Source organism: Streptomyces endocoffeicus, from assembly GCF_016741935.1.
Classification (GTDB): Bacteria; Actinomycetota; Actinomycetes; order Streptomycetales; family Streptomycetaceae; genus Streptomyces; species Streptomyces endocoffeicus.
In genome coordinates this window covers 1-57,671 of record NZ_JAERRG010000035.1, presented here as the reverse complement: position 1 = coordinate 57,671, position 57,671 = coordinate 1, and the positions used below count along the sequence as shown (strand labels likewise).

The window sequence follows — 57,671 nt, the reverse complement described above, 5'->3', positions numbered from 1 at the left end:
GCCGCGATCCCCGAGTACGCCTGGCGCGACGCCATCAAGGGCGGCAAGCTCTACGGCATCCCGATCGCCCGCTCGGGCAGCGCCGGCGCGGGCTTCTACCGGGCCGACCTGTTCAAGCAGGCGGGCATCACCAGCCTCGACCAGATCGACAGCATCGAGCGGCTCGTCGAACTCGCCAAGGACCTCACGGACGCGAAGAAGAAGCAGTACTTCTTCTCCGGCAGCAGCACCACCTTGCTCGCCATGTCGGCCGGCGCCCAGCACTTCTGGAAGTTCGACCGCAAGACGGGCAAGTGGACGTACCAGTTGGAGGACGACAAGTACCGGTACGCCGTCGAGACCGCCGCCAAGCTCTACAAGGCGGGCTGCCACTACCCGGGCACCGTGCAGATGTCCGGAGCCCAGAAGGCCCAGTACACGGATCTGTTCAAGAACGGCAAGGCCGCCTACGTCTTCGACGGCATGCCGGGGTACCTGACCACGGCCACCGGCTACGTCGACGCCATGGCCGCCATCGACAAGTCCTTCGACGTACGGCCCATGGTCCCCGTCAGCAAGGACGCGGTGACCTGGACCGACAACGTCTCGCTGCAGAACTGCTACATCAGCAGGGCGAGCGAGGAACGGGTCAAGGAACTGCTACGGCTCGCCGACTTCGCCGCCTCGCCCTTCGGGTCGCTCGAATACACGCTCATCAACTACGGCGTCGAGAACATCGACTACAAGCGGGACGAGAACGGCACGCCCGTCCTCACCAAGCAGGGCACCCAGGACGTGACCGTGCCGTGGGGCAAGCTCGCCTCCGCGACACCCTCGTTCTTTAGCGCCACCCACCCGATGGCCGCCCGCTACGTGCACGAGGCGTACACGGTGCTCATCCCGAAGCTCATCGAGGACCCGACTCTCGGCTACTCCTCGCCGACCTGGGCCTCCAAGGGACTCGGCAGCCTCTACACCATCCACCTCGACGGTGTGAAAGACCTGGTCACCGGACGCAGGCCGCTGTCCGCGTACGACTCGATCGTCAAGCAGTGGCGAGACGCCGGGGGCGACAAGTGCCGTGCCGAGTTCGAGCAGGCCTCGCAGAAGGGGAAGAAGTGACCACCAGCAGACGCGCGTTCCTCACGCAGGCGGCGGTCGCCGCCGCGATCACGGTACCGGTCCTGGGCTCGCCCGCCGGCGCCGCGGGGTTCGACCCGCGCCCCGGCTCCGACGGCGTCGGCGACCCGCTGTTCCCGACCCTCGGCAACGGCGGCTACCAGGTCGTCCACTACGACCTGACCTTCGACTTCACACCGGTGACGTACGACTTCACGGCCGTCGCGAAACTGAACGCACAAGCCACGCAGGACCTGTCGGCGTTCAACCTGGACACCGACGGCCACACCATCGACTCGATCACGGTGAACGGCCGCGCCGCCTCCCACGCCCTGTCCCTGGGCCGGTCCGGCCAAGAGCTGACGGTCACCCCGGCGGCGCCGCTCCACAAGGGCGCCCCGTTCGACGTCACCGTCGCCTACCGCGGCAACGGCAAGGCGCCGCGGGCCGGACTGACCGGCTGGAGGTTCGGCTCGGACGGCGGCTTCGCCTCCGCCGTGCAGTCGTCGCGGGCCGACACGTTCCTGCCGTGCAACGACACACCGTCCGACAAGGCCACCTGGACCTTCCACATCTCCGCGCCCGAGGGCTATGTCGCCACCGCCAACGGCGAGTTGACCGGCAAGGACAAGCGCGCCGACGGCTCGACCGTCTGGCACTTCGCGCTGCGCGAGCGCATGCCGACGGAGCTGCTCGGCATCGCCGTCGTCAAGGGCACGTACCTGTACGACACGTCGCACACCGGACTGCCGCTGCGGCACATCGTCCCGCAGGGCCAGGAGGACAAGTACGCCCCGATCGTCGCGCGCACACCCGACCATCTCGCCTGGCTGGAAGCGAAGCTCGGACGCTACCCGTTCTCCGTGTACGGCATCCACATCTACGACGGCTACACCGACGCCCTCGAGAACACGACGCTCACCCTGATGGGCACCAACTGGTTCAAGCTCAACGCCGACGGCAACCCGACGTACGAGAACACCATGGTGCACGAGCTGACCCACCAGTGGTTCGGCGACAGCGTCACGCCGAACGACTGGCAGCAGGCCTGGCTCAACGAGGGGCCCGCCGTCTACTACGCCGCGCTCTACAGCGAGGAGCGCGGCTGGTCCGTCCTGGCCGACAAGATGAAGGCGACGTACGCCAAGCTCGACGCGATCCGCGCGACTGACGGGCCGCCCGGGCTGCCCAAGGCCCTCGGCGGCACCAACATCTACGACGGCGGCGCGCTGGTGCTCTACGCGCTCCGACTCCACGTGGGGGAGCGAAAGTTCGAACGCATCATGGGCCTGTGGCCGCGCCGCTTCAAGGACCGCACGGTCACCAGCGAGGACTTCATCGCCCACGCCGTCACCGTGACGGGCGACCGCTCGCTGGACCGGTTCCTGCGGGACTGGCTGTTCGGCGCGAAGAACCCGCCGATGCCGGGCCACCCGGACTGGACGGCCACGACGTGACCGGTGACGGCCGGACTACGGCCACCCCGCAGGCAAGCGCCGCACCTGAGCCGCACGCCCATTCCACGGCCCGCCCGAGCGGCGGGCCGTTCGAGCGGAAGGTCATAGGTCATCGTATGAGACTGCTTCCCCGCACAGCTCGCACAGCTCGCACCGCCTGCTCCGCCTTCCTCGCCGGCGCGGCGCCGCTCCTTCAGCCCGCTGCCCGCCGCCGAGGCGGCTTCGGCCCCCAAGGTCCTGTACGCCGCGCCGAACGGCTCCGGGTCCCACTGCGCCCTCTGGCGTCCCTGCTCGGTGGAGGGCGCGCGGGACGCCGCCCGCCATCACCGGGCGTGACGTGCGTATCGAACTCACTGATGGAACATATGAGTTGAGCGCCCCGTTGCAGCTCGCCGCGGAGGACTCCCGGGTCACATGGGCCGCAGCCGGGCCAGCACCCCGCTGAGGCTGATGGCGCAGAACCGGGAGGCCGGGCCGATTCCGCTGGCTGTCGCGCACGCCGCGACCGGGCTGTACCTGCTGCTCGGAGTGATCGCTGCCAGCCAGGATGCCGTCGCCACCGGCGATGTGGAGACCCTGGCCGCGCAGGCCGGACAGCTTCAGGCGGCCCGCGAGGCGCTCCAGAATGCGATGGACAACACCGACGTGCTGCTGAACATGCTCAAGTCGGTCGGTCTGTAGGGCCTTTCGGCGTCTCCGCTGAGCGGGAGCCGTCCCGGTGGCCTCCCCCCGTGCCACCGGGACGGCTTTCGTGGTGTTCCGGCCGAAATCCAGCGTTCGGGTATGGGTGTCCGTGGTGCTGGCTAGCGTGATCGTCGTCTGTCTGCTGTACGACGAGAGGACCGCTGGTGCCCGAACTGCCCGCCCCGGGGAGCCGGATCACGCTCTCGTGCGTTCCGGCCAGGGCGTGGTGCCCTGGCCGGAACGGGGCGGTGCAGCCCTCAGTTCCGCTCTGGGCGGGCGTGGTCCTCGGGGGAAACACTCAGGGTGAGCGCGTCGAGGTTGATGCTGCAGTCGTCCTGCGCGGTGCAGTTCAGGACGAGGGGCTGGGTGCCCTTCTCCAGTCGTACGCGTACCTGGTGCGTCGCCCAGGTGTCCCAATCCTTGGTGACCTCGAAGGACAGGCGCTTCGGGTCGTCGCCGAGGACATCCAGGGTCATCGTGCGGGTCTTCGCCTCATAAGGCGGTACGGCGCCGCCTACGGAGTTCGCGTACCGCAGGCCGATCGTGTACGTACCGGTGGCGGGCACCTTGACGTACGTGGTGATTCCGGCACCGGTGCGGTTGAGCCCGGCGACGAAGCCCTCGCCGGAGTAGCCGGCGTGATCGCCGGCCTTCTTGGCGGAGCCGAAGAAAGAGGCGTCTTCTGCTTCGCATGTCTTGTCCGGCGCGCATGCCTCGACCAGGGACACGCCGGCCGGGGCAGTGTCGGTGACGGTCTGCTGTCCGCGCTGGTGGGTGGCCTTGGCGGTGAACTGGGCGCTGCTCGGCGTGCCTTGCGGCGCGGTGATCTGCCATGTCACCTTGACAGTCTTGCCGGCGTCGACCTGGGAGAAGCTGGTCGGGCTCTTCGCGGTGGGCTGCCACGCCTTCGGTGTCTCCAGGCCGAGGCGCACGTCGCGAACAGGGCGGGAGGAGTGGTTGGTGTAGGTGGTGGTGACGGTGCCTTGTTCCCCGGCGGACAGGTAGGACTGCTCGGCGTCTGCTCTGACCTGGCCCGCGTCCTTGCCGCCGGCGACCGAGAACTCCGCGATCTGAGGTGTGGCCGCGCCCTCGCTACCAGGGAAGTCGAGCCGGATGTGGCGGGTGGTGGTGGCGAGGAATCGGATGTGGTCGGTTCCGGTGCCGGCCGGCTGGGTGGCCAGGGTTGTCCACGTCTTGCCGTCGGCCGAGGTCTGGATCTTGTAGCCGAAGGAGCTCGTGCCCGAGCGGGCCACGGTGGCCTCGGCGATCCTTGTGCGCTGCTTCAGGTCGACCGTGAGGTCTGCCTGTGAGCCGGTGGCGGCCCAGGCGGTGACGGGGTTGCCGTCGACCGCGGCGGCCGGGTAGTAGCCGCTGTCGGAGCTGCTGGCGGTGGCGTTCTTGCAGCGTGCCACGTTGCCGCTGGGGGCCAGGTCGGGCCGGCGGGTGTCGAGGCGGACGGGTTCGCCCTTGGCCAGGGCCTTGTTCCCGGCCGGGGTGTCGAGGCGGGCCGGCTCGCCCTTGAGCAGGCGCACGGTGGTGGTCTTGGGGCCTACCTCGAGGGAGAGTTCACGGCCCTGCCACTTCAGCCGGTTGATCCGGACGCCGTTCGCCAGCTGCGGGGGCAGCGTCGGGTCGAGGTGCAGGGAGTTCGTCTTCCAGCGCAGTCCGGCGAGGCCGTACGGGTAGGTCTGGAGGAAGCCGCCCGCTCCGGTGAGGAAGGTGAAGGCGGGCGCTCCGGCGTTGTCGCCCGCCTTTTCACCGCGGGCTTCGGAGAACTGTGCGTAGGGCTCGCGGATGAACGGCCGCACCGAGCGCAGCAGGTACGTATAGTCCGTGCAGCCGTCGTCGCCCAGGTTCGCTGCGGCGATCATGTGGACGGAGTCGGTCATCGCGGGGCCTTCGGGGTCGGTCCGCGCGGCGTAGTAGTTCAGGTCGTTGCGGGCGACGTTTTTGGGCATCGGCCAGTTGGTGGGGTGCTGCATGAGCACCGTGTCGGCCTGCTTGACCTTGTGGCCGTTGTAGCCCTCGTACTCGGGGTGGGTGCCCGTGACGGCGTTGAGAGGGATGCGCAGCCTGTCGGCGATGGTGGTCCACTGCGCGGGGGCCTCGGCGCCGACGAGGGCTGCCGCCTCGGTGGCCAGGCGCAGCGTGGTGGCCGCTCCGGCGTTGGTCGAGACGTTGTCGTCGCCGTGCGAGTACTCGTCAGCTCCGGCGACGTTGCGGACGCTGTAGGAGCCGTCGCTGTTCTTGCTCACCCGGGAGGCCCAGAACTCGGCGAGGGCCTCGATGACCGGCCAGCCCTTCGACTTCAGCCACTTCTTGTCCCCGGTCGCCTGGAAGTACTGCCACTGGGAGAGGGCGATGTCGCTCTGCAGATGAGCCTGGTAGTTGTAGCAGGCATGGAAGTTGCTGCAGTTACCGGTCGCTGCCGAGGTCCATGCGTACAGTGCGCCCTTGAGGTTACCGCCCGCTGCGTTCTTCTTGGCCTGTTCGAGGGTGCGATAGCGGTAGTCTACGACCGACTTGGCGAGTTCGGGGTGGGTCGTGAGGAGACCGGGGAACATCCAGGTCTCGGCGTCCCAGAAGACCAGGCCCGCGTAGGTGTCGCTGGACAGCCCGGAGGGGGCCAGGGACCAGTCCTGTCCCTCGCGGAGGCTGGAGAACAGCGAGTAGTAGCTGCCGTTGATCCAGCTCTGCATGCGCTCCTGGCCGGGTGTCCCGACGCCGGCTTCCCACAACTTCGCCCAGGCATCGGTGTGTTCGGCCAGCGTCTTGGTCCAGCCCGTGCGTGCAGCGTCCGAGGCAGCCCTGAGGGCGTCCGCCTTGGGGTCCTTGCTGGTCTGTGCGGTGTCGAGGCCGACGAACTTGGTGAACTCGTAGGTATGGCCCGCCCTCACGGGGAACGCGAGACGCTGCCCCGCACTCAGCTTGTCCGCCGCGACCTCCTTTGACGAGGTGGGCTGCACGTCGCCGGAATGGGTGAGCCGGGAGGCGAGCGTCCCCGCGATGCCGTTGCCTGCCGTGGCAAAGGACACCTGGGACGTACCGGTCCCGGTATCGACATCGGCGCCGGTCCCCTCCAGCCGACGGGCGCCGTTGCCGTCGAGCAGGTCGGTGACCGAGGCGGTGCCTGACCAGCGTGGGGTGACCTTCAGCCGAACCGCGCCGACATGAGCGCGGCTCCGGTCGGCGAGGACCTCGTAGCTGAGGTCCGTGGTGCGCCCGGAGGCGGAACACCAGGACGTGCGAGTGGTGACCAGGCCGCGGCGCACGTCCAGTTCCTGACGGTAGGACGTCAGCGTGTTGTTGGCCGCGGACGCGTAATTCTCTCCGCCGGCCGCGTCGGTGGCAAAATCCAGCGTGGACCAGGTCGGCAGGGCGGCCAGGAACTCCGCATCGCCCTGCTTGGCGAAGAGTCCGGCCGCGTAGGCGCCGTCGTAACGCTTCGTCGACAGAGGCCATCCCGTGGGTCCTCCGCTCGAGAAGTAGCCCATGCCCTTGGCCGGGATCCGCTGCGCGAGGTATCCGTTGCCGACGTAGGGGTGCGCGTCGTAGGAATCGTCAGGCGCGTCGGCGCGCATCAGCCAGGGATCCGGCGTCGTCCCTGCTGCACCCGCTTCCTCGAACGCGACTGGCCGCATGCCGTCCTTGCCGACCGCCGCAGTCCCCGTACCGGAGGCCAACAGGGGAAGGACGGCGACGAGTAGACACAGGGCCGGGCGGTATACCCGTCTGATTCGCATGCCACACATCACTCTCGCTGATTGAAGTTGTTTGAAATAGACGCCATTTCCGTCATCGTTCAGCGGGAAGTGAAACAGTGAACGCATCACTCCGTCCATGGGCATACAAGCGTTAATGTTCTGAACACATCAGGAGTGGCGCCACGACGGCGGGGTACTCCTCGACACGGCGGCGCAACCGCGACTGGGCGGATGAGAAGACCGTACTGTTCTGCGCTCGCGACCGAGGCTGCACGCATCTCTATGCGACTGCGGACGGCGCGCAGTGGACGCTGGTTGGCTGCGCCCGTGTCGTCAGTGGCCTGTCGGCCGCGTTGAACGCGCCAGCCGCCGCAGTGGTCGTCTCCACCCTTGATAGCATCGGTGAGATCACGCTCCTGGATCTTGAAGCGGGCAGCACAATGCCGCTGACCCATCACACTGACGAGGCACTCTGGGGAGCCCCGCTTCCTTCGGCGCGGGTCGTCGGCGGCCTCAGCCGCCTACAGGTCCTCCACGCACCGGGCACGGGCCAATTCCTCGAGATCGAAGGCGATGCGCCGCAGGATCGACGCGACCCTGGGCAGGCGGATCGGCACGGCACAGGTGTCGGGAAAGTCCCCCTCGGGGCGGAGGTTGGCGGCCGGTGGGTACGGCTTGCTGTCCAGGTGGGACACCGCCGACTGGCCGAACCAGACCTGCGCTACGCCGAATACTGCGACCGCACCGGAAGGCCCTGGCGGTCCACGCAGCAGGGCGACCTCGCGTGGACCGCCTACCAGGCCGAGCGCCGACGGCGTGGGGAGACCGACGAAGACCCCTTCGAGGCGTACAACCCGTTTCGTCGGGGCCGCCCCTGATAAGCGAGGCCGAAGCGTTCAGGAAACTGAACGCCATAGCGGTGATCCCTGCTCGGACACTCCTCAGACCCGCATCCAAGTGTCAGGCGGCCATCACGGAGCACGCCAACGGTCCTGCTCATGGCCAGTCTGACCGCGAGATCCTTCTCCGTCGGCAGCCGGTCACCAGGCTCAAGTCCTTCCCAGGGCGATGTACTCCAGGATGCTCTCCGCCGCGACTTCGTAGCCGGGGCGGTAGGAGGCATCCGTCCCCGAACCCGATGACGCCGCGGACGAGGGCCGAGAAGATTGAGTCATTTTTGCTCCATGTGTTCGATGTATGCGGGCGTGAAGTGGCCAAGCGCCGGACCCACAAGCTACATGCGCTGCATCGCTCCATGAGTGACCAGATGAGCCCGCCGACAGCGGCACTGCCTCTGGATAAATACTAACTAAGCCTTGACTCGCCGTGTAGCCAGATGCACGCTAGTTCACGCTTGCGCTGCGCCTGGTTGCCCAGGAAACGCATGGGCTTCCGCTCCTCCCCTGCGGGGCCGTGGACGTGTCAACCCGCCGCCCCTCTTGGTTTCCCTATCGCTAAAAGTATAGGAACAACCCTCTACATAAGAGTATGAACTATGTGGGTGACATCGTTCGTTACCCACTCTTCCCCTCGGCCTCGAGCGGAACGGACGGGAGACGGGACCTCGCGGCGCGAGATTCCGCCCCTCGCGATGCAAGGGCGTTGATCAGCAATCACGTGCTTCGTTGAGATTCACTTCACCGAGGAGAAAATATGGACAGACGTCGGTTTCTGGTCACCGGTAGTCTGAGTTCGATCACTGCGTTAGGGCTTGCCGTCGGCCCCGCTCACGCGGCGCAAGCGGCCAGAGCTGAGGCGTCCTCAAGCAAGCGGATTGTCGCGGGCTTCCTGTCGGTGGGTGTGAGCACCTCCGGTCGCGTGACCAGCCTGGTGGATCTGCGGGATGGCACGGACTATCTGGCGCCGGGCGCGTCGGTGCCGCTGGTCAGTGTGGTGGCCGATGGCAAGCATGAGGTTCCCGCTGAGGTGCGGGTCTCCTCGCGCAACCGGTGGATCCTGGAGTTCGGCAGCGAGAAAGTGACGATCCAAGTGAAGGTCGTCAAGTTTCCGACACATTCCACACTTGAAGTTGTCGGTCTGACGGCCGCCCCGGGCGTGGATGTGCAGACCCTACTGTGGGGCCCGCTGCCGACGAAGATCACCGAGACGATCGGTGAGACAGCCGGAGTGGTCGGCAACGACGATTTCGTCCTGGGGGTTCGTCCGCTCAACGACAAGACCGTGGGTGGGTGGCCGAACGAGCACCTGGCCTATGGGTTCGGCCCGGATCTCATCTGGAATCCCTATGGTCTGCAGACCGGAGTCAAGGATGAGTGGCTGGCGAGCAACGTCGCGGCGAAGACGCACTGGGGCAGCATCCTGCGCGCCACCACCTACGACTACAGCCGGGTGCGAGTCCGGCAACGCACCAATGGCTACGAGATCCCGCTCGGGCCGCTGCCGGCGCCGGAGGGCCGGATTGTCGGGTCGAAGATCGCCCTGTTCGGAAGTGCTCCGGATCTCGCCCTCACGGTGCTCAGTCAGATCGCCAAGAAGCACGGCCAGGCATACCCGACCATCGACGGGCAGTGGCAGAAGGCGGCCCAGCGCACCTCGCAATCCCACTTCTGGGTCCACGACCTCAACACGAGGAACGTCACCGTCGCCAGCCAGTACGCCAAGCAGGCCGGGGTCAGGAACATCTATGCGATCTCCGGTAACGGGCCGTGGGTGTCGCACGGGCACTACCAGTTCAACAGCTCGTTCGGGGGATCGGACGCGGCAGCCGCCACGTTGGTGGCTACGGCGGCGAAGGAGGAGATCGAGGTCGGTGTACACACCCTCTCCAACTTCATCGACGCCCACGACCCGTATGTGAAGCCGCCGGCCGATCCACGGCTGGCGGTGGGCGGGGCCGTCAAGCTGACCCGCCCGCTCGGCCGGTCGGACACCACGCTGTACGTGGACGCCGACCGCCCGCTGGGGTCCGGCGTTGACGGTCGGCGACTGCGTATCGGTGACGAGTTCATCACCTACGGCACCGTCACAAAGGTCAGCAACACGGAGTCGCAGGTCAGCGGCCTGAAACGGGCGCAGTGGTCATCGGCCGCGCAGTCCTACCCGGTCGGCACCAGCGTCGCCCGGCTCATCCAGAACGGCTACGGCGGCGCGATGGGTGGTTTGCCGATCATCGACGAGATCGCGACCCGGCTGGCCACCGCGTACAACAGCACCGGTATCCATGCCACGTCCTACGACGGGCTGGAATCGGCGGGCTACACCGGCTGGGGCGGCTACGGCTTCGCGCGTCTGGTCAACGGCGTCTACCGGCAGCTCAATTCCAAGGACTTCATCACCGAGTGCAGCAACCTCTCGTCCAACACCTGGGACGCCCAGTCCAGAGCCAGTTGGGGCGAGATCGGGGTAACGGACTATGCCCAGCTCATCCGGAGCAACACGTTCTACCGCGCCAACTATCTGCCCGGGATGATGGGCCAGCAGGGACTCTCCGGCAACGCCGGTCTTCAGACGATTGAGAACACTATGGCTCGGGCGGCTTCCCTCGACGCCGGCATCAACTTCGAGACCAGCGTGGGCAGCCTTCAGTCCGGGCAGAACACCGCCACGTTGCTCCGAGCCGTCAAGATCTGGGAGTCCGCACGAACGTCCGGCGCGTTCACTCCCGTACAGAAGAAGCAGTTGGGCACTGCGAGCAGGCATTGGCATTTGAATGAGGTCACGCCGATGCAAGAGTGGTCGCTGCAGGAGATGGACTCGTCTGGTCAGCCGATCGGCGAGCCGCAGCCGGTCAAGGCTCCGACGCCGGGCTTCATCACGCCGGAACCACCGGATGCCCAGGTCGGTGAGTTGTACGCGTACAAGGTGACCTCGAGTACTCCGCAGACCGTCCGCTACGACGTTACATCCGGCTGCCTTCCGTCCGGACTCACCCTCAACAAGGACACCGGCGGCATCACCGGTATTCCCTGCACGATGGGCGCCAGCAAGTTCACCGTCACCGCCCGCAACGGTGGGAGCATCCCCGACGCCAAGATCACCTACAAGGTGCGGACCACGCGGTAAAGGAGGCCCGGCACACCACAGCCCGGCTGATCGCCGACGGAACGCGCACGAACCTCCAGGAACAATCCCATCGAGAAAGCTTGGAGCTCCAGATGAGATTTTACCTGATACGCCTCGTGTGTCTGCTCTCCCTGCTGGCCTTAGCCGCTCCCGCCGCACCGGCGAGTGCCGCACCCGCCTCGGTCAACGACAAGCCCGCCGTGGTACCCGCCCTTCAGGAGTGGCAGGGCGGCACAGGTTCCTTCGAGCTTCGCCGGCACAGCCGTATCGTGCTCGCCGCAAAACGGGGTGACAGACTCCGCGACCAGGTCACAACGCTCCCGGACGAGATCGAGCAGGCGACCGGGCGGAAACTGGACATCTCACCCGGGAGCCCACGGTATGGCGACATCGTGCTGTCGGTCGATCCCACCCTGGCCGAAACCAAAGGCGGTGCCCGGTTCAAGGAGGAGGGATACACCTTCAGGGTCACCGACCGGAACGTATGGATCACCGCACGGACCGCGAAGGGCGTCTACTACGGCACGCGCACACTCCTGCAGATTCTGCTGCTCGACGACGGCCGCAACTCTGTGCCCGTGGGCACCGCCGTGGACTGGCCGAACTACAAGGTGCGGGGCTTCATGCTGGACGTCGGGCGGCGATTCTTCACCGCGGACTTCATCCGGGACTACCTGCGGCTCATGGGCTGGTTCAAACTCAACGAACTGCAGCTCCACCTCAACGACAACGGATTCAAGGGTGACAGGCCCTGGAGCAAGGTCCAGGCCGGCTTCCGGCTCAAGACCGATAACCCCGAGTTGGCCGGGCTGGCCTCAAAGGACGGAGCCTACGACCGACGCGACTGGGCCTCCTTCGAACACACCGCCGCCGCCAGCGGTGTCACGATCATCCCCGAGATCGACTCCCCCGCCCACTCGCTCGCGTTCATCCGGTTCCGACCATCGCTGGGTCTCAACAATGGCGAATCCGACCATCTGGACCTGTCAAAGCCGGAAACCACCGCGTTCATGAAGTCGGTATTCAAAGAGTTCGTACCCTGGTTCCGCAGTCCGGACGTGCACTTCGGCGCCGACGAGTACAGGGTGGACAAACCCCGCTACAAGGCCTACTTCAATGAAATGGCGGCCCACGTCCGCGCGCTCGGGAAGCATCCACGCGCCTGGGGCAGCTTGTCCATCATGGCACCCAGCGCCGACGGCTACGACCGCGACATCACCCTCAACAGCTGGAACAACACCTGGTACGGCCCGCAAGCCATCAAGCGGGACGGATACTCCTTCATCAACACCAACGACGCCCTGCTCTACATCGTCCCGTTCGCGAACTACTACCACGGCCATGGGCTGGACGGAAAGTATCTCTACGACCATTGGGAGCCCCATGTCTTCCCCGGTGGCCAAAGCGTTGCACCTGGAGACCCCCAACTGCTCGGTGCGATGTCCGCCGTATGGAACGACCTCACCGAAGCCACCTACAGCGAATTGGATGTACACGGGCTGGTCGAGCCCACGTTCGGAGCACTGGCGCAGAAGATGTGGAGCGGCACGAAGTCGGGCGTGCCATACAGCACCTTCCTCACGACCGTGCGGAGGCTGGGCGTGGGCACAGGGCTGACCAAGGTCGCCACGACGTTGGTCAACGCGGCAAACGGAGAGTTGAGCGTGGGCAGACCAGCGACCGCGTCTGCAGGCGAGGCCGGCGCAGCGTTCGACGGCGTGAGCACCACCAGGTGGGAGAGCGGCCCAGGAGATGACGCCTGGCTCCGAGTGGACCTCGGCCGACCGGAGACCATTACCAAGGTCAAGTTGGACTGGGCGCCCGCATACGGACGCGACTACAAGATCCAGGTCTCCAGGAACGGCAAGAACTGGACCACGGTCGCCCGCCGCACATGCCGCGAATCCGCGGGTTCCGACACGCTCACCTTCGATCCGGTCACGGCTCGGCACGTGCGGCTCACCGGAATCGAGGCGGGCCGGAAGCGGGACGGATACTCGCTGTGGAGCATGCGCGTCTTCGATGTGCCTGACCTGGCTTTGCGTCAGCCGACCACGGCATCGTCGTCCGAGGTGCCCAGCCTGGGACCGGAGAACGCCACCGATGGGGACGCAAAGACCCGGTGGGCCAGTGCCTACCGGGACGACGAATGGATCCAGGTGGACCTGGGCCGCTCGCGGACCGTCCGGCGCGCGCTGCTCGACTGGGAGACGGCCTCCGCACAGGACTACGACATCCAGGTCTCCGACGACTCGGTGAACTGGAAGACGGCCGCCGCAGTCAGAAGCAAGCCGGCGGGTGCCCGCGTGGATGAGCTCACTTTCCCGCCCGTGTCCGGCCGTTACGTGCGCATGCACGGCATCAGGCGCACATCCTCCTTCGGGTACTCGCTCAAGCGATTCGAAGTCCGGGCCAAGAGCCCGGGGGCTGACCTTCGCGCTGCGGGGAAGCAGCGTTGACCACCTGTGTTCACCAACATCACCGCACACACCGACGCCGCCGCAGGAATTGACACAACGCGTCACAGCTTCGGTGCCATCGGTATCAGCCATCTCGACGCCCTCGGCGAGGGCATAACCCGTGAACCACCGTGCAAGCGGTCGACCTCACTCATGCGTGAGGCAAGAAGCAAGCCGATTGGGAGGAATCATGGACAGGCGAGGTTTCCTGATCACCAGTGGCTTAAGTTCATTCGCAACGATCGCGGGTCCGGCGATCGCTGAGCCGGCCTTCGCGGCGCAGGGAGGCAGACCATCACGGATCGAGGCGGGATTCCTGTCGGTGGGTCTCGACCGGGCCGGTCGGGTGGTCGGTCTGGTGGACCTGCGCGACGGAACTGACTATTACCTGGCGGCAGGTCGGTCAGTGCCCCTGGTGTCTGTCGTGCTGGGTAACGGAGAGCACGAAGCCCCTGCCTGCGTGAAGGTTTCGGCAGGCCATCCGCGTGTGCTGGTGTTCAGCAGCGACAAGGTCAGGGTCAAGGTGAAGGTCGCCAACCATGCGATGTACTCGACCCTCGAGGTCATCGGTCTGAAGGCTGCGCCGGGTGTGGATGTGCAGACATTGCTGTGGGGGCCGCTGACGACGAGCGTCACCGAAACGGTGGGCGAGGATATCGGTGTGGTCGGCAACAGCCGCTTCGCGTTCGGCATCATCCCGCTCAACGACAAGACCGTCGGCGCCTGGCCCAAGGAGTTCGACGAGCTCGGGTTCGGATCGGACGTTCTGTCACTACCGTATGGGCAGAGCGGGACGCAGAACGACTGGAGCGCCGGGGCGAAGACGTCGTGGGGCAGCATCCTGCGTGCCTACACCTACGACTACAGCAAGGTCCGGATCCGTGAGGGCGAGATGCCGATCGGCCCGCTGCCGGGATCCGAAGGGCAGATCCTCGGGTCGAAGCTGGCGGTATTCGGCACCGCACCGGATCTTGTGCTCACCGTGCTCAGCCAGGTCGCGCAGCATGAGGACCAGCCGTACCCGACCATCAACGGGCAGTGGCAGAAGGTGGCCCGGCCCACCCGGCAGCCGTTCCTGACACTGCACGACCTCAGTACCACGAACCTCGCCTCCGCCATAAAGTTCGCCCAGCAGGCAGGGATCAAGAACGTCTACTCCGTACAGGGCTCCGCCGGACCCTGGAAGTCAACCGGCCACTACCAGTTCAACAGCAACTTCGGCGGTTCGGACGCCGCCGCGACCCAGATGGTGGCGACCGCCGCCGCGAGCGGGATGCGGGTCGGCGTGCACACCCTGTCCAACTTCATCTCCGGCAACGACCCCTACATCGTTCCGCCACCGGCCGACAAGCGGCTCACGACCGGCCTGACGGTGAAGCTGACCCGCCCCCTCGCCGCGGCAGAGACGACCCTGTACGCCGATGGCAGCTCTGGCGGCGGCCGTTACATCCGCGGTCACCGACTGCGGATCGGCAACGAGTTCCTCACGTACTCCGGCATGGCCCAGATCAGCGGTACCGAGTGGCAGTTCACCGGCGTCAAGCGTGCGCAGTGGGGATCCGCCGCGGCGTCCTACCCCGCGGGGACCAGCGCCACCCGGATCGCCGAGAACCAGTACGGCGGAGCCCGAGGCGACCTGCCGATCATCGACGAGATCGCTACCCGGCTGGCCACCGCGTTCAACACCACCGGCATCAGGAACGTCTCGTACGACGGACTGGAGGAGGCATCCTGGAACGGCTGGAGCGGGCACGGTTTCGCGCACCTGGTCAACGGCGTCTACCGTCGGCTGAAGTCTCAGGACAACTTCATCTCCGAGGCTTCCAACCTGTCGTCCAACACGTGGTTCGCCCAGTCGCGGATCAGCTGGGGTGGCATCGGGTGGGGCGACTCCAACTATGAGCAGGTGAAGCGGAACGTCAACTTCTACCGCGCCAACTACTTCCCGCCCATGGGTGGTTCGCTCCCGATTGGCGGTAACACCAGCACGCTCAGCATCGAGCAGAGCCTGGCGCTGGGGGCGTCCCTTGGCGCGAACTTCGGCTGGTTCCAGACAAGCGTGAGCGGCCTGTCCGGAGGATCCAACACCACGGCGATCCTCGCCGCGATAAAGACCTGGAATTCTGCCATCGCGGCCGGAGCATTCACTCCCGCCCAGCAGAAGCTCATGACCGACCAGAAGAAGTATTGGCACCTGAGTGAGGTGACCGCGGGTAAGAAGTGGTCGCTGCAGGAATTGGACTCGGCCGGCACGCCGGTCGGGGCGGCGCATGTGGTGGAGGCGCCGAAGCCTGGTTTCACTACGCCGGAGCCGTCCAAGGGCCGCGTGGGTGAGCTGTACGGGTTCAAGGTCACCTCGAGCACGCCTCAGACCGTTCGGTACGAGGTCACTTCCGGTGCTCTGCCGGCCGGGCTGACTCTGAACAAGGACACCGGTGGTATCACCGGAATCCCCACCACCCCGGGGGCCAGACAGTTCACCATCACCGCCCGTAACAGCGACAGCGTCCCCGACGCAGCAGTCACCTACAGGCTGAGCGTCACCCCCGCCGCTGATCGAGCCAGCCAGACCAGACCACCCGTCCGAGCGCGGCGGTCCTGACGGCACGAAGGAGTGTGCGAACACCGCCCAGTTTGTTCAGCCCCTTGTGCGAGCGGTGTTCCACCGAACTCATCAGTTCCCGGTGAGCCGGCCCGTAGGAGCAGCGCTTGTCGGCCGTGACTTTGACGAACACCGCATCGAGATGCCACGTGTCGCCGGCCGGCGGCGGCGCAACGCGGCCGCGCACTGGGGCCCGAACCAGTCGCGCCACTGGCGGACCGCCTCGTGGGAGACGGTGATCCCACGAGCCATCAGCAGCTCCTCGACCTCGCGGAAGGAGAGCGGGAAGCGGTGGTACAGCCACACCGCCTGGGCGATGACCTCCGCCGGGAACCGTAACCCCTTGTACGGCACTGCCGCCTCGGCCCCACGGCCAGCCTCTCCCCGGCAATTATCCCAGCCCCCAGGCCACCAGCTCAAGTTGGCAATGCCCTTGCATGCACTCTTGTACCGCCAGCATGACTTGGTTACATTCCGTTCATAGGCTCAAGCGTCGTACGCATAGGTGAACTTAAGGCAGTGTCATCTCTGTGCAGGGAGCCTTCCGAGGCTCTTCTGCGCCCTCCTTCGAAGAGCCACAAGGAGTCGCCATGCCCAGCTCGATGAATCGTCGCCAGTTCAACCGCGCAGCCCTCGGTGCCGTCGGTCTGCGTCTGACCGCAGCCGCCCTGCCCGCCTCCGCCGCCTCGGCCCTTTTCGCAGTTCCCGCCCATGCCGAGGGCCAGGAGAGACTCGGCGACTACGCCGGCCACACGGTGGACACCCGCAGTCTCACGGTGGCCAGCGCCACGGGCCAGCAGCTGAAGTTCACCGCCTATGGCGATCAGATGGTGCGAGTCCAGGCGATCCGTGCAGGTGAGACGTTCTTTCCGGACTCGCGTTACGAGATGGTGGTGCCCAGCAATCATGCGCGGATACGAGGAAGCCTCGGCGTCGCCGACCACGACGGCTCCCTCGTGATCACCACCGCAGGCATCGACGGTATCCGGATCGTGCTGCGCAAGAAGCCCCTGCGGATGGAGTTCTACCGGAAGCACTCGATGTGCTCCACCAAGGCCGGCGATCTGCTGGCCAAGGAGGACGACACACGCAGCATCAGCTGGGGTGGCCCCGAGAGCAGCGTGGTCACGCAGGAATTCATGCCGCCCGCGCAAGAGGCGAACGAGCGCTTCGTCAAGGCCGGACACGGCACGTTCGGACGGTCGCCCAAGCTCGACCGGACCGGCGATGCCGTATCGCACAACTACGCCACTGCGAACAACGGGCAGGCGCCCGCTATCGTCCCCCTCTATCTGTCCAGCAACGGCTACGGCGTCTTCTTCAACACGACCTTTGACACCACTTTCAGTTTCGGCGGCAGCAGGCCGTATGCGTTCTCCGCCGACGATCACAACACCGAGGGTGTCCGTCCGCAGCTGGACTACTTCCTCATCAACGGCCCGGACTTCGCCGGCCTGCTCGACCAGTACACGCAGCTCACCGGCCGCCCGCGGCTGCCCCAGGCATCCATTTTCGGCCTGCAGATGTCGGACAAGAATTTCGCGAGTGTGAGCGACCAGAACTGGTGGCGTCAGAAGATCACCGAGCACCGTGCCGCCGGCTTCCCGTTCGACCACCAGGTCAATGACAACCGTTGGCGGCAAGGTTCGGGCGCCTGGTCGGGATCGTGGTTCGAGTTCAGCGACGAGCGCTGGCCCGATCCCGCGAGTTACAAGGAGTGGGCCGCTGTCAACGGCATCACGGTCACTCTGGACTACAACCGCAACAACTCCAACGAGATGGAAGGCTGGATCGCGGGGCCGCCGCCCGGCTACAGCTTCAACGCCGCTGACCTCACGGCAGTGAGCGAAAAGGACGCGGTGCCCGACTGGAGCAGCCCCGCCACCCGCGCCTGGGTGTGGAGCGTCTTCTGGAAGAAGGCATTCGACCCCGCCTTGAAGTATCCCGGCGACGGCCTCTGGCTGGACGAGCCCGACGAGCTGGGACGCATCCCGTACAACGCCGACACGGCCAACGGCTGGAAGTGGTCGGAGCTGCGCAACGCGTACTTCTTCTACTTGCACAAGGGGGTCGGTCAGGAAGGCTGGGATCCCGACACCGGCGACCACATCGGCCGCGCCAAGCGCCCGTGGAACTGGAGCCGGGGCGCCTCCGCGGGTCAACAGCGCTATGGCCACTACTGGACCGGCGACATCGACTCCACCTACGACGAGATGCGGATGCAGATTAGGGGAATGCAGGCCGCCGGCCTCGGCGGCTTCCCGTACGCCAACATCGACGGCGGGGGGTACCACCCCTCCGCGAACGGCTTGATCTCCGATCCCCTCTACCGCAATTGGCCGGCGGCATGGTCGAGCCTCTCGCCGATCTGGCGACCGCACGGCGCGGCCAACACGAAGGACGCGGGGCAGCGGGCCTCACGCTGGCCGCTGGACCAGAGCGCGGACGCGCAGGCGGACTTCACCAAGTACAGCCGACTGCGCTACACGCTCATGCCCTACATCTACACAATCGCCCACCAGGCGCACTCCACCGGCATGCCGATGGCCAGGGCCATGTTCATCGACTACCAGGACAGGGCCATCGCCTACGCGCACGACCTGCAGTACATGTGGGGCCCCTCGCTGCTGGTCGCGCCACTGACCTCGGACGGCGGCGGCAGCGCTCAGGTCTGGTTGCCCGCGGGCAGCACCTGGTACGACTTGTGGAACGACGTCCAGTACACGGGCTCAGACAGCACCGAACTCTCCTGTTCCACCCGCACCGGAGAGATACCCGTGTTCGTCAAGGCCGGTGCCATCCTGCCCAGGTATCCCTACGCGCAGAGCACGAAGTACATGAACAAGCGGCAGTTGGAGATGGACGTCTACAGCGGCGCCGACGGTGCGTTCTCCCTTGTCGAGGACGACGGGGTCACCGAGGACCACCAGCGGGGCGAGCGGAGCGTCACCGAACTGACCTACGCCGACAAGGCGCGCAAGGTCGTCATCCGCCACCCACGGGGAACCTATGCCGACGCACCCACTGCGCGCCGCTACGTGGTACGCCTCCACGGTCTCTCAGCGCCCGTCGGCATGCGTGTCAACGGCGGCTCCACCCTGCCCGCCTTCACCAGCGAGGCCGTGGCGATCGTCAACGGATGTGGAACGGTGTGGGATTCCGCCCGGAAGGTCCTGTCGGTCGTGACACCCTCGATCGCCGCGGCCGAGCGCGACGGTGTGGCCGCGAAGATCGAGCCGAGTGGCGAGCAGCTCCCAACGGCCACGGGCGGGACCGTGTACCAGGCCGAGAACGCCGCCGCCCTGCACGGCGCGTTCATCGACACGCGGCACCCGGAGTACACCGGCACGGGTTACGCCGCCTTCGCCGACTCCTCGGCGGACGGCGCCTTCATCGAGTGGACCGTCGACGTTCCGGACGGCGGGAGCAGGGCGCTGACATTCCGCTATGCCAACGGCGGCGTGACCGATCGCCCGCTGTCCGTGTCGGTCAACGGCTCCCCTGTCGAGAGCGCCTTGCCGTTCGCCCCGACCGGGGGATGGGCCACCTGGAGGACGACCTCCCTCGCCACCTCGCTGCCCGCGGGCAAGGTCACGATCCGCGCGACCACTACCGGATCCAATGGTGCTCACATGGACAGCCTGACGATCCAATGACCCCTCCAGCGCCCGGGTATCGGCGATTCCCTGCGACCCAACACTCCGAAACACCATCGAATGGTTGCGACGACCGCATGATTTCCCCGCCGGCTCGGCGGACGATGGCTGAGCACACCGGTACGACCGGCGTCGAGGTCGCCGCGAGCCACTCCTTGTACCTGTCCCGGCCCGACGTGGTCGCCGTGAGGCCCAGCAGCAGGGCGCTCTGCTCGAAGAGGGTGCCGCCGAACTGGCCGGACCCGGCGGCCGGGATCCGATCACCGCGTCCGACAGGCCAGCGGGGGTGCTGTCGGCGCCGGGAGGTCACGGCGAGGATCCGCGCGCCGCTGTCGCGGGCGAGACGTGCGAGATGGACGGTCACGGGTGTCTCGCCGGACCCGGGGATCATCACGAGCCCGTCGCCCGCGCCGATCGCGGTCGCGGTCGCCTCGCCGAGGGCGTGGGCCTCGTAACCGGTGTGCATCAGACGCATCGCGCTCATCTGCGCGACAAGGCTCGAGCGCCCCAGCCCGGAGCAGAACCAGCGGCGCCCGCCTTCGCCGAGCGGCCGGTCGGATGGGTTCATCTGCGCGGCCGAGACCGTCGTGAGACCGCCGGATATCTCGTTGTCGACTCTAAGTCAACTGCCTTGCCGCGCACGCGCGTTCACACCACCGCCTTCAGCCCACCCGGCTGACTCGCCGTCAGTTCCAGCTACGTCGTCCCATCTCCGCGGCGCCCGTTTGGTGATGCGGAAGGCCAAGAGGCGCTGGCTCGACGTCCATGGCCTGACGGGCTTCTCCCAGATCGCCGTGGAAGCCCAACACACGACCCTCACCGAGGCCCTCGACGAGGCGGATCTCTCCCTGGGACGACCCACGCCTGCAGATCATCACCCTGCCACCGCTGAGCCAGAACCTCCTGGCCACCTCGTCGTGTCGAGGAGTATCAGAGGCCCCTGCTCGTGCCCGTGGGCACCCGTCTGCGCCCCCGCCTGACGACTGACACGACCAGGACGACCGGCCCGGCTCGACCAGCGATGGCGGGCAGCCGGCTCGTCAGGGTCGGCGCCGTGTTCGCGCACGGCGCCGACAACCCCAACTGCTCGACCACGAGCTTGCGCGCCGATCCCGGCGGTCCTGGTCGACGGCGTCGCGGAGCTGGTCCGCGAGGAGACCGGGAAACTCGACACCACCGGCTTACCGGGAAGTACTTCGCAGGCCGGAGCCCCGAGCTGCCGGTAGATCGACTGTGTCGCCCTCCTGGCTCAGCTGGATGGACGAGCCGGCTTCTCTTGCGCCGCGGCACCCTCCTCGGACTGTTTCACGCTCCGTTACCGCCGAAGGAAAGCCGGACCCGTGGCCGTACCGACCCCGCCGACGCCTCAGATGGTGCTATCCGCTGAACGTGTAGGGAGCGAAGCCGCCCATGTCGGGCGTCGCGACGAATACGGCGCCGGCGGCGATTTCCGGGTGGGTCAGGCCGAAACGTGAAGTGGTGATGCAGAGCTGGGAGTAGTCGGGGCCCACGAAGGTGCAGGCGGTGACTTGTTTGACCGGCACTGCTATCTCGGCGTCGGGTCGTCCTGTGTGGTCGAAGTGCAGCAGCCGCCCGGAGCCGAACATGGCCAGCCAGACGCCGTCGGCCCGGTCGACGGCGATGCCGTCGGGGAACCCCTCGGCTGTGACGTCCGCGAACGGCCGACGCCCGGCGATTTCACCGTCCAGGCCGAGTTCGAGGATGTCGATTCTGTCGGTCAGGCTGTCGACGTAGTAGCCGCGTGTGCCGTCTCGGGTCCAGGCCAGCCCGTTCGAGCAGCCAATGCCCTCGATCGCCTGGACGACGCCTCCGGTGGGATCGAGGCGCCACAGCGCGCCGGCGCCCGGTGTCAGGTCGTAGGCCATCGAGCCGCACCAGAAACGGCCTTGGGGATCGCAGGCTCCGTCATTCATGCGCACGTCCGAGTTGGTCCAGCATTCCAACGTTCCGGTCACCATGAAGTGCTCGTCCACCAGGCAGAAGCCACGTTCCAGGCCGGCCACGAATCCGCCATCGCGGCGTGGCCGAAGGGCGGCGAGGGTTTCGCCGAAGTGCTCGCGGCGATTCTCCTGTCCGCTGGCATCGATCAGGACCGCATCGCCGGCCAGCATGTCGAGCACCGCGAGTCCATGGTGGCCGAGCCAGACCGGCCCTTCACCGTGATGCGTCAGGCTCGTGGTGAACTGTTCGGCTTCGATGCGTTTCATGGCCTCTCCCCCATCGGCTCGTCGGTGAGCACACCATCCACGCGGCGAAGAATCCGGTCCGGGTCGGCGTTGCGAAGCCACGGCGGCAGCGCGTGGTCAGGGACGTTCTGATAGGCGATGGTACGCAGGAAGCGGTTGATGGCATTGGTGCCCACCGATGAGAAGCGGGCATCGCTTGTCGCGGGGTAGGGGCCGCCGTGAAACTGTGTCCAGGTGACGGCGACTCCGGTCGGCCACTCGTCCACCAGCACCCGCCTTCCACACGTTCGGCGAGCGCCGCTACCAGGCATGCGACGTCCTCGTCGGAGCCGCCGTGCACCGTTCCCGTGAGCGAGCCGGGGAGTGCGTGGATCGCCGCTTCGAGCTCGGATTCGGACTCGTAGGTGACCAGTACGGTATTCGGCCCGAAGTGTTCCTGGGCCAGGGCGTCAGGGTCCGCGATCAGTGCCTTCGCGGTGGTCTGCGCGAGAGTGGCGGGCTCGAAGGCACCGGCGTTGCCAGGGGCCGGCTGTCCGTTCGGGACCAGTTCGATCGCGGCGTGGGCGAGGAAGTCTCGCATCGCGGTGCGGTGACGGTCGCGGATGGCAGGGTTGAGCATCACGTCTGCCGGACGGTCGGCGATGAGCGCGGCAAGTCGCTCCGTGATGCTGTTGTCTGCGGGGAGCAGGACCAGGCCGGGCTTGGTGCAGAATTGCCCGGTGCCGAGAAGGAACGGGTCGGCCGGCTCCGCCGCGATCCGGGGGCGCGCTCGCGACTCTCACCCGCCGTCACGATGCCCGGGCAGCCCGCGGCCCACGCGCTTGCCGTGTCTCCGCCGGGCACGCTGAACGCGAACGGGAAGTTGCTCGCGGCGAAGACGAGCACGACGCCGAGTCCGGTGCGGATGGATCGCAGATCGGGGCGCGGCGCCGGCATCCATGACTGGTCGCTGCGGTCGATGGCCGGTTCGAACTTCCGGCCAGTCTCGGCGTGCTCCGCCAGCAGCCGCAGCTGCGTTGTGGTGCGGGCCATCTCACCGGTCAGCCGCTCGTCGGGCAACCCGGTCTCGTGCCTGGCCAACCGCACCAGTTCAGCGGAGCGGTGGTCAAGCGCCGCCGCGACGGCCCTCATCCACCGACCGCGCTCCGCGGCACTCATGGCGCGCAGGACGGGGGCTGCCGCCGAGGCGGCGGCGAGAGCGTCTTCCAGCTCCCGCGGCGTGGTCTCCTCGATCGTGGCCAGGACCGCGCCGTTTATGGGGTTGACACTGGTCACGGTCATTTGGGCAACCCTTCGAACATGTCCCGGTTATCGGTCATGACATTGGACAGGACCCCGACCTGATCGATGGTGACGATGGCCCGGTCCCCGGGGCGCAGTCCCGCACCGAGCGGAGGCACGATGCCGGTTCCGGTGCTCAACACGACGCCATCCGGGAACTGCTCGCCCCGGAACAGCCATTGGACCAGTTCGCCGTAGCCGCGCCTCATGGCGGAAGTCCTTGCCTCGCCGGAGAACACGAGTTCCGCGCCCCGGTACACCGCCACGGTGATGAGCAGGTCCTCAGGTGTGTCGATGGTCCACCACGGCACGATCGCGGTGGACAGCACGCAGCTGCCGGGGAACAACTTCGCCTGCGGCAGATAGATCGGGTTCACCGCCTCGATGCCGCGCGCGGTCAGGTCGTTGCAGACGAGCGCGCCCACGATCTCCGCGTGCCGGTTGAGGACGAGTGCCAGTTCCGGTTCGCACACCGAGTCGTCGCAGTCCGGGCGCAGGCCACCGGGATCGCCGTCGGTGAGCATCCGCCAGGCGGCGGACTTGAAGAACAGCTCCGGTCGGTCCGCCTCGTACACGTGGTGGTAGACCTCCTCGAAGCCGGACTCTTCGGCGCGAGCGGAGCGGGAGAGCTGGTAGGTGACGCCGGCGCCCCACACCTCGGTGCGGCCATCGACCGGCGCGAGGAGCTCGGCCTCTGCAGGATCGACTCGGCGCCCCCTGGACACGGCCTCCTCCGCGGCCCGCCGGATGTCGACGACCTTGCGTTGCAATACCTCCGCCATTGTGGCAAATGGGAGTTCGGCGAGATATTCGTCCTCCTGCACGCCGACCTTCGTCGTCCCGTCCGAAGCACGCCAACGAACAAGCTTCATGGTGACTCCTTGTCTCACGTATACGACGTTCAGGCGGCCTCGAGCCGATTGATCCGCCGCCGGGTCGCCCCGTCCTCACGGAGCCCCGTTTCGAGCTGCAAGCCGAGCCCCGGCTCGTTGGACAGGACCGCCTTCCCCTCGCGGATCCGCGGCAGTCCGGTGACTACCCGCGGGTACCACGTCCGCAGGTACGCGCGAACGGTCTCCTGGAAGAGGGTGTTGGGCTGCGACATCGCCAGGTGGAAGCACGCGGCGAGGGTGATCGGGCCGGTGCAGTCGTGTGGGGCGATGGGTATCGCGAACGCGTCCGCGACGCCGGCCACCTTGCGCGCCTCGGTGATCCCGCCGGTCCACTGCACGTCCAGTGTCGCGTAGGAGATCCGGCCCTGCTGCAGCAAGGGCAGGAAACCGCGTCGGCCCAGCGCCGTCTCACCGAGCGCGATGGGTACCCCGACTTCCTCGCACAGAGCGCCGATCGAGTCGATCGCGTCCGGCCGGATCGGGTCCTCGACCCAGAAGGGCTGGAACGGTTCGAGCGCACGGCAGATCTCAACCGCGGCCCGGCGCGACCACAGGCCGTGCAGCTCAATCATCAGGTCCATATCCAGGCCCACGGCGTCACGGATCTCGCTCACGATGGCCAGGGCTTCGTGCAGTTCCCTCGGGCGGATCCGGGTGCCCGCCGAGGCCTCAGCGGCCCGGTCGAAGGGCCAGATCTTCATGCCGCGCAGCCCCTCTTCATAGAGCTCCTTGGCCAGGGCAGCGGGTCTGCTGAGGAAGGCGTGCAGGTCCTCGTATGTGCCGGCTGCGGAGTCCCCCCAGTTGGCGGAGGTCTGCCGCGACGTTCGCTGGATGTAGTCCGGTCCGGCACAGGTGTTGTAGACGTCTATGGTGTCGCGGACCGGGCCGCCCAGCAGTTGGGCGACGGATTTGCCGGTCCGCTTGCCCAACAGGTCCCAGAGCGCCATGTCGACCGCGCCGTTCCCACGTACCTCGACGCCGCCGCCCTGGAATCCGACGTACGGGGCGAGCAGCGCCGCCACTGCCTCGGGGGCCGGATCCTCTCGGCCGAGGAGCAGCGGCGCGACATGGTCGTGCAGATAGGCCTCGACCGCGGCCGACTGCAAGAAGGAGTCGCCGAGACCGGTCTGGCCGTCATCGGTGTGCAGCACGACGACGCACAAATTGTTCTGGAACTGAGGTCGCAGAGTTTCCAACGCTACGATGCGCATGTACCTCACACGCCTTTCGTTGCTTCGCCGACAGGGCGTTGATGGATCGTCCGAGAACGAAGGATGTCCGGCCAGGCGGCGCGTTCCGTACGCTGGTCGGTGGTGATCCGCAGCGTCGGCGCGCCATGCCCCGGCAGTCCGGGTATGCGGATGCTGAGCCCGTCAAGGCAGGCGCTGGTCTCGCGGCGCGTACGGCGGCCGTTCCGTCGCGCTCCCCGGGGAGATTTGCGATGCCCCTGCGGGGGGCGCGGGGGAAGCTGCCTCGCGGCTGACGACGGCTCACGTGACATTCCAACGCCTGGGCACGCGCCGACAGGAGCGTGCCGAGGGCCCCAGTCCCGGAGAGGATCCGCGCCTCCGGCACGGCAGCGATATCCGCACCCGGAGGTAGATTGGGACCAGAACTGGTAAGACCGGTCATGCCGCAATGTATACTCGGAACCCTGCGGCGGCGTCAAGCACCAGCCGCGGAGTCCCTCACCCGGCGCCAGGTGTCGCGGCGCTCGGTGCCCACCTGGTCCACAGTGATGCGGAGGTTGGCATGGAAGCGGCTTCGAACTCGGGCCCTTGGGGTCTGGCCGGACGTCGTGCGGTCGTCGCCGGTGCGCTCGGCGGGATCGGACAGGTCATTGCCGCGGCGTTCCGGGAAGCGGGCGCGCATGTCCTGCTGACCGACCTGACCGACGCGAGTGCGGCCGTCGAGGCGGTGAACGCGGCAGGCTTCGACCCGAGGATGTACGCGGCATGTGACCTCACCTCGGAGGACGAGGTCCGGGCGCTCTGCGACCGAGCGGCTGAGGCGTTCGGCGGTCTGCCGGACATCGTCTGCGTGCATGCCGGGGTCGTCGGTTCGCATCCCGTCGTCGGCTACCCCATCGAAGCCTTCGACGAGTTGATGAGGGTGAACCTGCGCGGCTCCTTCCTCCTCGCCTCGGAGGCCGCGCGACGCTGGCTCGCAGTTGAAGCGCCAGGGACCTTGGTATTCACCACCAGTTGGGTGCAGGACGTGCCCTGGCCGGACATCGGCCCCTACTCGGCCAGCAAGGCCGCCGTCCGGTCGCTGATGCGCACCTTCGCCCGCGAGCTCGCCCCGCGGGGCATCCGCAGCAACGCGGTGGCGCCGGGCATCGTCGGCGTCGGCATGGCCAGGCGCCAGTGGGACACCGATCCCGCGTACCGGTCCCGCGCGCAGCGCGCGATTCCCCTCGGCCGCCTCCAGACCCCGGAGTCGGTGGCCGACGCGGTGCTCTTCCTGGCCTCGCCGTTGTCCGCTTATATGACGGGCGCCACGCTGCTGGTCGACGGCGGGGCGAGCCTATACCCGATGGACGAGTGAAACGCATCTGGTCTTACCAGTTGAAGAAGTGTAGTCTCCCGATTCGTCACGATCATCCATTCTCGGACCGCGCACGCACCGTGTCCAGACCGAACCAGGTCCACCTGCGCCGCACGCACGACACCGCCGGTCCTCCCCACCGCTGCCCCACGATCGCCGATCCCCGTCGAAAGGCTGCAAGCGATGCTCGCCGCCCGATGGCACGGCCGTTACGACATCCGCGTCGAGGACGTCGTACCGCGCGTGCCCCGTGATGACGAAGTACTGGTCAAGGTCCACTGGTGCGGTATCTGCGGCACCGACCTGGAAGAGTACCGTGCCGGACCGCTCATCATCCCGACTGACGAGCCACACCCGCTCAGCGGTCGGATGGCGCCGTTGACGCTCGGACACGAGGTCGTCGGCGAGGTCGTCCGCGCCGCCCGCGACGGAACCGGCCCCGCTGTGGGGACTCGTGTGGTTCCGGACGTGGTGAATGGCTGCGGACAGTGCTGGTGGTGTCTTCGGCACGAAGAGGGCCTGTGTCCGAGCGTTTGCGTTCCGGGCCAGCAGGACGACGGCGGCCTGGCGCAGTTGATGATCGCGAAAGCCCGGACCTGCGTATCGGTGCCGCCCGGACTGCCGATGGAGACCGCCGTCCTCGCCGAACCGGCTGCCGTGGCGGTCCGCGCGGTCCGCAAAGTACCCGAGATCATCGGCGCCGTCACCCTGGTCGTAGGCGGCGGGACGATCGGCCAGCTCACAGCACAGGCCGTGCTGGCCGCGGGCGCCGCAAGCTGCTGGCTGGTCGACCCGTCGGAGTACCGGCGCCGCTTCGCGGAGGCCCACTCCTCCGTCCGCGCCTGTTCACCCGGCGACCTCGATGCCGCCGTAGCCGACCTCGGTGCGCCAGGGCTTGATGTTGTGTTCGAATGCAGCGGCGCCGACGGACAGTTGACGCGGTCCTTCGACCTCGTACGGCCGGGCGGCCTGGTGGTGGCCGTAGGACTGGGCTCCGGGACACAGCCCGTCCCACTGCCGGCCCTCGTCCTCGGCGAACGCCGGCTCGTCGGCTCCGCGGCCCATCTGTGGGACGCCGACGTCGCCCAGGCTGTGCGGCTGCTGGCCGATGGCCGACTCGACGCCGCAGACATGGTCACCCACCAGATCCCGCTGCAGGATCTGGTGACCGTCGCGCTTCCCCTGCTGTCACAGCCTGACCCCGAGGTCCTGAAGATCGCCATCGACTGCCGTTGACCGCATGATCTGGCGCCCGCACCGTGCCCGGTGCGGGCGCCAGATCATGGCGACCAGCGGATACCCCCTTGTCCGAGGAGCAGCGCACAGGCTGAGGCGCCGGGGTATCGGCGGGCAGGTTGCTGAGCCAAGTGGCCGACGGGCTCGTCGGCGGCGGGCCATTCGATCAGCACGCCCACAGCGGCAAGTTGTCGTTACAGGTGATTTTGCCGTTGGCGTCCGTCGCAGCGCCAGGCCGCTCGGATCCGGCTACGAGGGCCGCCCCCAGGCGTCGGTGCTCGGCACGACTCGCGGCCATACCTTGAACGCCTCCGTACCCCCGGCGCTCTCGAACGGGCCGGGAAACGGCACACTGTTGGCACGTTGGACCCCGAAGAAGTCGCTCGATACTGACATATGCGATCCGTCAGGGTTCGTGAACGTCTGGTCGGGAGTCGGCGCTTTCGCAAGTGTTGCGGTGCTCACGAGTGCTTGCGTCGACCGCCACGACGCGACGCGCGGCACTGCGAGATACCAACCGTCCGACTTCTTCGTGAGTGCAGGCATGTACGCCACCGAGGCAGCGTCCACTCCGCCCTGTTCCTTTTCCGACGGCGTTGCACCCTTGGTGTAGACGTTTGCCTTCATCGTGATTGGACAGGACGCACTTGCGGAATCCCAGACCGAGAGATCGGTCGAGGCGCCGAGGATGTTGTTAATCCACTGCTGACCGCCGAGCGGGATGTCCGCGTTGGCGACTGTCGTCGTTGAGTGCGGCTCCATGTAAGGGGTCTGTCGCTCGTCCGTCTTCGCGAACACGACCCCGGTTAGGAGGTTGTGCGCCCCGGCCACCCCGTCCGACAGGCAGTTGAACCCCCCGGCCGACAACATGACGTTGTTCGCGATGAGCAGCGGACCGTGATCCACCTCGGCAAAGATGTCGCTGTCGGCGTTGTGGTGGAACAGGTTCCGCACGACCTGGGTTCCTTGCGCCATCCAATCCAACCAGATTCCGGCATAGCCTCCGGTGTCGTAGATGTGATTCTCGGCCATGACGACATCGATGGCCCCATGAAGCTTGATGCCGGCCATTTCCGCCCCACCCCAGATCCCTTGGCTGTTGGAGTGGTAGATCTCGTTCCCGGTGATCCTGCTGCCGATCCCGCCGAGAGAGCCCACGATGCCGGTCTGGCCGCAGTGGTGGATCGTGTTGTTCCGGACGACGTGGCCGCCGATGTTCGCGAACGACCAACCGCCCGACTCCTGCGCGTCGGAGATCGTCAAATAGTAGCCCTCCGTCGTGCCGCGCAGGCCGTCGTATTCGTCCGAGTACTTTCCGAGGGCGATGCCACAGCATCTGGAGTAGGCGATCTCGTTGTCCTCGATGACCCATCCCTTGCACCAGTAGGCGCTCACCAGTCCCCACTGTCCCATGGTCGGTGCGCACCAATTCGTCGCGGCATTCCGGAGGGTGAAGCCGCGGATGGTGATGTGGTTGAGGTTGGTCTTGGCCGGCTTGAACGCCGTACCTCGGATGCCGACCTCGACTGTTCCTTTGTTGGGGTCAACCCCGGGGAACTTCGCGGTGAGCGTCGTGTAGCCGCTCTCGTCGTAGCTCGGCTTGTACTTCGGCGCCGTCCCTTCCACGAGACCGTCCACGTCCGACCACCAGGATGCGTTCGGGTTCGAGCTCACCGCATCCAGGCTCGTTGCTTCCGGCAGCCAGGCACCGTCGAGGTACACCATTCCCACGCGATGGATTCGCCCGTTGCCGTCGAACCAGTCGCCATGCACCTGCCAGGCGTAGGGGTTGAACCCGTTGAAGTGCGAATTCTTGATCTTTAGCTGGTAGACATCGCCGGAGACCCGGGTCCAGCTCTTGAAGACATCGGAGCCCGTCACCGTCACCGAAGCCCCGGCGTCGGCCGCGTAGGTGATCCGCATGTCGTCGCTGGTACCGCCCCGCGGCAGGATGACCTCCTCCCGGTAGATCCCGCTACGGACCAGGACGACGTCGCCGGGTTGGGCCTTCTGTGCCGCCGCGTTGATCGTCAGCAATGGTGCGCTGCCCGTTCCGGCCGCTTTGTCACTGCCGCCCTTGGAGACGTAGTAGGTGGTTCCCGTGGCCGCCGCTGCGCTTGAGGTCGCGACCGGCGCGACCCCGGCTGCCGTTCCGGCGCTGACCGCGAGGAACGCCCGGCGCGAGACATCCCGGCGTATGGCGGAGTCCGGATGGAACTCATTCATGCTGAACCCTCCTGTGTGCCACTCATGCAGCCTCGGCACTCCCTGTGCGCTGACCCGCTGTCGTCGTGGCAAACGATGTAGCCGAAGCTGCGGTTTTACCGGTCAGACCACAAATGTAGCCGTGCAGTGTCGACTGTCAATGGTTGCGGAGCCACTGCCGGGTAAACGGCTGCGCTGACCCGCGATCACGCGGCCGGCGCCGTCTCGCCGACGTCGCAGCAGCCCAGCCAAGGACTTCCCTGAGCGTGCGCCAGTTGTTCGCCCCGTCTATGAGCTCATGGCCTCAAGTGACCTGCCCTTCGTCTCCCTCACCCATCTGAGGATGAACGGGATGGACAGCGCGGCGCAGACGGCGTAGATCACGTAAGCGCCCGACAGGCTCCAGTCCGCGAGGCTGGGGAAGGTCACGGTGATGAGCCAGTTGGTGGCCCATACCGCTGCCGCGGCCAAGCCCACGGCCGCGGCCCTGATGCGGTTGGGAAACATCTCGCCGAGCAGCACCCACATCACCACGCCCCAGGAGAGAGCGAAGAACAGCACGAAGGAGTGCGCGGCGATCAGTGCTGTCGTGCCCTGCGCGTCAGGGATGGTGACGCTGCCTCCGGAGCTACTCCTGTAGGAGAAGGCCCAGGCGACGATGGCGAGCGAGATCGCCATGCCGACGGAGCCGATCAGCGCGAGGGGCTTGCGACCGATCCGGTCGACAGCGGCCATCGCGATGGCAGTTCCGATGAGGTTGATGATCGACGTGGTGAACGAGTAGAAGAACGAACTCGACGGGTCGATACCCACCGACTGCCACAGTGACGACGCGTAGTACATGATCACGTTGATGCCGCAGAGCTGCTGAAAGGCGGCGAGGCCGATACCGATCCAGACGATCGGGAGGAGACCGAAGCGTCCGCCGAGCAGGTCCTTGAAGACCGGCTTTCGCTCGTTGGACATGCTCTGCTCAATCTCGGCGATACGGGCGTCCGGATCGGCGGTCGGCCCCTCGACCCGGAGGAGCACCTGCTTGGCGTTGTCGCGCCGGCCGACGGAGATCAGATAGTGCGGCGACTCCGGGATCATGATGGTGAGGATCCCGTAGAGGGCTGAGGGGACCGCCATGATGCCGAGCATCCACTGCCATGCCTCGTGTCCGGCGATCTCACCGCGCTGTTCGCCATTCGCGGCGCTGAGTACGCCCCAGTTGACGAGTTGGGAGACAGCGATACCGATGACGATGCCGGCCTGCTGGAAGGAGGCGAGTTTCCCGCGATGCGCCGGCGGTGAGATCTCCGCGATGTAGGCGGGTCCGATCACCGAAGCCATGCCGATCCCCATCCCGCCCACTACACGCCACGCCACGAGGTCCCACAGCCCGAATGGCAGAGCGGAGCCGACGGCGCTGGCGGTGAACAGTACGGCGGCGATCCGCATGGTGAGGACTCTGCCGATGTGGTCGGCGAGACGCCCCGCGAGGGTTGCGCCTATCACACCGCCGATGAGCGCAGATGCCACCACCTGCGCGAGAGTCCCCGAGCCAATGGTGAAGCGGTCCCGGAGGGCCTCCACAGCGCCGTTGATGACCGCGCTGTCGTATCCGAACAGGAAGCCGCCCATCGCGGCCGCAGCGGCAATGAAGATCACATGGCGTAGACCGCCCGTTGGCGCCCTATGGCCAGAGGTCGGCTTCGTCTTGGCTGTCTCGGTCATGCTGTTTCCTTCGGTTCAGTCCAAAATATCGGACACGCTAGTCGCGGCCCTGCTCTTAGTGCGTAGGGCAGTGAGGCACATGGGACCGTCGGCCTGGCTGGGGTGATGGTCGGGCGATCCGGAATGCCGGCCGTCCACCGCGGAAACCCCCCAAAGTGGGTGCCGCGGTTGCTCCACCAGATCTCGCAGGAGCGTCTCTGGAGGGTGGCTGCCGGATGGGGGCATTTAGGCAAGGCGCCGTCGCGGGCCGAACACCTGCTGGAACTCGGCCGTTGCCGGGCCGCTCGGTGCAATGCCCATGCGGCAGGGTGCCAAGGAGGGGCGAGGACCGTCGCGGTGGCTGACTCCGGCGCTCCAAAGCCGTGACGCACGGCTGATCCGGCAGCCAGATGTTCCGGGTGGACAGGAATTACTCAAGGCGGGTCTTCGGGCGGGGCGCTTTTCTCCTTGGGGACTGGACGGCGGGTGGCCGAAGCGGAAGAGAGTGCGGGCGGGTCTGGCGGGAGCGGCGGGCCGACCCGAGGGCAGGCGGTCGGCGCGCAGGTCTCCCACGTGGCCGGAGTGAACACGTCGTTGCCGATGCCCGGGCAGTTGGGTCCGGGTGTCTGTGCCCGGACAGGAACTGTGGTGCAGATCTGTGCACTGCTGAGGAACACGGCCAACGTGCCTCTCTCTTCGGGACCAGGCCAGCCACACCGATCGGGGAGGAAGAATCACATGCCGGTCTGACCGGTTATACCGCTAGCTCTCTTTCTCCCTGCGCAGTGTCGGTCTGTCAAGGCATCGGCCGCCGTCATTTGCACGTGAATCCTGAACAGGGGCGCTGTGATGACACGCACTCGACGGCCAGGTCCCGGCCACGCCGGGCTGACTGGCAATTCCAGCCCGGTTCTCGCGACGACCGGCAGCAGCACAGCTTGGGCGTCGAATGTTCCGTGACTTCCGTGACTTCCCGGACGTTGCCGCGGTGCGGCAGCTGGGACCACAGCGCGTTCTGCGGACGCCCTGTCGCGTCCGAGATCACTCTGCACGCGGCGGGAGATCGAACCCCCTGGTCACCGACGGAGAGCCTGGTAGTGGCCAGGGCGACCGGAAGGGATCAGCGTCCGTCTGTCAGCTCCTCCTCGAGTCGGGCGACATCGATGCCCCGACCGGCCAGAACGTCCTCCAGCGGAGCGTCCAGGTCGTCGCCATAGAGGTCCAGGGCCAGCCGCAGGTGTTCGGACATGCCGCTCCGGGCCGCCTCCGCGTCCCGCCTGGCGATGCGCTCATAGATGGTCACGTGCCAGGGGTCGGCGGCCCGCAGCACCTCGCTGTCACTCAGGCTGCGCAGCATCAGGCCGTACACAAGCGATCGAATCGCCCCGAACATCACTACGATGACCGGATTACCACTGGCCTGGACCACCGCCTCGTGGAACGCGAGATCCGTACGGGCGAGCTGCCGGAGGGTGCGGGCGGCCTGGTGCCGCTCCAGCGCCGCACGGATCTCTTCGACCTGTTCGTCGCTCCCGTACTGCGCGGCCATCGCAGCCGCCTGGCACTCCAGCATCGTGCGCGCGGTGACAAGCTGGCGCGGCGTCACGCCGGTGCGCTGCGCCAGCCGCGTCAGCGGCCGGGCCAGATCGCTGGCCACCACCCCGCGTACGAATGAGCCACGTCCGGGATAGATCTCGATGTACCCGCGTTCTTGCAGGCCACGGAGCGCTTCGCGGATTACGGGTCGGCTGACGTTGTACTCGGCACACAGCGTCCGCTCGGACGGCAGCCGGTCCCCGACCTTGAGCGCACCGCTCAGGATCCGCTGTTCCAACTGGATCAGCACCTGCTCCTGGCTGACGTACGGCGGCGGTGCGGCGAAGTTCGCCGGGGTATCCGATGTCATGGCGTGCTGACCTCCTCAAGGCTCCCGGGTAAGGATAGACCGGCATGACCACAATCAGCCGGGCGGTTGCGAAGCCTGGGCCGGAGGTGCTCAGCTCAGGGGGCTGCGAAGGCGAGACTGAACCTCGGGAGTGGACGTCGGGCTTCACGCGACGAGTGACGGCGTACGTGACGTGATCTGTCACTGTTCGAATTGGGCTGGTGTAGCGTGGCCGGCGGAGTGGCGAAGCCGCTGGTTGTGTGACCAGCACGAACGGCTTGTGTGACCAGCACGAACGGCCTGATAGCCGGGTCCGAGGACCCGGCATCGAGTCGGACCCGCAGCTGTTTCTCCCCCGAGTACAAGCTGTGCATGGTCGCCGAGTACGAGGCCGCCCCGGGCCGAAGCCGCGGCTGGCCCCGTCCTCAGCCCTGTCGGGCGATGAACGGCCCGCGGTCCTCGAGCTGTGGAACCGCCCGGAGTACGCCGAGCTGCCGCCCGCCCAGGTCTGGGCACGCGAGCTCGATGCCGGGAACGCAGAGCCAGGCGGACGATCTCACCGACACCCTCGGCCGGGCAGGACCGCGCCGCCGAACGGGCGGAGGGTATCCAAGCATCAGTTCCTCGGCCTCCCGGAACGACAGCGGGAAGCTGAGCTATTTCCACCCTGAAGTTGCGGGTCGCGGCCTTGGCGGAGCTTGGTGAGGCAGCGCCGGTTCTTGAGGTCCGCCCGTCACGGCGTGTCCTGCGGCCCCAGGCTGACTTGCGGCGGATATCACAGGAACAGGATCACCGGTTGTGTGTCACCGAGTCAGAAACGCGGCTCAAGAGGGCTTCGCGGCCCGCAAGTGGGCAGCACGGTATTCCGTGGGGCGCACCCCTTTCAGCTCCCGGAAGCGGCGGTTGAAATTCGACAGGTTCTGGTAACCGCTGCGGGCGGCTACCTCCGTGACTGGCAGAGAGGTGTCGGTCAGCAGGGAGCACGCTGTCTCCACGCGGAGCTGATTGACGTAGTCGGTGAGCGTGCAGCCGATGGCGCGCCGGAAGAAGCGGCTAAAAGACGTCGGCGACATGTGTACCAGGGCAGCCACCTTCTCCTGGCACACCGGCTCGGTGTGTGCCTGCTGGAGGTGGCGGCACACGGCGTCGACGCGGTCGCGCATGGTGGTGTTCGGGGCTGTGGTATATCCAGGCCCGGTGATCGGGGTGGCCGTGCTGTCGACGGAAAGGCGGTGCAGCACGTCAAGGAGTCCCACGGTCCGGGCCGCGCCGTCGAGTTGGGGCAGCCGGGCGGCCAGCTCCTGTACCTCGCCCGGGGCGCTGCCGAAGCGCAGGCCGCGGGCGGACCGGGCCAGCAAGCCTTGGAGGGTTCGGAACTGGGGCAGCGCGAAGAACTCCGGGCCGAGGAAGTCGTGCCGGAACTGTGTCACCACTGCCTCAGCTGTTCCCCCCTGCGGCTCAGAGGCGAACGTGTGCGGCAGATCCGGGCCGAGCAGGACGAGGTCGCCGGGGTAGTAGCGCTCCACAGTGGTACCCACATAGCGCGTCCCTGTGCCCTGGGTGATGAGCGTGAGCTCGTACTCCCGGTGGTAGTGCCAGGCGAAGCCAAAGGCGCCCTCGCGGCGAATGAAGCAGGTGAACGAGGTTCCTTCGGATGTTCCCGGGCGCTGGTAGTGCGGTTTCACACGCACACCCTAAGTCAGAGTCGCCGCCCTACGTAAGCGACAACTGCGTACCAGAAACGGATAGCCGCTGCGTGGTATCGCTGTCGTTGCCCTGCGACCGTTGAGACCGGCCATTCACGGCCCCCGAACGCAGAGGAGCAAGATCTGACATGACAGCCATGACCCAGGCACCCGCCGGCGAGTTGGACATCCCCTACGAGGGCCTGTCCCTGAGTGCGGCCGCCGACTTCAACCGTGACGGCTTCGTCCACCTCTCCGGTGTGCTGTCGCCGGAGACGATCGCCCAGTACGAGCCCACGATCACTTCCGAGGTGATCCGGCTGAACACCCAGCACCTGCCGCTGGCCGAGCGCGACACCTACGGCAAGGCGTTCCTCCAGGTGACGAACCTGTGGCAGGAGAACGAGACAGTCAAGCAGCTGGTGTTCTCACGTCGGCTTGCCGGTATCGCGGCCCAGCTCCTCGGCGTGCACGCGGTGCGCCTCTACCATGACCAGGCCCTGTACAAGGAGCCCAGCGGCGGCATAACCCCCTGGCACGCCGACCAGCACTACTGGCCGCTGTCCTCCGACCGCTGTCTGACGATCTGGCTGCCGCTCCAGGAAACCCCGCTCGACATGGGCCCGCTGGCCTTCGCGCGAGGCAGCCACAACTTCTCCTACGGGCGTGACGTCTCGATCTCCGACGAGTCCGAGGCGCGGCTGAAGCAAGCCGTGGCCGAGCAGAACTTCGAGGATGTCGTCGCGCCCTTCGCCCTCGGCGACGCCTCGTTCCACCGCGGCTGGACCTTCCACCACGCGGGCCCGAACCGCGGCACGGTGCCGCGCCGCGTGCTGACCGTGATCTACATGGACGCCGACATCCGGATCACCGAACCCACCAACGAGCACCAGGTCAGCGACCGCAACTGGATGCCCGGTACAGAGGTGGGCCAGGTCCCCGATACGCCCCTCAACCCCGTTCTGTACGACAGCCGGAGCGCGTGACAGCACCACAAAGGGCGCCCGGCGCAGCAAGTCCTGGGATCGTTGCCGGGACCGCCTCCGGCGGCTAGGCGTTGTCACGTTGTCGAGGGTATTGGTTCTCGGCGGGCGTCAGGGCGTGCTGGGCCGGGTGCCGACCATGGTCAGGCCGCTGCGGGTAGCCTGGTCGGTTGGCGGGAGTTCTCGGCCCGGTTGTCGAGGCCCTTGTGGGAGCGGTGCTCGACGGAGGGCATCATCTCGCGGTGGGCGGCCCCCGTAACTGCGGAGCTTGTCCGTGACCACCACCCGCGGCACCGAGCGGGTCTTCTTGAGGAGCTTGCGGAAGAAACGCCTGGCCGCGGCCTTGTCGCGGCTGTTCCGCACGAGGGTGTCCAGCCCGTTTCAGTCCTGGTCCACCGCGCGCCACAGGTACTCCAGCTCACCGTTGATCTTGATCAACACCTCGTCCAGGTGCCATTTGCCGCCGGGGCGGCGCGTCGGCAACGCAGTGCGCTGGCGTAGCCCTGGCCGAACTTCAAACACCAAACGTGACAGCGCCCTCCGCTGGTGTGGGAGGAGTGCGACCGGAGCGTGACCGCCGAGGCGGTACGGGTGCTCGGCTCGGGCGGGGACCTCGACGCCTGTTTCCTCCACCTCGGCGCCGTCGACGAGACCGCGCACGTCCTCGACCGCGGCCCCGAGTACCGGCGCGCGATCGAGACCGCCGCCACGTGAGCCTCCTGCGCGTACCCCCTGTGAAACACAGGCGCCGTCACGATGTGGCCGACCACAGCCGAGGACACACGACCGGATCGGCGTAGTCGGGAGTGCCGCTCCCCTGCGCGGCGGTCAGGTTGTCGTTGCGGTGGGTGGCGACGGTGCCGTCCGGGTTGTGGGCCGTGACGTGGTGATTGTCGCCGGGTTGCAGGTGAATCGCGATCGATCGTCGCGGCTCGCCGCTGTGGTTGGGACCACTGCCGTGAACGGTCTTGCAGTGATGGAAGCTGACCTGCCCGCGGGCGAGAGTGGCGCTGACGATGCGCAGGTCGTGCTCCGCGGCGTGACGTTTGAGGGTGGTCAGATCCTGATCGAAGAAGTTGAGATCCGCCGTTTCGTTCCAGCGATGGCTGCCCGCCGCGAACATCACCGGCCCATGAGCCTCGGTGACGTCGTGGAACGGCACCCACGCGGTCAGCATGTCCTGGCTGGAACAGCAGCGCCAATACCGCCGGTCGGTGTGCCAGCCCACATTGCCCAGCCGGTCTGAACCGCTCGGCTTGTACAGGAGCTGGTCGTGCCAGAGCCGGATCTCCAGTGCGCCCGCCAGTCGCGCCGCGCACGCCGCGATGACGGACTGACGGACCAGATGGGCCAGTTCGCTCACCCTCAGTGAGGCGTAGTCGTTCTTGCGCAGCACGTCTCCGTCCTCGGGGCGCCACCCCGAGTTCTCGCCGTTCTCGTCGCCGTCCACGCGACGGTCGACATCGCCCGCGTAATGACGGCGCATACCCCGCTCGGCCGTGTCCAGCACATCGTCGGGGAGGATCGGCGGGGAGATCCAGTAGCCGTTTTCCTGGTAAAAGGCCACATCGTCGTCGGTCGGCAGGAAGGTGAAGGTGTTGTTCGCCATACCCAGGACGCTAGGAGAAGAGGACCAGCAGAGGCGTACAGAAGTCACAGGGGCGTGTATATAATCCTCGGGTGTGTCAATCGAACGCCCGACAGGGCTGAGTGCCGGATTCCACGCGCACTTGCAGCACGCCGGTGTTCCTGGGCTCCATCACGCCGGCGACCAGCACGCGCCCACCAGCTGGGTGATCCGGACGCACACCCATGATGCCTGGGAGCTGTATCTGCAACTGAGCGGCCCACCCACGCAGTGGACGGTGGCAGGTCGCACCTGTCACATACCCGCGCGGGGGATGCTGGCCGTGCCACCGGGGTTGCCGCACGCGATGGCGGCCTCCAGTACGGCGCCCTACCACTTCTACTTCGCCGCGCTCACTCCCGCGCAGATCGTGTCGGCGGAGGTGCTGCACCCTGCCTGGCTGCGGCATGAGCCGCTTGTCGTGACGGATGCCGGGACGATGGTTCCCCCGTTCGAGCTGTTCCTGCGCGAGGTGACCACCTATCAGCCGCTGCGCACGGCCGGGTTGGCGTCCGCGGCCGCCCTGCTGGTGATCGAGGCGTCGCGGCTGGCCGACGACGCGCGCCCGAAGCGCCAACTGACCGTGCACCCGGCTGTCGCGATGGCCAGGCGACTCATCGAGAACCGCCTTTCCGAAGGCGTGACCGTGGACGCCCTCGCCGCCGAGGTGCACCTGTCGCCCGCCTATCTCGCCGAACTGTTTCACGCGGAGACCGGCGAGACCCCCGGCCGGTTCCGGGCGCGGCTACGGATGGGTCGGGCCCGACTCCTGCTGGCCGAGACCGACCTGCCGATCATCACGATCGCCACTGACCTCGGCTACTCCTCCTCGCAGCACTTCGCTACCGCCTTCCGTCGTGACACCGGCAGCACGCCTTCGGAGTACCGGAGCGCGGCGACCGAGTGAGCAGCGGGGCGGAGCACCTCTGCCGGCGCGGCCCTCGAAGTCCTGTGGCTGGTGCGGGCACCGGTGTCGATGACGTACGCGGTGACACCCTCACCCGCGCTGTCGGGGCAGGTGTACTTCTTGTCGCCCTGGGTGTCTTCCTGGTCGATCCGGTCCAGGCCCCACGACGGCGGGTTCTCCTGGGTGCCCTTGATCGTGTAGCGGTGGTTCTGGACCACCTTGGCGACCGACGAGTCGGCGGCCAGCCGCTTGACCGCGGTGTCGGTCAGCCCGCGGACGGAGAGGCCGTTGATGGCGGAGTCGTAGCTGCGGCGCAGCTTCCTGCCGTACCCCCGACGAGGCCCTTGCCCTCCGAGAGGGTCACCGGCCCGGCCCGCAGGCCGAGGCCCTGCGGCAAATCGTCGTGCAGAACGGGCACATCATCAGCTGGCAGGGATTCGCGGCCCATGTCACCGAGACATGTGCCTCCGACAGGACCAACGTGATCACGGACGTGGCCACCACCTCGGCCGCCACGAACGAGGCCCAGGCCCTGCCTGGCATCCACACCCGCCTGGCGCGTCGCGGACCTAGCCGGTACGACAGGCGTGACTGCATCTTCAACGGCACCCTGGCCGTTGCGGCGATCGTCATCTGGCTCCGAGACGTCATCCAAGAGCCATCAGAAACGACCTAGTCGTCACAGGTGCAGCGTGCCCCCGAGGGACCGGTGGGCCAGCGGCGAGTGGCCGTGCCGACGACGAAATGCGGTGCTGAAGGCACGGACGTCGAGGTAGCCGCACGCCTGGGCCACTTCCGTCACCGTGGTGTCGGTGTCAGTGTGGAGCAGCAGGGCCGCGGCCAGGTCGAGCCGCATCCGGCGCACGGTCGTCATCAACGAGGCACCGGTCTGTTCCCGGAACAGCCGCTCGGCATGCCGTTCCGACAGGTGAACGGCAGCCGCCACATCGTGGACTGTCATGGGCCGGGACAGGTTGTCGGCCAGGTATCGCTGCATCGCCGCCACCGCCGGGGACAGCCGGCCCCCGACCGGTGGCTCGGTCCGCAGGTCGTCCTCTGCCGCGAACGCACGCGCGGTGTCCACCACAAGGGCGGCCCCCAGGCCGGCCAGTCCGGTTTCGTACCCGGACCGCAAAGGGGCCGCCTGCTCGGCGAGCGCGGTGACGAGGGACGCCAGCGAACCGATGGACCGGGACACCGCCGGTCCGGTGGTGTCGGTGAGCCCGGACCACCAGCCGCGCTCCCCCGGTAGCGGCCCCTCCCTTCCCGCCCTCAGAGTGAAGCCCCAGAAGGCGATACCCAGCGGGTCGGTTTGGCTCGACTCGATCTCGTGGATGTCACCGGGCCGGGCGACGAAGACATCGCCGGCACCGACGTCATGGTGCTCCGCACCGATGCTGAACCGACCCGCGCCGCTGTAGGCGAGGCAGACCTCGTAGGACGAATGCCGGTGCCAGTAGTTGCGCCAGGGCGACGCCGGATAGAAGCCCCAGCCGACGAAGTCGGCCTGGAAGCCCCCGACGGAGCAGGTCTCCAGCAGGCCCGTCAGCTCCGCGAGCCGGCCGGCCTCCGCCACGTCCCGCAAACTCAATCGCCGCTCCTGCCTGTCGGGTCGACGCCCGCCAGCATCATGCCCTGCCCCAACGAGTAGTCGTGAGCCCGGACCGCCGGCGGGTCCGCCGGGTCGCGGAACTGCACCAGCCAGTTGGTACGTGCCTCGCCGCTCACATTGACGCCCGAGGCGTGGACGGTCAAGTAGGAGAAGAACAGCACGTCACCTGCCTCGGCGGGAAGCGGTACGGTCGTCTCGAACGGCACATCGGGCAGGTGGTAGCCGCCTTCCTCGTCGTGCTCACGCGGCCCCTGGAGGTGGCTACCCGGCACGATACGGACGCAGCCCTTCTCCTCCGGCGCGTCGTCCAGGTAGAAGGTCGCGGCGCCGATGCGGTGGTAGGTGTGCGGGAAGAACGGGTGGTCCTGGTGCGGAGGGAACGGCGATCCGTTCTCCGGCGGCTTCACGAGCAGCTTGGTGTGGTGCAACTGCACATTCGGCCCGCCCAGCACCGCAGCGGCAACCGAGGTGAAGCGCTCGTCCACCAGCAGTCGGGAGAACGCCCCGGAGTAGAACTGCACGTCGTGCAGGTGCTGCAGCCGAGTCGGCACACCGGCCGAGATGTCCGCACCCGACTCCCACGTCGCGTCCTCATTGTGGTCCAGCATGGCGAGCAGCTCGTGGGCTTCCCTACGATATGCCCCGGCTTCGTCCCTGCTCAGCAGGCCCTTGACGAGCACATACCCGTTTTCGGCGTAGTGGCGGGCCGCGTGCGTCAGGTCGGCCGTGCCCTGAGTTTCCATCATGGTTCTCCTCCTTTTGCCTTCCCCCGGTCAGGTGTCTTCTCCCGGGGGTTGGCAGCGAGGTTAGGCGTCCCGGTCGATGCCACGGCAGGCTTGCGGCGGACGGAGATGTTCGTGAGACGGACATGCACCGGGTCGAAGGCACCGCTTCCGACCGGGGCGACCGCCGACTGTGGAGGTACCCGAACCGGTGCCTTACAGGGACAGGCCGGCCCGCTCGTCGATGGGGGCCGGCTCATCAGCCGCGGTACGGCTCGGTTCGGTGGTCAGCGAACAGGAGGAGAACCGTCCCGGGGCGTGCGTGGCGCCACCGGAACGTCTGCAGCGCCTTCCCCCCGCAGCGCACTCTCCGGCGGGGCCGTACTGCCCCGTACGATCAGTCGCGGAGTGGGCGCCTGCACGGCGCGGGGTGCCGGGCGGTCCGCCACGACACGAAGCAGCTCGGTGGCAGTGAGCTCGCCCAGCGCGAAGGTGTCGCGTGTCAGCGCGGTGATCGGGGGGTGCGTCAGACTCATCAGGACGGAATCGTCAAAGGACACGATGGACACCTCACCCGGGACCTGAACCCCCATTTCGGTGAGGACGCCCAGGCCCGCCGCGGCCATGATGTCGTTGTCGTAGATGATCGCCGTGCAGCGTGGTGCCGCCTCCATCAGACGGCGGGTCGCCAGTGCGCCCTGGGCGTCCGAGTAGTCGGTGGCGACGCAGGTCACGTCGATGCCGAGCGTCGCTCGCCCCTCGTCGACCGTCTGAAGGCGGCGTTGGGTGTGCTGGTAGGACGTGATACCGGTGACGTATCCGATGCGGCCGTGGCCGAGTGATACCAGGTACTCCAGGACACTGACCATCGCAGCATGGTCGTCGACCCAGACACCGGTCAGCGGCATCAGATCGGCATGGCTGCCGAGCACGACCGCGGGGATCCCGAGGTCGGCGACGAGCTGGGGGCGGACGTCGTCGACGGTGAGGTCCAGAAGCACGAGACCGTCGACCCGGCGCTCTGCGGCCCAGCGCCGGTAGACCGCCACCTGCGCCGTGACGTCCTCGACGATGAGGAGTTGCGTCGCGATGCCGTTGCTCGACAGACGGGACTGCAGCCCGGAGAGGAACTGGGCGAAGAACGGCTCGACGCCGAGTGTTTGGGCCGGACGGGCGATGACGATTCCGATCGCCTCGTTGCTGGCCCCCTTGAGCGCCCGTGCGGCTCGATGCGGGCGCCAGTTGAGTTCTTCCGCGATGTCGAGGATGCGCTGGCGCGTCGCATCACTGAGGCCGGGACGCCCGTTGAACGCCAGGGACACCGCCGATACCGATACGCCCGCCAGCCGGGCGATGTCCGTGCTCCGCAACCGTGTCGGAGGACCGGAGGAGTCGGTGACGGGTGAAGTGGTGCGTACCTCTGGCGCGACCTGGTCGTTCGGCATCGTTCCCCTTCGGGCGGGCTCCCGGCAAGCCATGAGCCCAAGGTCCTGCCCAAGCCGCTTCCCGGCCCGACAGCGCCAGGCAACCGGCCGGCAGCGTTACCAAAACTTGACTTAACTTCCTGATGACCTCACCGGCTAAAACGTACTACCGTCCAGCCACTCGCGATAGCACTAAAACGTATTACTAACTTCGCTTCTCCGCTCGGAAGAGAGCACCCCGTGTACAACCACTACAGGCGTACCCTCGAACGGCTCGCCCGCGTCCGGCGAGACCGCATACTTCCCGGCATGCACACCCGCCTCGCAGACGTCGAGGTGGAGGCGTGGGCGGTTCCCGATGCCGGAGAACCGGTGAGCGTGGCGCACGCTCTGGGGCTGGGACAGGACGCCGGCCGCGGCATCCCCGACTACCAGCCCTTTGCGCTGGGCGGTTCATGGGGACCTGCCTGGTCGACGACCTGGTTCCGCATCCAGGGAAGCGTGGCCCCGAGCGTCGAAGGACCCGTCGACCTTCTCCTCGACCTGGGTTGGTTCGACCACTCCGTAGGGGGCCACTGCGAGGCGCTGGTCTTCACCCGGCACGGCACAATCGTCAAGGGCCTGCACCCACGCCAGTCCCAGATCCGGCTGCGAGGTGGCGGAACCGGGCACGAACTGCTCGATTCCGAGGGCCGGTTCCTGCTCTACGTCGAAGCGGCAGCCAACCCGCTGCTGCTCGGACTGCCGCCGTTCGTGGTCACCGAGCACGGCGAGAAGGGGGCTCGCGAGCCGTTCGAACAGTTCCGGCTGCGGCGGGCGGAAACCGCCGTGTTCTCCCCGGACGTCCACGCACTCTCCTGCGACCTGGACGTGCTGGGCGGCCTCGCCGCCGAACTCGGCGAAGAGGAGCCCCGTCGCTGGCGGCTGCTGCGCGCGATCGAGGAATCGCTCGACGTCTACACCGCCGAGAGCCCCGAGGCGAGCGCCCGGGAGGCGCGCACGGTCCTGGCGCCGCTGCTGGCCTCGCCGGCACACGCCAGCGCCCACCGGATCACCGCCGTCGGCCACGCTCACATGGATTCGGCCTGGCTGTGGCCGCTGCGCGAGACGGTACGCAAGCTCGCCCGCACGGTCTCCAACGTGCTCGCCCTGCTCGACGCCCACCAGGACCTCGTGTACACGATGTCAGCGGCGCAGCACTTCACGTGGCTCGAGGAGCACTACCCGGACCTGTTCGCCCGGGTGCGCCAGTACGTGGAGCAAGGCCGGTTCATACCGGTGGGAGGCATGTGGGTGGAGCCGGACGGCGTGATACCCACGGGCGAGTCAATGGTGCGTCAGCTGACCTATGGCAAACGCTACTTCCTCGGCCGATTCGGTATCGACACGCGCGAGCTGTGGCTGCCCGACTCCTTCGGCTACTCGGGGGCCCTGCCGCAGCTGGCACGCCGCGCGGGAGCCCGCTGGTTCCTGACCCAGAAGATCTCGTGGAACGACACCACGACGTTCCCGCACCACTCCTTCTGGTGGGAGGGGATCGACGGCACCCGGATCTTCACGCACTTCCCGCCCGCCGAGACCTACGCCGCCGAAGTCACCGCACGGGAACTCGGCCACGCGGTGGCCACCTTCAAGGACAAGGCCATCGCATCCCACTCACTGCTGCCCTACGGCTACGGCGACGGAGGTGGTGGACCGACCCGCGAAATGGCCGAGCGGTTGCGCCGCTTCGCGGATCTGGAGGGAGCCCCCAAGGTGACTCCCCGGACGCCGCATGAGTTCTTCGAGGACGCCGAGGCCGAGCTGCGAGAGGTCAGCGAAACCACACCATCCATGGCACCGGTCTACCGGGGCGAGCTCTACCTCGAACTGCACCGGGGCACACTGACGTCGCAGACGGCCATGAAGCAGCACAACCGGCGCTGTGAATCACTGCTGCGGGCGGCGGAGTATTTGAGTGCTGCGGCGAGCCTCCTGCGGGGCAGGCCCTATCCTCACGAAGAGCTCGATGACATCTGGCGCAGCGTGCTCCTGCTCCAGTTCCACGACATCCTGCCGGGCACGTCGATCAGCTGGGTGCACCGCGAGGCCCGCGCCACCTACCAGTCCCTCGAAACGCGTCTGCACGCACTGATCGAGCAGTCCGTCGCGGCATTCGGCCGTGAGCAGTCCGGACCCGCCACTGGCGTCCTGCCACCCTTCGTCCCGGACTGGTCCACCCCGTCAGTGAGCCACGGAGTCCCGGTCAAGGTCATCGACGGCGACGCCGGCACCGTGCTGGACAACGATGTCGTGCGGGTGGTGATCGACAAGACAGGACACGTCACCTCACTCGTCGACACACGAAACGGCCGTGAGGTCGTGCCACCCGGTCGACGCCTCAACGAACTGCAGCTCTTCCGCGACGAACCGGTGTGCTGGGACGCGTGGGACGTGGACCGACACGCGCTGCGCCACCCCGAGGTCATCGACGATGTCACCGCCCGCCGTGTCCTCCACGAGGGGCCGGACGCCGGCATCGAGGTGGTCCGGCGCGTCGGCACCTCGACGATTGTTCTGACCATGTGGCTGCGAGCGGGCGCCGCCCGGCTGGAGACCGAGTGCGTCGTCGACTGGCAGGAACGCGAACACCTCCTGAAGGCCGCAGTGCCGGTGCACATCATGGCCAGGACCGCGCGCTTCGAGACCCAGTACGGGTACGTCGAGCGGCCGCTGCTGGTGAACACCGAGGCCGAGGAGGCGATGTTCGAGGCCGCGATGCACCGCTACGTGCAGGTCTCCGACGGTGGCCACTACGGTCTGGCGGTCATCAACAACACCATGTACGGTGCCGACGCCCGCGCCGAGTCGGACAGCACCGTGTTCCGGCTGTCGCTGCTGCGCGGCGCGCGCTTCCCCGATCCGGACGCCGATGTGGGCCGGCACACCTTCCGCTGGGCCGTGCTGCCGGGGGCCGATGTGCCAACGGCGGTGGAGAGCGCCGCCTCGTTCAACGCCCCCGACATCGCCGTGCTGCCTCACCTCGCCCCGCTGGTGGGTCTGAAGCTGCTCACCGGTCACGCGATCGTCGACTGGGTGAAGCTGGCCGACGACGGTTCGGGCGACCTCGTCGTGCGGGTGTACGAAACCCAAGGAGGCCCGGCGCGCGCGCTGCTGCATCTGTGTGACGCCCTCGGTCCGGACGCCGTCGCCCGGGAGACGGACCTGCTCGAACGCGAGCCCGCGGCCGACGGTCCTCCCCTGGCGTTGTCCGGCACGTCCGGCGATGCCCGCCCCGCGGACGGCGCGCACCTCGCGCTCGGTCCCTTCCAGGTGGCGACCCTGCGGATCACGCGCTGAATCCCGCTACCCCATCCCCCACCCCCCACGCGAGAGAGCACACCCACAGCAAGCAGAAGGAGCAAGTGCATGACCATGACCTCACGACGCGGTCGCCTGGCCCTCATGGCGGGGCTGGCGATTGGTTCCCTGGTGCTGTCCGGCTGCGGCAGTGACATGAACTCATCGTCGAAGCCCTCGGACGACGGGAAGGTCGCCGGGAAGATCACGTTCCAGACGTGGAACCTGAAGAACGACAAGTTCACGTCGTACTTCAACAACCTCATCGCCGCGTTCGAGAAGGCCCACCCCGGCACGGACATCAAGTGGGTGGACCAGCCGGCCGAGGGCTACCAGGACAAGCTGTCCGCGGACGCCGCGGCCGGGTCCCTTCCCGATGTGATCGACATGGGGCCGGAGTCCGCCTACACCCTGGGACAGGCGGGCGTCCTGCTCAACCTCGAGAAGGACGACCCCGGAGCCAAGAAGCTGTATCTGCCCAAGGCGTGGGAGGCCATGACGTTCAAAAAGCTCGGCGGGACCTACGGCTACCCCTGGTACCTCAACACGGGGCCCTCATTCTTCAACACAGCCCTGTTCAAGAAGTGCGGACTGGACCCGAAGCACCTGCCCAAAACCTTCGACGAACTCTTCGACCAAGCCGAGATCATGGGCAAAAACTGCAAGGACACCCCGATGATGGCCAGGATGCCCTCCATCGAGCTGTTCGGCGCGTACGGCGTACCCCTCATGAATGCGGCCGGCACGAAGTTCACCTACAACGACGCCAAGGGCGTCGAGCTCGTCGAGCACTTCCGCAAGCTGTACGCCGGCAAAGCTTTGACCAAGGAGGCGCTGAACAACCTCCAGACCAAGGAGCTCGAGACGTTCAAGGCAGGCCGCCTGGGCTATATGGGGGGCAGCTCCTACACGCTGGACGACCTCAAGGCGACCGCGCCCAACGTCTACAAGACGCTGGGCATCGGACCGGCCATCACCAACGGAGCCCCGAACACGTACATGGAGTCGCTGGTGGTGAACGCGGGGTCCAAGCACAAGACGCTGGCCAAGGCCTTCGCCAGGTACGTCACCAATCCCGCCAACCAGCTCGCCTTCGGCAAGAAGGCTTCGGTGTTCCCCTCCACCGTCGGCTCAATGGACGACCCGTACTTCACCAAGGACGACGGGCAACCGTCCACCAAGGTGCGCCTGCAGAGCGCCGCTCAGGTCAAGAAGGCGGTCGTGTATTGGCCGGCTGCCTTCTCCGGCGGCGCCGACGTGGAGACACTGCGAGAGCAGCTCGCCCTGGCTGTGATCGGTAAAAAGAGCGTGAAGGATGCGCTGGACACGTCGGTGAAGTTCTCCAACGACCGTCTGGCCTCGCAGCGATGACGCTTACCGCTCAGCGCACTGAAACCCCGCGGCGGGCCGGACGTTCGGCCCGCCGCGGGCGGCACGGACTGGCGACTCACCGCTGGCCCCTGGCCCCCTGGCTGTTCCTGCTGCCGGCCCTGACGGCCGTCGTGCTGATGGTTCTCGTGCCGTTCGTCAACACGCTGGGAATCTCGTTCACGGACGCCACCTTGCTGCGCGGCGGCCAGTTCGTCGGCTGGGAGAACTTCCGGCGGATGTTCGCCGACGAGCGGTTCAGCACCGCCTTGCTGAACTCCACGCTGTACACGCTCTGTGTGGTGCCGTTCATGGTCGTACTGCCCCTCATGCTGGCCACGCTGGTCAGCAGGGCCGAACGCCTGGCCGGGTTCTTCCGCACGTCCATGTATCTTCCCGTGATCATGTCGCCGGTCGTTGTCGGCCTGATCTGGACGAACATGCTCGACCAGCGCGGCCTGGTGAACGAGGTGCTCGGTACGCTCCATGCGGTCACCGAGCCCGTGCCCTTCCTCAGCGACCGCTGGCTCCTGCTGTTCAGCGCCATGTTCGTCACCATATGGACAGGCATGGGCTACTATATGATCGTCTACCTCGCGGCCCTGGTGAACATCGACCGGAGTCTTTATGACGCCGCCGCCGTGGACGGCGCGGGAGTGGTGCGCACCTTTCTCAACATCACGGTCCCCGGAGTGCGCTCCACCATGGCGCTCATCTCCGTGCTGTCCTCCGTGGCCGCTTTCCGGGTGTTCGGCGAGATCTACGTCCTCACCGGCGGGACCGGCGGCGTGGGCGGCGGCGACATCACCATGACCATGCTCATCCAGCGTGAGGGCACCGGCCTGCAGGCCCGGACCGGATACGCCAGCGCGATCAGCGTGTTCATGTTCGTCATCGTTGGCGGACTGCTGCTCGTGCAACTCATCATGCAACGCAAGCAGAGGACCTCGTGATGTTCTCCTTCTCCTCCCACGCGCCGCCCACCACGGGCAACCGCGGTCGTCGCCCCAAGCGGCTGGGAACCATCGCCCAGTACCTGATCCTCACCCTGATGACCGTACTGATGGCAGGCCCGCTGCTGTGGCAGCTGTCTCTGTCGCTCAAGAGCTCGGGCGAGTCACTGTACGAGCGGCCACCGCGGCTCGTCCCCGAGCATCCGACGTGGCACAACTTCGTCGCGGTCCTGGACCGCATCCCCGTCCCGCACTACTTCCTCAACTCCCTGCTGGTGGCGGGCATGGCCGTGATCGGCAACGTGGTCGGCGCCACCTGTGCCGGATACGCACTCGGCAAGCTGCGCTTCCGCGGGCGCGGTGTGGCCACCGCGGTCTTCGTGGCAGCGCTGCTCGTACCGGGCGAGATCGTGCTGATCTCCCAGTTCCTCTTGGTGCGCAACGCCGGCCTTGCCAACACCCTGGTCGGCGTCGTCCTGCCGACCATTGTCGCGGCTCTGAACGTGCTGTTGATGCGCAACGCGTTCGCCAGCCTGCCCGCCGAGTTCGACGAGGCGGCGATCGTCGACGGCGCCAATGTGTGGCAGCGGTTCATCCGTGTGTCGCTGCCCCAGGTCAAAGGCGTCATCACCGTCGTGGCGATCTTCTCCTTCATCGGCTCGTGGAACGACTTCCTGTGGCCGCTCATCGTCCTGTCCGACGAGAGCAACTACACCCTGACCGTCGGTCTGAACCGGTTGCGCGGCACCTTCTACTCCGATCCGCGCCTCGTCGCGGCGGGCACGATCATCGCTCTGATCCCGATCGTGGCGTTCTTCGCCATCTTGCAACGTTACTTCTTCCGCGGCCTCGAAGAGGGCGGGTTGAAAGGCTGAAATGCTGAGATTCGGTGTCAACTACACCCCCTCCCAGGACTGGTTCTACTCCTGGCTCGACCCGGATTGGGGGGCCGCGCGTCGCGACATGAAGGCGATAGCCGCCCTCGGTCTGGACCATGTCCGCATCCTGCCACTGTGGCCCGTGATCCAGCCCAACCGGTCACTGATCCGCCGCCGCGCGCTCGACGAGGTCCGGCGCATGGTGGAGATCGCCGGCATGGCTGGGCTCGACGCCTGCGTCGACGTCCTGCAAGGACACCTGTCCGGATTCGACTTCGTCCCGAGCTGGCTGGCCAACTGGCACCGACGCAGCATGTTCAGTGACCCCGGCGCGATCGCCGCGCAGGCACGCCTGGTCGAGGCGCTCGACGAGCGTCTGCGCGACCTGCCCAACTTCCTGGGTCTGACCCTGGGCAACGAGGTCAACCAGTTCACGTCCTCGCTCCACCCGAGCCCGATGCCCGCCTCCACGGAGCAGGTGACCGCCTGGCTCGAGGCACTGCACGGCGCGGGCTCGCGGGAGGAACACCACTTCCGGCTCAACGCCGAGTACGACGCCGTCTGGTACGCCGACGACCACGCCTTCGTACCGACCCACTCCGCCCGGTACGGCCAGATGAGCGTCATCCATTCCTGGATCTTCAACGGCACCGCTCAGGGATATGGAGCGATGTCCCACGAGAGCGTCCACCACGCCGCCTACCTCATCGAGCTGTCGCGGGCCTTCGCCGTCGACACGGCGCGGCCGGTGTGGCTGCAGGAGGTCGGCGCCCCGCTCAACCACCTCACTGAGGAGCAAGCCCCCGACTTCTGCGCACAGACGGTCCGGGCGGCAGCCGACAGCGAGATGCTGTGGGGGGTCACCTGGTGGTGCTCCCACGATGTCGAACGCCGACTGGCCGACTTCCCCGACCTGGAACACAGCCTCGGGCTGATCGACGCCGACGGTTCGGTCAAGCCGCTCGGCCACCGCTTCGCCGAACTCGCCGCGGAGCTGCGCAGCCGGCCACGCCCCGAGCCCCGGCGCCAGGCGGTCGTCGTCCCCGTCGACGACGATGACGTGCCCCTCTCGCGCGCCGAACTGTCACCCGGTGGCGGTGTCTTCGAGACGTGGATGGACATGACCCGCCACGGCGGCCGTCCCACCCTGGTCACCTCCAAGGTCGCCGGCGATTCGGGGGCGCTCAGTGCTCGTGGTGTCGAGCGCCTCGTCCACGCCGAGCCCACCGGCCGCACGTTCTACAGCTCGGTCAGCGACGCCGAGGTTCTCGAAAGAAGGGCTGTACATGCCGAAGGCTGAGCGGGTCCAGAGCGCCGCTGCCTCCCCGGCCGACGGGACATCCGGGGTCGACCGGCTGCTGGCTGAGATGTCCCTGCGCGAGAAGGTGGGCCAGCTCAACCAGCGGCTGTACGGCTGGCAGGCCGTCGAGCGCACCCCGCGAGGCGGCTTCCGCCTGACCAGCCTCGCCCGGGCCGAACTCGACCGCTGGGGCGGGCTCGGAGCGCTCTACGGACTCTTCCGCGCCGACGCCTGGTCCGGCCGCTCATGGGCCGACGGGATCCGCCCGGAGGAACGAGCGGAGGTTGCCGCCCACGTCCAGGACGAGGTGGCCCAGGCGGGCCGCCACGGCATCGGGGTCCTGCTGACCGAGGAGGCTCCGCACGGTCACCAGGCGCTCGGTGGAACGCTGCTGCCCACCAACCTTTCCGTGGCCTGCGGCTGGGATCCCGTGCTGCTCCGCGAGGCCGCGGCGGCCGTCGCTGCCGAACTCGCCGCCAGCGGGGTGCATCTCGCGCTCGTGTCGTGCCTCGACCTCCTGCGTGATCCCCGATGGGGGCGCGCGGAGGAGTGCTTCGGAGAGGACCCGCTGCTGGCCGCCGAACTCACCGCCGCCGTGGTGAGCGGAATGCAGGGCGGCGGCCGCAGCATCGGCAAGGGCGGCGTGGCGGTGGTCGTCAAACATCTGGCAGCCCAGGGCGAGGCCGTAGGAGGACGCAACGGCCAGTCCGCCGTGATCGGCTTCCGAGACCTTCACGAACTGCACCTGCCGGCAGTCCGTGCCGCGGTGGACGCCGGGGCACTGGGGTTCATGGCGGCCTACAACGACATCGACGGCGTGCCGTGCTGCGCCAACCGCGACCTGCTCACCGGCTACCTGCGTGGCGTATGCGGCTTCGACGGCATCGTCATGTCCGACGGGCTGGCCGTGGACCGTCTGGCCGCGGCGACCGGCGACAAGACGACCGCGGCGGTGGCCGCGCTCGGGGCGGGAGTGGACCTGTCCCTCTGGGATGAGTCCTTCTCCCTGCTGGAGTCGGCGGCGACCGATCCGCGCGTGGTCCAGTTGATCGACACCGCCTGCCGCCGGATCCTTGTGCTCAAACAGCGCATGGGTCTGCTTTCGACCAGCGGTCAGGCCGCGGCGGGCGAAACGACGGGTACCGGCGGCGACACGCTGTCCACCGCGCGCGAACGCCTGGCGCAGGCCGCCCGCACCACCGACCGGCTCTCGGCACGTCTGGCCCGGCAGTCCCTCGTCCTGCTGCACAACCGCCAAGGGCTGCTGCCACTGAGCCCCGAGACGCTCACCAGGATCGTCCTGATCGGCCCCAACGCACGAGACGCCACCGCGATGCTGGGCGACTACGTGCCGCCGCTGCCCGACGGAGCGGCCACAGGCGTGGATCTCGCGCTGCGCAAGGTGCTGCCGAACACGGAGGTCGTCTGCCCGTCGGGCATACCCTCGGCTCTCGACCTGCACGGAGCGGACGCCGTGATCCTGCTGCTCGGCGGCACCAGCCACCGGCCGTACGGCGAACAGTTCGCAGCCAACGGGGCCATCGCCGGAGCGGCCACCGTGGCCACCGCCGGAGAAGGAGTCGACCTGGCCGACGTCTCTCTGCCCGGCGGCCAGGACAACCTGGTCGCCGCGGTGCGTGAACGAGCCCGCTGCCCCGTGATCGCCGTAGTCGTCGCCGGCCGCCCTCATGTCCTGACAACCGTCCGGGACAACACCGATGCCATCCTATGGGCCGGCTACCCCGGACCCCACGGTGGTGCGGCGATCACCGAAGCACTGCTCGGCCTCAGCGAACCCACCGGTCGACTGCCGTTCACCGCGCCCAGCCACGCCGGCGCCGTGCCGGTCCGCTACAACGACCGCCATCCGGCCGGTGACGTCTACCGGGATGCTCCGGAACCAGTGCTCTTCCCATTCGGCTTCGGACTGCGCTACCGGCCCGTACGCTTCGAGAACTGTACCGCCGAGGTGGACCGGTCCACAGTTCGGGTGAGTGTCGAGGCCGTCAGCGAGACCGACGGCGACGACACCGAGGTCATCGTGCCGCTTTTCGGGCACCTCACCGGCGGCTCGGTGCTACCTCGCCAACGCGAACTGCTCGCCTTCCGCAGGGTCACCGTACCTGGGGGCGGCCGCACCACCGTCGCCTGGGACCTTCCCGCAGAGCGCTGTTTCGCCGAGGGCGCGACGGGCCGCGCCCGCACGGACCTGTACGTCGCGGACCTGCGGCACACCATCCGCCCGTACGGTACCCGGCCGTCCGCAGCCCCGGCGGCCACGCCCCTGTCCGACACATAGCGGAGTACCCATGCCGGGACCACACCGAGGATTGACTCGGCGTGGTCGTTGCTGACCTCCCGCGCTGGAACCGGCCGAGGACACCGACGCCGAACTGCTGCACTCCGGACCTCGCCGTGAACCTGGGCGAACTCCAACTGATCGCGGACAACCGGGAGTCCGCTCCCCGCAGGCCCAACGGGTTTACGGTGGACCGCGTTTCACACTGCGGGGCGTGGCCTTCTACGACCTCTTCCGCCGGACTGCCGACGGCGGCAGGCAGTGGCTGGGGCGCACCTTCGACGGTGCGTACTGCGTGCCCGCCCTGGCGCTCGGCGCCAGTACCGGCGCCGACCGGCTGGAGCTGGAGGCAGTGTCCCCGACGGGCCGTCGCAGCACGTCGGCTCACACCACGCTGACCTGGCGACCACGAGGCCGCCACCGACTGACCGGCGGCGACCTCCGCGGCCGGACTAACTCCTCCTTGCCACCGCCGCACCCATCCGTCCGACGAAAGAAACTGAAATGTCTCGCATAGAACCGCAGTTGCCCTTCACCATGTACCGGCGTGGTTTCCTCGCGGCAGCGGGGGCGACGCTGGCGGCGACCGTGGCCGGTACCTGGGGCGGCCAGACGGCCGCCGCCGCGGTGCCGCAGCCGCGCGGCGCCTCGCCCTCCGGCGCCGCCCCGAGCTTTCCCCCCACCCAGACGGAACTGCAGCCGGGCAGTCCCGAGGGCGTGCAAGCCCTCCTGGCCTACGACATCGCCGCCGACCCCAACGCGGCCTACATGCGCAGCCACGTGCCGTGCGCCCGCCGGATCGACCTCCCGGCGGCGGCACAGGCCAACCCACGGCTGAGCCCGCGACCGCAGATCTTCAGCCTCAACACCTTCTACTGGCCGATCCAGGCGGGCGCGGTGTCCTTCCGCCACACCCGCTACGGCTTCGACCAGTACCCGTACATCACCAGGTTCGCCCACTACCAGGACTACATGGGCGACTGGATGGGCCTCTCGGGCCGATCGGACTGCACACCGAACCCGGCGTGCGTCGACGCCGCCCACCGCAACGGCGCACTGGCTCTCGGGACCATCTTCCAGCCCTACTTCTCAGCGACACCGGGCGCCGTCACGGACTTCATCGCCAAGGACTCCAAGGGCGGCTACCTGGTCGGCGACAAGCTTGTCGACCTCGCCGCCTACTTCGGATACGACGGGTACTTCCTCAACATCGAGGGAAAGACGATTACCCGCAGTCAGGCCGATGACCTCGCCGCGATGTTCGAGTCAATGCACGCCCGCGCGCACGCGAAGGGCATGCCCGCCTTCTACCTGCAGATCTACGACGCGCTGTGGACGGACGGCTCGGGCGAGTACGAGAACCGATTCAACGAGCACAACGCAGGCTGGATCGTCCCCGGGCGCGAGGTCGACAGCATGTTTGTCAACTATGCCTGGCCGCAGGGCTTCGCCCAACCCGACTACGCGCACGACGAGGATTACGTCGCGCCGTCGGTGGCACTCGCCGAACAGCGTGGACTGGACCCCTTCCGGACGCTGTTCTTCGCCCTGGACATCGGGGAGGAGAACGACGGGGTGCATGCCAACGCTCTCGACTACTACGTGGACCAGGTCATCCCGCTCAACGGAGAGCGGCCGCCGGTGGCAAGTCTGGCGCTGTTCAGCCAGTCCGACCGGCTGGTCTCGCGTGCCCGCGCCCAGCTCGGCTCGCAGGCGTCCGACCTGTCGGCGCTGCAGGAGGCGGTCCACATCGCGGACCGCAGATTCTGGTCGGGCAGAGCGGAGAACCCGGCCGTCCCCGCCACACCGGTCCATCCCACCGTCGAGCAGGCGGTAAGCCCGCAATGGGTTCCGCAGTACGGCATCGCCAACTTCGTCCCGGAGCGGTCGGTCATCGCGAAGCTGCCGTTCACCACCCGCTTCAACACCGGGCAGGGCGACCGGTTCTTCCTGCGCGGGGCCCCGGCCGGACAGCGCGTCTGGTACAGCATGAGCATCCAGGACGTGCTGCCGACCTGGCAGTGGTGGACCCGCGACCTGCACGGGGTGACCGGCACCGAGGGACTGCTCCACATCGACTACGACCACTCTGTGGCCTACGACGGCGGCAACTCTCTTCGCCTCAGCGGTCGGCTGAGCGAAGGCGCCGGCACCGAGGCCCGGTTGTTCAAGACCGCCATCCGCGCCGACCGGCCGGTGGTGGTGTCCCTGCTCGTCCGCGAAGGCTCGCGCGGCTCGACCGGACTCGTGCGTCTGGGAGTCAGCTACGCCGACGCCCCGGACCGCACGGTGTGGCTGACGGCGAGGGGCCGACGAGCGGGCGTCAACGGGTGGCGGCGGCTCGAATTCGAAGCCGCTCCGCGCCGTGGCGCACTGATCACCGCGGTCTCCGTGGGCGTGGTGGCGCCTTCCGGTGCGCCCCGGGGCGACTACACCGTGTACGTCGGCGAGCTGCGGATCGTGGCGCGCGGCGCGGCGCAACAGCCGGCGGCGCCCACCGGACTTCGCGTCGACGCGAGCGCCCCCAGCGGCAGCGGCAGCGGGTTGACCGTGGGGCTGCGCTGGCGGTCGGCCCCCGACGGGGTCTGGTACTACGACCTGCGGAGCGCCGGTGCGTCGCCGCAGTGGCTGGGCCGGATCTCCGGCGACGCGTACGTCCTCGACGCCGTCAGCCCGGGCGCCCGCGTTGCCCTCGTGGCGGTGGCCCCCGACGGGACCGAGAGCGAACCGGCAGTTGTGACAGTCCGGTAGCCGTCTCTGGGGAAGGGCGCACGAGCGCGCAGCCCCTTCAGGCAGGGCTCATCGCGGCTCGTCGGCGGAGGAACGCAGCAGGTGGACGCATGCCGTCCGCATGATCGATCGCATCTGTCCGTGAGCGTTCCTCCGTCTGCCCCGATTTGACTGATTTGGTTCTCATCAGGGAGACGAGACAGCCCCTCGGGGCGTGACAGCTCAGACGTGAGAAAGCTTGTCCGGGTTGATGACCCTGGGGTGCGCGGTTATCAGACCGTCTGTGATCCGCAGCGGGTCCACGGAGCAGACACGGCCCTCCCGGTGGAACACCAAGGCGGGCTCGCCGCCGGCCTCGACGAGGCCGATGCGGTCCGGCCGCCACTGGCGGCCCACCCGCACCATCACCTCGGCGACGCACTCACCACCACAGATGAGCTTGTGCGCTGCGGCAGATGTACGGCGGAGCAGGTTTCACCCTGCTCCGCCACCGCATCCTCCTCGGGTAAAGTCACCCTCCGCTACCACCGAAAGTGAGACAGGGTCTCACTGGACAGACTCGCGCCTGGAAGAGGCATGCGGTCTGTTCGATTCGGGGGTCGGGGTGACCGGGACAGCGTGTCGGGTGACGATCCGTCGGGTCTGGACCACGACAGCGCCGCCGAGGAGCGCTGCCACGACGATGACCCAGAGCCCGGAGCTGGTGTTGTGGGTGGCGTCGACGATGTAGCCGATCGCGAGCGGGCCGAGCCAGCCGCCGAGGTTCCCGACCGAGTTGATCGTGGCCACCGCGGACGCCGCTCGGATCCCGGTGAACAGCTGCGAGCTCAGCGACCAAAAGATCGCTTGTGGGCCGAGGATCCCTGCCGCGGCCACCGACATCAGCGCGAGCCGGATGGCCGGCGAGTCGACGAGCAAGCTCATGCCCATCGCAATGCCGGCGATCGCCAGCGGGAGACCCATATGCCAGTAGTACTCACGGTGACGGTCGGCGCTGCGCGGCAGCAGGAACAGCGCGACCGCGGCACAGATATACGGGATGGACGTGAGCAGGCCGGTGACGGTGTCAGTGACGCCGAAGCCCTTGACGATAGTCGGCATCCAGAAGCTCAGCCCGTAGGCGGCCAGGACCATCAGCAGGAACTGTGCGACGAAGAACCAGACCCGCCCGCTCTTGAGCGGGGCGAGGGGGTTGTGCTTGTCGTGGCGCGGCCCGGCTTCGCGGTCGAGTTCATTCTTGATCCATTCGCGCTGGTCGGGCGCGAGCCACTTGGCCTTCTCCGGCCCTTCGGGCAGGTAGACGAGAGTGACGACGCCGAGGATCACCGCCGGAATGCCCGTCGCCAGGAAGATCCACTGCCAGCCGGCAAGGCCGAGCGTGCCGTCGAGGTTGCTGAGTACCCCGAGCAGCGGGTTGCCCAGGGCGAAGGAGACCGGGTTGGCGAAGATGAACAGCCCGAAGATCCGTGCGCGGTGACGGTTCGGGTACCACTTGGTGAGGAAATAGATGACGCCCGGGTAGAAGCCCGCCTCGGTCACTCCCAGCAGGAACCGAAAGATGTAGAAGCTGGTCTCACTGCGCACGAGCATCGTCAGGACGGTGACGACGCCCCAGGAAATCATGATCCGGGCGAACCAGCGGCGGGCTCCGACGCGTTCCAGCAGCAGGTTGCTGGGTACCTCGAAGATCGCGTAGGCAATGAAGAACATGCCGCTGCCCATGAAGAACGCGGACTCGCTGAGCCCGAGTTCGGACTGCATGGTCAGCTTCGCGAAGCCGACGTTGGACCGGTCTATGTAGGCGACCAAGTAGAGGAGGGCGAGGAACGGCAGCAGTCGCCGTGTCACCAACGTCATCGTGCGTAGCTCCATTGCTACCTCTTTCGGAGAACGTTCGGGCGCGAGGTCGGCTACCGTGGCCCGGGGTCGTCGGTGGTGAGCAGGTGCAGATCGGAGGGGTAGGGGGTGCCCTCCCCGTCACCGGCTGCGGACCCCTCCAGCGCCGCCCGTAGCCCCAGGCAGTGCACGCAGCGCTTCGGCAGTCGTCATCGTCAGCTCGATCGCCAACACGCCGTTCTCCGCCGGCGTGGTCACTACCGGCTCGTGTCCAGACCACTGCGGATCTCGCAGGACCGCGACCACGCCGGTGCGGGCGATCGCCTCGGGCAGCGTCGTGCGGTTCGCGGAATATGCGTGGGTCGCGGACATC

General features: G+C 67.4%; 41 protein-coding genes and 3 pseudogenes (1 of these 44 running past the window's edge). 21 read left to right on the top strand and 23 right to left on the bottom strand.

Features of this window, described 5'->3' with window-relative positions; all coding sequences use genetic code 11:
• From JK364_RS46420 to JK364_RS46410, 3 genes are all read left to right on the top strand, one after another.
• Positions 1-1,101, top strand: partial view of a type 2 periplasmic-binding domain-containing protein gene (locus tag JK364_RS46420; protein ID WP_201857475.1) — the 3' portion only. It extends 573 nt beyond the left edge of the window; only the last 1,101 of its 1,674 coding nucleotides appear in the window; its start codon lies beyond the left edge, outside the window; the stop codon is at positions 1,099-1,101.
• Complete coding sequence (locus JK364_RS46415) at positions 1,098-2,555, top strand: M1 family metallopeptidase (RefSeq protein WP_201857474.1); 1,458 nt, start codon at positions 1,098-1,100, stop codon at positions 2,553-2,555. The genes JK364_RS46420 and JK364_RS46415 overlap by 4 nt, the downstream gene beginning before the upstream one ends.
• A 450-nt stretch (positions 2,556-3,005) precedes the next feature.
• Positions 3,006-3,236 carry a DUF6245 family protein gene (locus tag JK364_RS46410; protein ID WP_230993575.1) on the top strand — a complete coding sequence of 77 codons (231 nt, stop codon included), beginning with the start codon at positions 3,006-3,008 and terminating at the stop codon, positions 3,234-3,236.
• Positions 3,237-3,496: 260 nt separating this feature from the next.
• Here the strand turns inward: JK364_RS46410 and JK364_RS46405 are convergent, their stop codons facing one another.
• Positions 3,497-6,880: a discoidin domain-containing protein gene (locus tag JK364_RS46405; protein WP_201857472.1), complete on the bottom strand. Its 3,384-nt coding sequence runs from the start codon at positions 6,878-6,880 to the stop codon at positions 3,497-3,499.
• Between the two features lie 584 nt (positions 6,881-7,464).
• Positions 7,465-7,638, bottom strand: a complete 174-nt coding sequence (locus JK364_RS46400) for a hypothetical protein (protein WP_201857471.1) — start codon at positions 7,636-7,638, stop codon at positions 7,465-7,467.
• On the opposite strand from JK364_RS46400, the gene JK364_RS46395 reads away from it, so the two are divergent.
• Positions 7,630-7,821 (top strand): hypothetical protein, encoded by a 192-nt coding sequence (locus JK364_RS46395; RefSeq protein ID WP_201857470.1) that lies wholly within the window; start codon positions 7,630-7,632, stop codon positions 7,819-7,821. The genes JK364_RS46400 and JK364_RS46395 overlap by 9 nt on opposite strands.
• A 171-nt stretch (positions 7,822-7,992) precedes the next feature.
• Here JK364_RS46395 and JK364_RS57310 read toward each other — a convergent pair whose 3' ends face one another.
• Entirely contained in the window at positions 7,993-8,118 is a 126-nt protein-coding gene (locus JK364_RS57310) for a hypothetical protein (RefSeq protein ID WP_269146399.1), read from the bottom strand.
• A gap of 478 nt (positions 8,119-8,596) precedes the next feature.
• Between JK364_RS57310 and JK364_RS46390 the strand changes: the two genes are divergently transcribed.
• The 3 genes from JK364_RS46390 to JK364_RS46380 all read left to right on the top strand — a co-directional run bounded on the left by JK364_RS46390 (position 8,597) and on the right by JK364_RS46380 (position 16,027).
• Positions 8,597-10,966, top strand: a complete 2,370-nt coding sequence (locus JK364_RS46390; RefSeq protein ID WP_201857469.1) for an Ig domain-containing protein — start codon at positions 8,597-8,599, stop codon at positions 10,964-10,966.
• Positions 10,967-11,046: 80 nt separating this feature from the next.
• Positions 11,047-13,425 carry a glycoside hydrolase family 20 protein gene (locus JK364_RS46385; RefSeq protein ID WP_230993574.1) on the top strand — a complete coding sequence of 793 codons (2,379 nt, stop codon included), beginning with the start codon at positions 11,047-11,049 and terminating at the stop codon, positions 13,423-13,425.
• Positions 13,426-13,546: 121 nt separating this feature from the next.
• Positions 13,547-16,027, top strand: coding sequence for an Ig domain-containing protein (locus tag JK364_RS46380; protein ID WP_307841612.1), 2,481 nt, complete (start codon positions 13,547-13,549; stop codon positions 16,025-16,027).
• On the opposite strand, the pseudogene JK364_RS58270 reads toward JK364_RS46380, so the two are convergent.
• Positions 16,003-16,381, bottom strand: a pseudogene (locus JK364_RS58270) (transposase family protein); the annotation flags it as partial. The gene JK364_RS46380 and the pseudogene JK364_RS58270 sit on opposite strands and share 25 nt — an antisense overlap.
• 236 nt (positions 16,382-16,617) lie before the next feature.
• Here JK364_RS58270 and JK364_RS46370 point away from each other — a divergent pair.
• A complete protein-coding gene (locus tag JK364_RS46370) occupies positions 16,618-19,683 on the top strand; it encodes a TIM-barrel domain-containing protein (protein WP_201857467.1) in 3,066 nt (1,021 codons plus the stop codon).
• Here the strand turns inward: JK364_RS46370 and JK364_RS58265 are convergent.
• From JK364_RS58265 to JK364_RS46340, 6 genes are all read right to left on the bottom strand, one after another.
• Complete coding sequence (locus tag JK364_RS58265) at positions 19,637-20,251, bottom strand: SIS domain-containing protein (RefSeq protein ID WP_201857466.1); 615 nt, start codon at positions 20,249-20,251, stop codon at positions 19,637-19,639. The genes JK364_RS46370 and JK364_RS58265 overlap by 47 nt on opposite strands.
• Before the next feature lie 808 nt (positions 20,252-21,059).
• The gene (locus JK364_RS46360) at positions 21,060-21,911 is read right to left on the bottom strand and encodes an SMP-30/gluconolactonase/LRE family protein (RefSeq protein ID WP_201857465.1); all 852 of its coding nucleotides are present in this window, start codon (positions 21,909-21,911) and stop codon (positions 21,060-21,062) included.
• Positions 21,908-22,162 (bottom strand): hypothetical protein, encoded by a 255-nt coding sequence (locus JK364_RS46355; protein ID WP_201857464.1) that lies wholly within the window; start codon positions 22,160-22,162, stop codon positions 21,908-21,910. The genes JK364_RS46360 and JK364_RS46355 overlap by 4 nt, the downstream gene beginning before the upstream one ends.
• Before the next feature lie 346 nt (positions 22,163-22,508).
• Positions 22,509-23,171 carry an aldehyde dehydrogenase family protein gene (locus tag JK364_RS46350; RefSeq protein ID WP_201857463.1) on the bottom strand — a complete coding sequence of 221 codons (663 nt, stop codon included), beginning with the start codon at positions 23,169-23,171 and terminating at the stop codon, positions 22,509-22,511.
• Positions 23,168-23,995 carry a fumarylacetoacetate hydrolase family protein gene (locus JK364_RS46345; protein WP_307841611.1) on the bottom strand — a complete coding sequence of 276 codons (828 nt, stop codon included), beginning with the start codon at positions 23,993-23,995 and terminating at the stop codon, positions 23,168-23,170. Before JK364_RS46345 ends, JK364_RS46350 begins: the two co-directional genes overlap by 4 nt.
• A gap of 77 nt (positions 23,996-24,072) precedes the next feature.
• Positions 24,073-25,275, bottom strand: coding sequence for a mandelate racemase/muconate lactonizing enzyme family protein (locus JK364_RS46340; RefSeq protein ID WP_230993573.1), 1,203 nt, complete (start codon positions 25,273-25,275; stop codon positions 24,073-24,075).
• A 541-nt stretch (positions 25,276-25,816) separates the two neighbouring features.
• Between JK364_RS46340 and JK364_RS46335 the strand changes: the two genes are divergently transcribed.
• Positions 25,817-26,611, top strand: a complete 795-nt coding sequence (locus JK364_RS46335; RefSeq protein WP_201857462.1) for an SDR family NAD(P)-dependent oxidoreductase — start codon at positions 25,817-25,819, stop codon at positions 26,609-26,611.
• A gap of 183 nt (positions 26,612-26,794) precedes the next feature.
• Positions 26,795-27,847, top strand: coding sequence for an alcohol dehydrogenase catalytic domain-containing protein (locus JK364_RS46330; RefSeq protein WP_201857461.1), 1,053 nt, complete (start codon positions 26,795-26,797; stop codon positions 27,845-27,847).
• A gap of 249 nt (positions 27,848-28,096) precedes the next feature.
• Here JK364_RS46330 and JK364_RS46325 read toward each other — a convergent pair whose 3' ends face one another.
• The 4 genes from JK364_RS46325 to JK364_RS57795 form a co-directional block, all read right to left on the bottom strand.
• Positions 28,097-30,073, bottom strand: coding sequence for a right-handed parallel beta-helix repeat-containing protein (locus JK364_RS46325; protein ID WP_201857460.1), 1,977 nt, complete (start codon positions 30,071-30,073; stop codon positions 28,097-28,099).
• Between the two features lie 267 nt (positions 30,074-30,340).
• A complete protein-coding gene (locus JK364_RS46320; RefSeq protein WP_201857459.1) occupies positions 30,341-31,771 on the bottom strand; it encodes a sugar porter family MFS transporter in 1,431 nt (476 codons plus the stop codon).
• A gap of 1,099 nt (positions 31,772-32,870) precedes the next feature.
• Entirely contained in the window at positions 32,871-33,656 is a 786-nt protein-coding gene (locus JK364_RS46315; RefSeq protein WP_201857458.1) for a FadR/GntR family transcriptional regulator, read from the bottom strand.
• A gap of 803 nt (positions 33,657-34,459) precedes the next feature.
• Positions 34,460-35,320 (bottom strand): AraC family transcriptional regulator, encoded by an 861-nt coding sequence (locus JK364_RS57795; RefSeq protein WP_201857457.1) that lies wholly within the window; start codon positions 35,318-35,320, stop codon positions 34,460-34,462.
• Between the two features lie 149 nt (positions 35,321-35,469).
• Here JK364_RS57795 and JK364_RS46305 point away from each other — a divergent pair, with 149 nt between their 5' ends.
• Positions 35,470-36,306, top strand: coding sequence for a phytanoyl-CoA dioxygenase family protein (locus tag JK364_RS46305; protein WP_201857456.1), 837 nt, complete (start codon positions 35,470-35,472; stop codon positions 36,304-36,306).
• A gap of 158 nt (positions 36,307-36,464) precedes the next feature.
• Here the strand turns inward: JK364_RS46305 and JK364_RS46300 are convergent.
• Positions 36,465-36,827: pseudogene (locus tag JK364_RS46300) on the bottom strand (IS6 family transposase); the annotation flags it as partial.
• Positions 36,828-36,873: 46 nt separating this feature from the next.
• Between JK364_RS46300 and JK364_RS46295 the strand changes: the two are divergent.
• Positions 36,874-37,017: a hypothetical protein gene (locus JK364_RS46295; protein ID WP_201857498.1), complete on the top strand. Its 144-nt coding sequence runs from the start codon at positions 36,874-36,876 to the stop codon at positions 37,015-37,017.
• Positions 37,018-37,054: 37 nt separating this feature from the next.
• Here JK364_RS46295 and JK364_RS46290 read toward each other — a convergent pair whose 3' ends face one another.
• Positions 37,055-37,912: a phytanoyl-CoA dioxygenase family protein gene (locus JK364_RS46290; RefSeq protein ID WP_201857455.1), complete on the bottom strand. Its 858-nt coding sequence runs from the start codon at positions 37,910-37,912 to the stop codon at positions 37,055-37,057.
• A 73-nt stretch (positions 37,913-37,985) separates the two neighbouring features.
• Here JK364_RS46290 and JK364_RS46285 point away from each other — a divergent pair, with 73 nt between their 5' ends.
• Entirely contained in the window at positions 37,986-38,837 is an 852-nt protein-coding gene (locus tag JK364_RS46285) for an AraC family transcriptional regulator (RefSeq protein ID WP_201857454.1), read from the top strand.
• Between the two features lie 15 nt (positions 38,838-38,852).
• On the opposite strand, the pseudogene JK364_RS56245 reads toward JK364_RS46285, so the two are convergent.
• Positions 38,853-39,166, bottom strand: a pseudogene (locus JK364_RS56245) (protease inhibitor I9 family protein); the annotation flags it as partial.
• Positions 39,167-39,240: 74 nt separating this feature from the next.
• Here JK364_RS56245 and JK364_RS46280 point away from each other — a divergent pair.
• A complete protein-coding gene (locus tag JK364_RS46280; RefSeq protein WP_201857453.1) occupies positions 39,241-39,513 on the top strand; it encodes a hypothetical protein in 273 nt (90 codons plus the stop codon).
• Between the two features lie 3 nt (positions 39,514-39,516).
• Here the strand turns inward: JK364_RS46280 and JK364_RS46275 are convergent, their stop codons facing one another.
• The 3 genes from JK364_RS46275 to JK364_RS46265 form a co-directional block, all read right to left on the bottom strand.
• Complete coding sequence (locus JK364_RS46275; RefSeq protein WP_201857452.1) at positions 39,517-40,428, bottom strand: helix-turn-helix domain-containing protein; 912 nt, start codon at positions 40,426-40,428, stop codon at positions 39,517-39,519.
• Positions 40,425-41,195: a phytanoyl-CoA dioxygenase family protein gene (locus tag JK364_RS46270; protein WP_201857451.1), complete on the bottom strand. Its 771-nt coding sequence runs from the start codon at positions 41,193-41,195 to the stop codon at positions 40,425-40,427. The genes JK364_RS46275 and JK364_RS46270 overlap by 4 nt, the downstream gene beginning before the upstream one ends.
• A gap of 263 nt (positions 41,196-41,458) precedes the next feature.
• Positions 41,459-42,616: a LacI family DNA-binding transcriptional regulator gene (locus JK364_RS46265; protein ID WP_201857450.1), complete on the bottom strand. Its 1,158-nt coding sequence runs from the start codon at positions 42,614-42,616 to the stop codon at positions 41,459-41,461.
• Between the two features lie 288 nt (positions 42,617-42,904).
• Here JK364_RS46265 and JK364_RS46260 point away from each other — a divergent pair, with 288 nt between their 5' ends.
• The 7 genes from JK364_RS46260 (at position 42,905) to JK364_RS46230 (ending at position 55,483) form a co-directional block, all read left to right on the top strand.
• Positions 42,905-45,934 (top strand): alpha-mannosidase, encoded by a 3,030-nt coding sequence (locus JK364_RS46260; protein ID WP_230993572.1) that lies wholly within the window; start codon positions 42,905-42,907, stop codon positions 45,932-45,934.
• 69 nt (positions 45,935-46,003) lie between these two features.
• A complete protein-coding gene (locus JK364_RS46255; protein WP_230993571.1) occupies positions 46,004-47,305 on the top strand; it encodes an ABC transporter substrate-binding protein in 1,302 nt (433 codons plus the stop codon).
• Positions 47,302-48,255 carry a carbohydrate ABC transporter permease gene (locus tag JK364_RS46250; RefSeq protein ID WP_201857448.1) on the top strand — a complete coding sequence of 318 codons (954 nt, stop codon included), beginning with the start codon at positions 47,302-47,304 and terminating at the stop codon, positions 48,253-48,255. Before JK364_RS46255 ends, JK364_RS46250 begins: the two co-directional genes overlap by 4 nt.
• Positions 48,255-49,130, top strand: coding sequence for a carbohydrate ABC transporter permease (locus JK364_RS46245; RefSeq protein ID WP_201857447.1), 876 nt, complete (start codon positions 48,255-48,257; stop codon positions 49,128-49,130). Before JK364_RS46250 ends, JK364_RS46245 begins: the two co-directional genes overlap by 1 nt.
• A 1-nt stretch (position 49,131) precedes the next feature.
• Positions 49,132-50,433, top strand: coding sequence for a glycoside hydrolase 5 family protein (locus JK364_RS46240; protein ID WP_201857446.1), 1,302 nt, complete (start codon positions 49,132-49,134; stop codon positions 50,431-50,433).
• Positions 50,420-52,732, top strand: a complete 2,313-nt coding sequence (locus JK364_RS46235; RefSeq protein WP_201857445.1) for a glycoside hydrolase family 3 protein — start codon at positions 50,420-50,422, stop codon at positions 52,730-52,732. The genes JK364_RS46240 and JK364_RS46235 overlap by 14 nt, the downstream gene beginning before the upstream one ends.
• Before the next feature lie 504 nt (positions 52,733-53,236).
• Positions 53,237-55,483 (top strand): endo-beta-N-acetylglucosaminidase, encoded by a 2,247-nt coding sequence (locus tag JK364_RS46230; RefSeq protein ID WP_201857444.1) that lies wholly within the window; start codon positions 53,237-53,239, stop codon positions 55,481-55,483.
• 201 nt (positions 55,484-55,684) lie between these two features.
• On the opposite strand, the gene JK364_RS46225 is transcribed toward JK364_RS46230, so the two are convergent.
• From JK364_RS46225 to JK364_RS56240, 3 genes are all read right to left on the bottom strand, one after another.
• A complete protein-coding gene (locus JK364_RS46225; RefSeq protein ID WP_230993570.1) occupies positions 55,685-55,867 on the bottom strand; it encodes a hypothetical protein in 183 nt (60 codons plus the stop codon).
• Positions 55,868-56,008: 141 nt separating this feature from the next.
• Complete coding sequence (locus JK364_RS46220) at positions 56,009-57,334, bottom strand: MFS transporter (protein WP_201857443.1); 1,326 nt, start codon at positions 57,332-57,334, stop codon at positions 56,009-56,011.
• 105 nt (positions 57,335-57,439) lie between these two features.
• Positions 57,440-57,671 (bottom strand): beta/alpha barrel domain-containing protein (locus JK364_RS56240; RefSeq protein WP_230993569.1); only part of this gene is annotated, 232 nt, incomplete at its 5' end.

Excerpts from the sequence above, each read along its gene's own strand:
- JK364_RS46340 (WP_230993573.1), bottom strand. The coding sequence starts at position 25,275 with ATGCGCATCGTAGCGTTGGAAACTCTGCGACCTCAGTTCCAGAACAAT.
- JK364_RS46240 (WP_201857446.1), top strand. The coding sequence starts at position 49,132 with ATGCTGAGATTCGGTGTCAACTACACCCCCTCCCAGGACTGGTTCTAC.
- JK364_RS46255 (WP_230993571.1), top strand. The coding sequence starts at position 46,004 with ATGACCATGACCTCACGACGCGGTCGCCTGGCCCTCATGGCGGGGCTG.
- JK364_RS46250 (WP_201857448.1), top strand. The coding sequence starts at position 47,302 with ATGACGCTTACCGCTCAGCGCACTGAAACCCCGCGGCGGGCCGGACGT.
- JK364_RS46325 (WP_201857460.1), bottom strand. The coding sequence starts at position 30,073 with ATGAATGAGTTCCATCCGGACTCCGCCATACGCCGGGATGTCTCGCGC.
- JK364_RS46290 (WP_201857455.1), bottom strand. The coding sequence starts at position 37,912 with ATGGCGAACAACACCTTCACCTTCCTGCCGACCGACGACGATGTGGCC.
- JK364_RS46220 (WP_201857443.1), bottom strand. The coding sequence starts at position 57,334 with ATGGAGCTACGCACGATGACGTTGGTGACACGGCGACTGCTGCCGTTC.
- JK364_RS46225 (WP_230993570.1), bottom strand. The coding sequence starts at position 55,867 with ATGGTGCGGGTGGGCCGCCAGTGGCGGCCGGACCGCATCGGCCTCGTC.
- JK364_RS46350 (WP_201857463.1), bottom strand. The coding sequence starts at position 23,171 with ATGACCGTGACCAGTGTCAACCCCATAAACGGCGCGGTCCTGGCCACG.
- JK364_RS46230 (WP_201857444.1), top strand. The coding sequence starts at position 53,237 with ATGTCTCGCATAGAACCGCAGTTGCCCTTCACCATGTACCGGCGTGGT.
- JK364_RS46315 (WP_201857458.1), bottom strand. The coding sequence starts at position 33,656 with ATGACATCGGATACCCCGGCGAACTTCGCCGCACCGCCGCCGTACGTC.
- JK364_RS46260 (WP_230993572.1), top strand. The coding sequence starts at position 42,905 with ATGCACACCCGCCTCGCAGACGTCGAGGTGGAGGCGTGGGCGGTTCCC.
- JK364_RS57310 (WP_269146399.1), bottom strand. The coding sequence starts at position 8,118 with ATGACTCAATCTTCTCGGCCCTCGTCCGCGGCGTCATCGGGTTCGGGG.
- JK364_RS46235 (WP_201857445.1), top strand. The coding sequence starts at position 50,420 with ATGCCGAAGGCTGAGCGGGTCCAGAGCGCCGCTGCCTCCCCGGCCGAC.
- JK364_RS46390 (WP_201857469.1), top strand. The coding sequence starts at position 8,597 with ATGGACAGACGTCGGTTTCTGGTCACCGGTAGTCTGAGTTCGATCACT.
- JK364_RS46405 (WP_201857472.1), bottom strand. The coding sequence starts at position 6,880 with ATGCGGCCAGTCGCGTTCGAGGAAGCGGGTGCAGCAGGGACGACGCCG.
- JK364_RS46245 (WP_201857447.1), top strand. The coding sequence starts at position 48,255 with ATGTTCTCCTTCTCCTCCCACGCGCCGCCCACCACGGGCAACCGCGGT.
- JK364_RS46335 (WP_201857462.1), top strand. The coding sequence starts at position 25,817 with ATGGAAGCGGCTTCGAACTCGGGCCCTTGGGGTCTGGCCGGACGTCGT.
- JK364_RS46330 (WP_201857461.1), top strand. The coding sequence starts at position 26,795 with ATGCTCGCCGCCCGATGGCACGGCCGTTACGACATCCGCGTCGAGGAC.
- JK364_RS46360 (WP_201857465.1), bottom strand. The coding sequence starts at position 21,911 with ATGAAACGCATCGAAGCCGAACAGTTCACCACGAGCCTGACGCATCAC.
- JK364_RS46305 (WP_201857456.1), top strand. The coding sequence starts at position 35,470 with ATGACAGCCATGACCCAGGCACCCGCCGGCGAGTTGGACATCCCCTAC.
- JK364_RS46410 (WP_230993575.1), top strand. The coding sequence starts at position 3,006 with ATGGCGCAGAACCGGGAGGCCGGGCCGATTCCGCTGGCTGTCGCGCAC.
- JK364_RS46265 (WP_201857450.1), bottom strand. The coding sequence starts at position 42,616 with ATGCCGAACGACCAGGTCGCGCCAGAGGTACGCACCACTTCACCCGTC.
- JK364_RS46320 (WP_201857459.1), bottom strand. The coding sequence starts at position 31,771 with ATGACCGAGACAGCCAAGACGAAGCCGACCTCTGGCCATAGGGCGCCA.
- JK364_RS46270 (WP_201857451.1), bottom strand. The coding sequence starts at position 41,195 with ATGATGGAAACTCAGGGCACGGCCGACCTGACGCACGCGGCCCGCCAC.
- JK364_RS58265 (WP_201857466.1), bottom strand. The coding sequence starts at position 20,251 with ATGAACCCATCCGACCGGCCGCTCGGCGAAGGCGGGCGCCGCTGGTTC.
- JK364_RS46370 (WP_201857467.1), top strand. The coding sequence starts at position 16,618 with ATGCCCAGCTCGATGAATCGTCGCCAGTTCAACCGCGCAGCCCTCGGT.